Source organism: Flavobacterium bizetiae (genome assembly GCF_902804475.1).
Lineage (GTDB): Bacteria > Bacteroidota > Bacteroidia > Flavobacteriales > Flavobacteriaceae > Flavobacterium > Flavobacterium bizetiae.
The window spans coordinates 1-57,671 of the sequence record NZ_CADCSU010000108.1; the positions used below are offsets into that span (position 1 = coordinate 1).

Sequence of the window (57,671 nt, forward strand, 5' to 3'; positions counted from 1 at the left end):
ACCAAATACTTGATTGATTCTAAAATATTATTCAACACTTTTACTTGACATGCTCTAATGGATTGACTGCTTAATCTCCTCTCTTCAGATAATTGTAAAATATTGAAATCAGTTGTTATAGTATCAAATCTTTTTAAAGAAACTTTTGTTGTCGTGGATTCTGAATGACCTCTATAGTAATAAACACTATCACAAAAAGCAATCTTATTACAATTTAACAAAAGTAACCTTGTAGTATATTCATCGCCGTTCATTCCGTTTTCATTATAGCGATGTCTTTTTAGTAATTCCGTTTTGCATAACGCAATGCCAGAAATACTCCAAGATAAACTGGCTACAAAAGCTTCTTCAGCTGAAAGAATAATGTCTATATCCCCATTATAGCCTACCCATTTTTTTAAAACATTATTTACTTCGCCCTTAAAATATATTAAATTTGGAATTACAAAATCTGCTTGTGTCGATAAAGCTGTCTGATAGGTTTTTTCCAAAGAATCTTTACTTAAAATATCATCGCTGTCAAGAGGATGTATATATTCTCCCCTAGCATAATTTAAAGCAACATTTCTAGCGATAGAAGCATTCCCAGAATTTTCTTGATTAATTACAATTATTCGTTTATCAAGGGCTTCATATTTTCTTAGAATTTCAAGACTACCATCTGTTGAACCATCATTCACACATATTAATTCCCAACTGGCAAATGATTGATTAATTATAGATTCTATTGCTTCACTTAAATACTTTTCGGTATTATATACCGGCATTAAAACCGTAATTATAGGATTATCTAACATCGATTAATTTACTTTTTTTATATACTTATAAATCAACGATTTAATATCCAATCTCTGATTTAAACTTTTAAATGAGCTAAAGCTCAAGTAACATAATAATATTATTGATAGGATATAAGAAAACAAATTTCTTTCTAGAAATCGTAATAAACCAAATACCGCTATAGAAATAATTAAACTCAATAAAATAATTTTCACTGTTTCTCTATAAAGTGCAAAACCATATTTTTTATTAGCGTAGTAATAACTCAAAACAAATCCTAAGCAATATAAAATAAACTCTGCTATACCTATTCCTTCCAGCCCCATTAAATAATACATGCCAATGTACCCTCCTAATAAAAAGGCATTTGTAATATTATCAATTTTAAAAGATGTCGAATAATCCGCTCTTGCTAAATAGAGAAAACCTACTGCCCACACTACACCCTTTATGATAATTGAAAGCAAAAACCACTCTAGCATAGGAATTATGCTCAAAAAATCAACTGTATATAATAATTTTACTACTATAGGCAATGCAATAGTTAACGAAACACATATTGGTGCGATAATTAATACTGACATTTCAATTTGTTGATTAATTATCTCGATACTGTCTTTATTATTATTTGTACCTGCTAACCTTGGAAAATAATCTGTAGCCATGGCTGTAAAAACTATACCTACATATCCTGTTATAAGTCCAAAACCAGCCTGATACAAACCTACTTGATCAACTCCTCCTTCTCTGCTTATATATGCCGAAATTAAATACCTTATCGCAGTTCCTATCAAACCGCTAAGAGTTAGAAAGATTCCGAGCTTTACCATATCCAAACCGTTCTTATACGATTCTTTATAAGTTATCTCAACCTTTTCTAATTTTATTTTTCTAGAATAGTACCAAGAAAGAATTAATGATGAGAAAGCTGTAATTATAATTGAAGGTACAATTCCTTCTAATCCATAAAAGTAATAAAGGGGCAAAGAAGTAAAGAGGCCTAATACTACTCCAATAATTTTAGATTGGCCCATTTCTTTTAGACGCCTTGTTCCCTGTAAAAGGGCACTCTGACCATTGCTTATATCAGTTAAAAGAAGAGTACCTGATAAAAAAACAAACGACCATACATAATCTGTATTAGAAAAAGACCAATAACTTAAATAAGGTGAGAGTATGATAGTAATAATCATGCCTAGCAGCCCCGTAAACCAAACCCATCTCCTGAAGGTTTTAATTATTTTTGCTAATGCGGAATTATCCCCATTCGCTGAAGCTTGAGAAATTTCTCTAATAGCACTAACAGAGAGACCAAAACCAGTTAATGTTGTTATAATTCCTAAAGGAGCATTTAATAAGCTCATTACTCCAACACCAGCAGATCCTAACCAAATAGCAACGAATTTAGACCGAATAATTGAAATAATTATAGTAATTACCTGAACCCCACCAAAAAGACTAGTTGCCTTAAATATTTGACGATATGATGATTTTACAACTTCTTCCTTTGATTTCATCAAAATTGATTTATAAAACTTACCACAGTTTCAACTTCGTCCATATTTAAAACTGGACTTATCGGTAAACTCAAAACTTCATTATGAATTTCTTCAGTGATAGGCAAACTTAATTCTTCAAAAGCTCTATAACATTCCTGCTTATGTGGAGGAATTGGATAATGAATCAATGTTTCAATACCTTTTTCTTGTAAAAATTCTTTTAGTTTATCTCTATATTTTGTACGAATGACAAATAAATGCCACACATGCTCTTCTGCTTGTGGTGCAGTCGGTAAAACAATTTTATCATTTTTAATAGATTCTAGATAATAATTAGCAATTTTCTTGCGATAGTCGTTTTCTTGATCTATGTGATTTAATTTAACTGTTAAAAAGGCAGCTTGAATTTCATCCAGACGACTGTTCAGTCCCTGAAATTGATTCACATATTTTTTTGAGGAACCATAATTTGCTAAAGACCTTATAATTCCAGCTAACTCATTATCATTAGTGGTAACAGCTCCAGCATCTCCTAAAGCTCCCAGATTTTTTCCAGGATAAAAACTAAACCCAGCGGCATCGCCAAGATTACCAGTCTTGATTCCTTTCCATGATGCCCCTATCGCCTGCGCATTATCTTCAATAACTTTAAGATTGTATTTTGTTGTAATTCCCTTAAGATTTTCATTCCAACAAACTTGTCCATAAAGATGAACAATCATAATAGCTTTAGTATTAACTGTTATTCTTGATTCCAAATCTTTAATATCAATATTAAATGTCAAGGGATCCGGTTCAACAAAGATTGGCTTTAATCTATTGTCAGTTATAGCAAGGATTGAAGCAATATAGGTATTTGCAGGAACAATTATTTCATCTCCCTCTTTCATAATACCTAACTCAATATATCCTCTAATTATTAGTCGCAATGCATCCAAACCATTCGCAACACCAATAGCATGTGCAGCTCCCGTATATGATGCCAGTTCATTTTCAAAATTATTCAATTTTTTCCCCATTAAAAACCATCCCGAATCAATTACATCCGAGGCTGCTTTTTTCAGTTCATCATTATATTTTGCATTAATCTTTTGAAGATCTAAAAATTTAATCATTTTGCAACTATTTTATCTATTTCAAATTGTGTTAATTTTCTAATAAGTTTTGCTGGAGTACCTCCTATAATGGAATAACTAGGAAATCGTTTATTTACAAAACTATTTGCAGCAACAATACAAAAATCTCCCAAATGAACATTAGGCATTATAATACTGCTTGCTCCAATCCAGCAATCATTTCCAATCACAATTTCTCCTTTGACAATAGGAAAAATTATTTGTAAAGCCTCAGATGCGTTTGGGCCTGATCCTGACATTAAATTTACATTTTGAGCAAAACTAACATTCTTTCCTATTGTAACTTTAGCATTAAATCCCTCCAGAATAGTATTTGCCCCAACATAACAACCCTCTCCTACTACTAAGATATTTTCCGCAGAACCAAAAATTTTTACATTTCCCGCTATCTTAGAATTATTTCCTATTCGCACATTATTTATATGAGCACTAGTCTCTATATTTACGTTTTCGCCTAAAAAAATATTATTAACTATCATATTTAAAATTAAGAATTGAACTAAATATATAATCAATATCAAACTTACTCATGTTCTGATGGCATGGAATAAAAAAAGCATCCTCACCATAAAAAATACTCGATTGAATTCCGTGATTGGTTAAATGCAATTTTAATGCATGTAAATCTTTTATTATAAAATTATTTTTTAAAATTAAAGATGATGGAACTGTATTTTTGCCTCTTTCAAATCTTTCCTGAAATCCTTCTTTTGAATATAAGGAAAGCGCATAATCAAAATTTTCAGTACGCTTTTTAATTAATTCCTCTTCATCTCTTAAATTATAAGAAATCACTTTTTCTATATAATTAATTGATAAATCATCGATCTCCGAATTCTTCAATCTATCATTGTTTTTATTTGACACTAGCAGACCACCTATTTGAATAGGAAAAAATTTTGGAAAACTATACAATGAAAAATCGCCATAACTTCCAACTTTTAAATCTTGATCTTGAGAAAAAAAAGTTGTACAGCAATCTTCAATTATTGGCAAACCAAGTTCTGTAATTTTTGTTAAATCAGGATAAGGATACCCAAATTCGTGGTTAATAAAAATAATTTTAGTTTGAGGTGATAATTCTCTGTTCCATTTACAGATCTTTTCAATTTCTTTAGTTACACAAGAACTTATATAGAAGTTTTCTGATGTGGTTAGAATTGTCACCAAATCATTTTTATCTAAGTCGTAGCTTTGTAGCGCTAATTTTATTGATTCCCTACCATTAATAGTATACTGCCAATTATCTTTCCCAAATCTTTTATTAAAATAATGAAAGGTATAATTATCCTCTTTCAGGTTATGATTTATGCCTATATAATCAGTCTTAAATGGACTTATACGATAGGAAGGCAGTAAAAAGGAATCAGGATTAGTGATGAACATTATGATTTATCTTTAAATATGTCGATTTTAAACTCAAATCACATCCAATACTTTCTTTAAATTCACACAAGCCATAATTTGGAATAGAATTTTCAGTTGATGGACCAATATCAATAATCTCAATATTGTTTTCTTTATAATATTTAAATATCTGAAACGAAAGGAAGTTCATTGTCTTGCATTCTGAAAATTGTGGTAAATCTCCCCAATAAATAACTTGAACAATCTTACTGGCAACATGAAATACAATTGCTGAAGCAATAATTTGATCGTCTTTTAATACAACAAAAAAGTCGGCCGGTATTACTGACGTTGTCTCTTTTACTTGCTCCCATGTCATTCTAAGCGGAAATCCTCTTGAACTACGATTTTGGGCAATGATATCATAAGCTATTTGACCCTCACTACTTTCAAGCTTTCTAAACTCAAGATTTGAATTATTGCTTTTCTTTAAATTTTTTCTAGCGTTATACCAAATTTTCGAAGAATATTGTTCATCAAGTTTATCAGTTAAAAATTGATAGTTGACATCTTTATTAATTTCTGTATAACCAAATCTATACAAACTATTGGTTAACTTTACTAAAAAATTCCTATTGTAGAACAAAGGAGGTAAGACGATTTTTATTTCTCTTATCAATTTTGAAGTAGACCATTCCTCTAAGGATTTTAAGCCTGCGTCGATCTGATCTATTCCAATATCACTATTAAGATATTGAAACCCACCAAAAGGAGCCGAGAAAGGGGAATAAGCAATACCTGCTCTAACTCCTAATATAATTCCCATTCGAATTTTGCTATCTTTAAAAAGTAAATAGTATACTTTTTCTGCCTTATAACTGTTAATGCTGTTAAAAACTCCTGCATTAAAAATATGATAAGGATTAGCAAACGCTTCATCATAATATGATGATTCTACTTCAATAACTTCCATTGTAAATATTTATCATAATCTCTAATGTAATCTTTTTCACTATATTCTTGCGAGGCAAGCACTAGACATATAGAACCACTCGAAAAATTAATTATTTCTCTCCAAATACCTGGTTTTATATATAATGCTTCTGATGGATTATTCAAAAAAAAATATTTTTTATCTTTTCCATCATCTAGAACTATTGTAAAAGATCCACTTGCGGCAACTATAAATTGTTCCAACTGATAATGACCATGTCCACCACGCTCAGATCCCATAGGAACATCATACAAGTAATAAACTCGTTTAACTTGAAATGGAATACTCTTGTTGTTTTCTAAAACCGTAATATTGCCTGCTTGATTATGAATTTTAGTCAAGTTTATTATGTTACAATCCTTAACGCTATACATTTTTCAATTGTTTAAAATCATCAAAATCTCTTACGTAATCGCTTTCATCATACTCTCTATCAGAAACAATTAAAGCTAAAGAATTTGTTGAAAAATTCTCCATTCTTCTCCAAAACATATTAGGCACATACAATCCATAATAAGAACGATTCAAAGAAAACTTGATTTCTTTGCTGCCATCAAATAAAAAAAGATCAAAGCTTCCTGACAAAGCAACAATAAATTCATTTTGCGTTTTAAATGCATGTCCACCGCGAACTTCACCACCTGGAACATCATAAATCCAATAAGTACGTTTTATTTCAAAAGGCAACTGACTTGGATATTCAAAAAAAGAAAGGCTACCTCGTGGATCTTGAATTTTAGGCAATTCTATTATTTTTGGCATCATTTTCTATAATTTACTTATTATTCTTTTTGAAACCAAAAGAGCTACAGTTAAGAAACCAGCCAAAAAACCACCAATAATTATTCCTTTAATTTTTCTAAATTTTTCTTTTGGCAATGGTAAAATAGGTTTGTCAATAACTTGAATTAAAGGGGTTTCTTTTCTAAGTGTAACTTTAGCTAATTCGCATTGTTTGACTAATTCAGTAAGTATGGCTGTATTTGCTTGTACGTCAACTTGTCTCTTCACTGAAGGTGCTCTGCGAACATTAAGAGCAGGATTTAAATTAAATGTATTATCATTTGCAACAGCTACACCAGTAATGGCGCTATTTAATTCTACACGTACAGAATCCACCTGATGCTCTAAAATTTCCATATTTTCTCGAGCCTTTTTACTTTTTGTATTTACATAAAACTCACCTACTTCTTTCGCTAAAGCTTCACAAAAATACAACGAAAACAATTCGTTATTTGATACAACATCCATAGAAATAACTGCAATTTTTTTATCTCTCTGGCCTACAGATAAAGAAGTACGAGATAAATTTTGATAAATTACACCTAAAATACTATCCTGATCTCTGCTAAAATGATTTCGATTATTTTGAGACAAAAACTGTATATTTTTAAACTTTGGATTAGTATTCCATGTTGTCCGCCATTTGTTGTCCTGAATATACATTTCTGCTAGAGAAATAATTTTGCCATTAACTTTAACTGGAGTAAGTAACGTTTGCTCAACCATTCTGCGGGACTTAAACAATTCAGTTAAATTAGAACCAGAAAAAATACTTCCTCCTCCACCTCCCAAATCAACTCCAAATGAGCTTGCTAAGCCAAGAGCACCTCCTAATCCACCGCTAGATTTTTCATCTTCTAAAGCAAATGTTAATGTAGCTGTGTAACTTGCTTTTTGAGTAAATGAATATGCAAATCCAAGGGATGACCCAATTATACCTGCTACGAAAATAATTTTCCACTTCGATATTAAATAATTATACCATTCTTTCAGTTTATGAATTAATTCTTTTAACGAAATTTCTTCGTTTTCAAGGGGCTGTTTTTCCATTATCTTTTTATTTAAAAGCCGTAACAATTAGCAATGCCAAACTAGCAAAAGCTGTACCTAAACCAGCCCATTCACCAGCACTCATTTTTTTCCTTTCAGGTTTTTCCGGAACTACAATCTGTGAATCTGGTTCAACCTTAGGGTAAGATCTAAAAAACAAAAATGAAGTTGTTACATCAGCTTTCCCATTAGGATAAATTATATAAGCTTTTCTCTTCCATCCTTTACTATCCGCTCCCCCAACTGAGTTAATGTAATATTTAAATCCTTTTCCGCTTCGATATGGAATTTCAGAAGTCAACAATACATTTCCAGTTACTTTAACACCTTCATTATAAATTGCCACTTCTATCTCATCTCCAGGAAATAATGTCACATTGGAATAATGATTTTTATCTTTTACAATTTTTTCCCAATTTACAGGAATTGTAACATATTTTAAATCGTCTTTTAACTTTTTACTCAATTTCTCCTTAAGTGTATCATTTTTAGATAGATTCAGGTCTATACGCTCCAACTGATCAATTTGTTCTTGTTTAATTGGTCTTTTAATTTTCATACCATCTAAATTGGCAATCGAAGTTAATCCTCCTGCTCTCATTACAACGTTATAAACTGTCTCTTTTTTATTCGCTAAAACATACTTACCCGGATAACTTACCGCACCTAATACTGACACCATCTCCGGTTTCTCATAGACAGCCATTCTTCTAATATTAATAACATCAAAAGGTTTTAAAACAAAGTTTTTGATCTGTTCGTTATTGCCTGCTGTTATTTCAAGTTCAACTAATTCGATACGTTTTGGATCAGCATCATCAATTACATCAGACTTAATCATTCTTGCAATTTCGACTCTTTTAGAAGCAGAACCTGTTAATCCTCCAACCTGAACTACTAAATCATTTAAAGTTAAATTTTCGAAATATTCATATTCACCAGGATTTTTAACTTCTCCATCTATAGTAACTTTATATTCTTCTCTGAAATCCAAAATAGAATACACTGTAACAACATCTTCTCTTTTTAATTCTAGATCAGCCCCAAAGTCTCCTGACAAAGCAGCACTTAAATCAACATTTACAATTTCTGTAGTTAAATCTGTTTTTAAACGAATAATTCTTGCTCTTTTGGTATAAGCATCTTCTTTAAGTCCTTCTGCTCTTGTAATAAGATCTGAAATTCTCATTCCTTCATTATAAGAATAATAATCCGGTCTAAAAACAGCACCCTCAATTTTAATACGATTTTCGAATCGGTTCAAAATTTTAGTAATTCTAAACACATCACCAGATTGTGGTAAATACGAATTATATTCACTTTCATTTATATCATGTACTTTAAACTCTTTTCCTGTTTTTTGCATTACATTCACAGATGCTGTGTAAGCAAATTCATTAAAACCTGATGCGAAATTTAATAAATCTGAAAACTTTTCTCCTTTTTTCATTTCAAAAATCCCAGGACGCTTTACTTCACCTTCAACCGTAACCCTTTGGCTATATGCCGGAATTCGAATAACATCGTTATCTTTCAAACTCACATTATCAGATTGATCACCCTTAACTAAAAACTTATAGATGTCTACATTTTTGTAAACTTTATTATTTCTAATTAATTCTATATTTCTATAACTTCCATTTTTCCCAGGCCCTCCAGCCAAATGCAACGCATTATATACTGTTGCTAAGGAAGAAATAGAATAATTACCCGGCTGTTTTCCTCCCACAATAGTGATTTTAATAGTACGAATTCGACTTAAACTTACACTAACTTGAGATTGTCCAGAACTTACTGTACTATAAACTCTTGCTATCGCTGCTTTAATTTTTTGAGTAGCGGCTTCAATTGAAGTTCCCGCCACTGAAATTTGTCCAACATAATCTATACTTACCTTTCCTTCTACACTGACAGGTATACTAGCATTATATTCCTGAACTCCATATACGCTTACCTGCAATTCATCACCAGGCCCAAGAATATAATTTGTAGGTGTGGCCAATTTCAAATCTGGTTCAAAATTTAAAGTGGGATTATCAAATAATTCAGAACCAAAAATTAAGGCATTTACAGAATCTTTTACTTTATCATTTTTAATTTTTTCCTGTTTTCTTCCAAACTCCGATTCCTTATCTACTATTTTTGGCTTACTATTTTTATCATTTGCATCTGCTTTAGCATTTTTCTTGTCAAATTCATTAAGTTTAATTCTCAATTTATTAAATTCAGTTTGACTCATCCCTTTTGATAAAGCCATTGACTCTACACTATCAATTGTTGCATTGTTACTTTTTAACTGAGCACTAATTTTAGCTAAATCATCATCAGACAAATAATCGACTTTAACAGTGCTTAAATCCTTTGATTTAAGTATATCCTGAGCATTTGCATTAAATGCTAATAATAAAATAAAAAGCAGCGTAAGAACGTATGTTATTTTTTTCATGTGAAATTATAATTTAACCTACAGTTTAGTTTAAATAAAATTACTTAAAGTTTATGAATATTGTTTTTGATAATAATCTTTATACGAACCAGAAGTAACATTTTGTAACCACTCTTCGTTATTGAGATACCAATTGATAGTTTTTTCTAAGCCTTCTTCAAAAGTAACAGAAGGTTTCCAACCCAATTCCTTATTTATTTTAGAAGCATCAATGGCATAACGCAAATCATGCCCTGGGCGGTCTTTAACATAAGTAATCAGTTCTTGAGAAGTTCCTTGAGATCTCCCTAATTTCTCATCCATAATTTGACATAGTAATTTTACCAGATCAATATTTTTCCATTCATTGAAGCCTCCAATATTATAGGTCTCATGATTTTTCCCTTCGTGGAAAACTAAATCTATAGCAATAGCATGATCTTCAACAAAAAGCCAGTCACGCGTATAATTTCCATCTCCGTAAACAGGTAATGGTTTATTATTGATGATATTATTTATAAAAAGAGGAATCAACTTTTCAGGAAAATGATACGATCCGTAATTATTAGAACAATTTGTTAAAACATAAGGCAAACCATAAGTTTCACCATAAGCTCTTACAAAGTGGTCAGAGCTTGCTTTAGAAGCTGAATAGGGAGAATTCGGATCATAAGAAGTAGTTTCTGTAAAAAGCCCCTCTGCTCCTAGTGAACCATAAACTTCATCAGTGCTAATATGATAAAACCGTTTTGCTTCAAAATTATTTTTCCATTGATTTTTGGCTGCATTCAATAAATTCATCGTTCCAATAACATTTGTTTTTACGAATGCTAAAGGATCTTCGATAGAACGGTCGACATGAGATTCTGCTGCCAAATGTAAAATACCATCAAAATTATGCAATGAAAAAAGTTCATTTATAAAACTTTCGTCTACTATATTTCCTTTTACAAAAGTATAATTAGACTGATTTTCAATATCTTTAATATTTTCCAGATTACCTGCATAAGTTAATGCATCTAAATTGAAGATTTGGTATTCAGGATATTTATTTACAAAACGTCTTACCACGTGCGAACCAATAAAACCTGCCCCTCCGGTTATAAGAATTTTTTTCATTTTAAATTTCAATTAATTTAATAGATCTGAATTTATTTTTTCTAACTCACTATAGACATCCTTAACATCCTGTGAATTTTCTTTTTGTAAAATTAAATTTGCTGTGTCGGTATATACAAAAATAGTATTTTTTAATCCTAGAAAAGTAGTGTGCTTGCCAGAACCAATTACCATATTTCCATTTTTATCAACAGGGTGATTTTTGGAAACCAAATAATCATAGACTGATTCAAATGATCCTAAATCAGACCATGAAAATGATGCAGGTACGACTTTTATTTTTTTACTACGCTCCATAACAGCATAATCAATACTTATTGATGGAATTTCTAATGACAAATTGAAATCTAAAAATCCGTTTTCGCTTGCTTCCCAAACAGTCTTAGATTTTTCATATACATCTGGTTGAAATTGTTTTAATTCCTCTAAAAGAACGCTCGCTTTAAAACAAAACATTCCGCTATTCCATAAGAAGTTTCCTTTAGCAATAAATTCTTTAGCTGTAGTTTGATTTGGTTTTTCACGAAATGAAATTACATTATCTCCTTTTGACTCGATGTAACCATATCCTGTTTCCGGCTTCGTAGGAATAATTCCAAAAGTTACAATAAAGCCATCTTGAGCTTTTGAAATAGCTTCATTAATTGCTTTATTATAATCTTCTATTTTATCAATAATATGATCTGATGGGGTTACAATTAAGATATCATCCGGATTTGACGCAAATGCCGCAAAAGCAATGGCAGCAGCAGTATTCCTAGGTGTTGCCTCCACTATATTCACATAAGAAGTTTTGGTTTTATCCATAACTTTTCCGCTTAAGTGATGATTATCTACATTCCCTACCACCATTACTTTATCTGCTAAATGACTGTTACGATCGACGGTTATTTCAAATAAAGATTTATTTTCAAATATCTCTAAATATTGTTTAGGTTGACTTTTTCGGGAAAGAGGCCACAACCTACTTCCAACTCCCCCTGTTAAAATCACATGTATGATTGAATTTTTTGTTTCCATTTTTTTTAAATAAAAAAAAAGAATTTTTAAATACTATAACCTATTATCAGCTATACTACCTAAAACTCCTTTTACATCGTATAATAAACTATTTTCTTTTTGCAACTCTGAAAAATTTAATTCCAAAAATTCCTGGTGAGAAACTCCAAGAACAATTGCGTCAAATTTATTATCAGGAGTAGAGTTTATTGTTACTAAATTATATTCTTTTTTTACATCATTCGCATTAGCTAATGGGTCAAATATGGTTACTAAAATTCCGTATTCCTTTAATGCTTTTACAACATCAACAATTTTTGTATTACGAACATCCGGACAATTTTCTTTAAAAGTAATTCCAAGCATCAAAAGACTTGCGCCATTAACAGAAATTCCTTTTTTGATCATCAATTTTACTATTTGCGAAGCAACGTATTCTCCCATGCTGTCATTCAAACGTCGTCCTGCCAAAATTATTTCGGGATGGTAGCCAAATTCCTGCGCTCTTTGTGCCAAATAATAAGGATCAACACCAATACAATGCCCTCCAACCAATCCTGGTTTGAAAGGTAAAAAGTTCCATTTTGTTGATGCGGCTGCTAACACTTCCTGCGTATCAATATTCATTAAATTGAATATTTTAGCCAATTCATTTACAAAAGCTATATTAATATCACGCTGTGAGTTTTCAATAACTTTTGCAGCTTCTGCAACTTTTATACTTGGTGCTAAATGTGTTCCGGCAGTAATTACCGATTTATATAAGGCGTCAACTCTTAATCCAATTTCAGGTGTTGAACCTGAAGTCACTTTTAAAATTTTTTCGACTGTATGTTCTTTATCTCCCGGGTTTATTCTTTCAGGAGAATATCCTGCAAAGAAATCTTCATTAAATTTTAATCCTGAAACTTTTTCTAAAACAGGAACACACTGTTCTTCAGTAACACCTGGATAAACCGTGGACTCGTAGATAACAATATCTCCTTTTTTTAATATTTTACCTACTGACTCACTTGATTTGTATAAAGGAGTCAAGTCAGGACGATTATTTTTATCTACCGGAGTAGGAACTGTAACTATAAAATAATTACAATCTGCTATATCATTTAAAGAACTTGTACAATATAATCCAACTTCAGCATTCGAATTATCTACTAAAACAGCTTGTAAAGTAGCGTCATCAACTTCTAATGTTGTGTCTGTACCTGACTTTAAAGAAGCTATTCTTGATTCATTTATATCAAAACCTATAACTGAATATTTAGTAGCAAATAATCTGGCCAAAGGTAGCCCAACGTAACCTAAACCTATAATGGCTATTTTTACATTTTCGCTCAATTTGTAATCTTTTTTATCTATTTCAGTCATAACAATTCACGGCTTCGCCTCTCTGAGTCACAAAGATTTGACACAGATATTCTAAAATCATTTTCGGCAAATATAACATATTAAGTCAATTTATTCAATACGGTTTCCCGTAATACAGAAAAAACAAACAAATAAACATTAATACTAAGCACCAATACTCTATCAATCAGTATGTAAAAATTTACCTTATAAAAAAAACAGAAAATAAAATCTCTATTTGGAGAAATTTTACCTTCTGTTTATTACCAATAGTTACACAATATAACTACATTATTTATATTTTATTTTAAGGACACACCCTAAAGATTCTAAAACTAACGTATAATAAGTATTCGATATTTCCTGAACTATTGCATCCTGATTACTAAAAGCTCCGGATTCTAATTTTATACGATCACCAACCTGAATAGAAGTCACTGAAACATCGCTTAAATTAGGAGCTGCCAGACTCGTTTTTATGATGTTAATTTCTTCATTGCGAACAATCGCAGGCTTGCCTAACCAAAACAAATATCGAACTACACCCGAAATCTGAAAAACTGAATTTCGATCAGTATCTTCTAACTGAACAAAAACATAGGAGTTAAAAAGCGGCACTTCAACCTTTTTCTTTCTATCTGTCCATTGTTTAATTTGAATTATTAATGGACAATAACACTCAATTCCAATTTCATTAAGTTTTTCCGCAACTTTTTTCTCCCACTTGGGTTTTGTATACACTACATACCAATTCTTCATTTTTCTTTTTATTGAAATAAACTTTAAACCAATCTTCCCTTATTCATTTCATATTAAATTTCACTTCAATACTTTTTGCAATTAAGAACCTATTCCTTTATAAATGAAACCTATTGATTCTAATTCTTTTGCATTCAGAATATTTCTTCCATCAAAAAGAAATGCTGGTTTGTGCATCGAATCGTAAATTTTTTGCCAATCATAAGTAGTAAACTCATCCCATTCTGTTAGAATAGCAATAGCATGAGATCCTTTACAGGCTTCATAAGCGTTATCAAATATTGACAAGGCTTTACTATTTGCTTCCACTGTTCTGGTTTCTAGATAATCTAAATCACTTAGCATTTTATTTCTGGAAACTTTAGGGTCATAAACAGAAATTTTAGCCTGTTCGTTAATCAGATCGTCAGCTACATATATTGCAGCAGATTCTCTGGTATCGTTTGTATCTTTTTTGAAAGCCCATCCTAAAAATGTAATTTTCTTATCAGCAACCGTATTATAAAGGGTCTGAACTATTTTATTCGAAAATCTTCTTTTTTGATGATCATTCATTATAATTACCTGCTCCCAATAATCGGCTACTTCATTTAATCCGTATGATTTTGCAATGTAAACTAAATTAAGAATGTCTTTTTGAAAACAAGAACCTCCGAAACCAACAGATGCTTTTAGAAATTTAGGTCCAATCCTGCTATCCATTCCAATAGCTTTTGCAACTTCATTAACATCCGCTCCCGTTTTTTCGCATAATTCAGACATAGCATTGATAGACGAAATACGTTGTGCCAAAAATGCATTTGCAGTTAATTTAGAAAGCTCAGAAGACCAAACATTTGTGGTTAGAATTTTATCTTTACTAACCCAATTCGCATAAACATCAACTAAAGCATTAATTGCTTCTTCTCCTTCCGGAGTTGTATCTCCTCCAATTAAAATTCTATCCGGATTTAATAAATCAGTTACAGCAGTACCTTCAGCTAAAAATTCAGGATTAGATAAAATCTGAAACTGAACTCCATTTCCTGTATTATCTAAAATGCTCTTTATAGCTTCAGCCGTACGAACAGGCAAGGTCGATTTCTCTACAACAATTTTATTTTGCTTTGCTACTTTAGCAATTTGTCTTGCGCAAAGTTCTATATATTTTAAATCAGCAGCCATACCTTTTCCTTTTCCGTAAGTCTTAGTTGGCGTGTTTACTGATATAAAAATTACCTGCGCTTCATCAATAGCTTTTTCTACTTCAGTAGAAAAGAAAAGATTTCTTCCTCTTGCTTCGGCAACTATTTCTGAAAGTCCTGGTTCGTAAATCGGAATATTATCTGTATTTGGATCGTTCCAATCTTTAATTCTTTGTTCGTTCAAATCAACAACAGTGACTTGAATATGTGGGCATTTTTGAGCAATTACTGCCATTGTCGGACCTCCAACATAACCTGCACCAATGCAACAAATTTTTGTAATTTTCATTTAATTTACTATTATCTTGAACCTTATTTTATTTTAAATTTTTCCAATACCAGCTTACCGCTTCTTTTAATCCATCTTGTAATGAATATTTAGGATCGTATCCTAAAATTGTTTTTGCTTTCTCTATACTGGCTAAAGAATGCGGAATATCACCTGCTCTGTTTGCACCATAAACAATCTCTACATCTGCTATTTTAGCATCAAATTCAGAGAGATATTCTTTTAAATACCCTACCAGATCGTTTAATGTATTGCGATCGCCAAATGCGGTATTGTAAACTGTATTTATAGCTTCTGGATTTTGACTCGTTATTGCCAATTCGTTCATCTGAATTACATTGTCTATATAAGTAAAATCACGAGAATAATTTCCATCTCCATTAATTACCGGACTTTCATAATTCATTAGCTGAGTAACAAATTTTGGAATTACTGCCGCATACGCACCATTTGGATCTTGCTTTCTTCCAAAAACATTGAAGTATCGTAAACCAATCGTCTCTAAGCCATAAGTTCTACTGAAAATTTCAGCATATAACTCGTTTACATATTTTGTAATTGCGTATGGCGATAATGGTTTACCAATAACATCTTCTACTTTTGGCAATCCCTGAGAATCTCCATAAGTTGAAGAACTTGCTGCGTATACAAAACGTTTTACCCTTGCATCGCGAGCAGCCACTAACATATTTAGAAAACCGGAAACATTAACATCATTTGTCGTAATAGGATCATTAATAGATCTGGGAACAGAACCTAAAGCGGCTTGATGCAAAACATAATCAACTCCATCTACCGCTAAATTACAATCAACAATATTTCGAATATCACCTTCGATTAATTTATAATTAGAATTACCTACAAAATCTTTCAAATTATGGCGATGCCCTGTAGAAAAATTATCAAGACAAACTACTTTATGCCCTAATCCTAAAAAATACTCAGACAAATTCGAACCAATAAAGCCCGCTCCGCCTGTTATTAAAATTGTATTTTGAGTTGATATTTTCATTATTCCGAATTATTTTTTCTTGAATTTATTCAAAATTTCTTTCCAGAAACTTAATTTATCTCCTTCATCATGATAACCGTTTGAATAAGCTCCATAACCGTACCCATATCCATAAGCCGTGCCATATTTCGCTTTATTCTCATAACCATTTAAAATAATACTCGCGTTTGCAAGTTCACCTCGTTGCACTCTGGTATTTAGCAACGTGATCATGTCTTTTTTAGTATAATTTTGTCTTACTATATAAAGTGTAACATCAGCATATTGTGCCAATTCCAATGCATCAGATACTAATCCGACTGGAGGTGTATCCAGAATAATATAATCATAATGTTGTTTTAGCTCTGTAATCAATTCTCCCATTGCATCACTCAAAATTAATTCTGACGGATTTGGAGGTATTGGCCCTGAAAGAATAACATCAAGATTAGGAATTTGAGTCGTGTTTATAATTTCAGCTAAACTATTTTGTTTAATTAAATAATTCACCACTCCTATTTGATTTTTCAATCCAAACTCGTCTGCCAATCTTGGCTTTCTTAGGTCTAAACCAATAATTACGGTTTTCTTTTCGCTTAAAGCAAAAACGGTAGCGATATTTATCGAACAAAATGTTTTTCCTTCACCACTTATAGACGATGTGATCATCAATGTTTTTGAACCACTTACTTGCTGTTTTTTATACAGAAACTGCAACGAAGAACGAATCGTTCTAAAAGCTTCTGAAAGTGCTGACTTGGGCTTATCAAAAACAGCTAAATTCAGAGAATCTTTATTAACTCCAACGACACCAATTAATGGTATTTGAGTTAATTTATTAATATCTTCAGTATTTTGAATTGAATTATTGACAAAGAAAATTCCGAAAATAAATAATAAAGGCACTAAGGTTCCTAAGAATAAAGCCAGAATATAATTTACAGAAGTTTTGGGACCAATTAAGCCTCCACCAATATCCTTTGCTGGATCAATAAAATGGAGATCGGATAAATTTGACGCTTTTACAATCTCGGCCTCATTTCTTTTCTTTAAAAATTCAGTATAAATGTTATCACTTAAATCATATTTTCTCTGAATCTTCAACAATTCCTGCTGCTCTTCCGGAAGTCTTTTTACAGTGCTTTCGGCCTGACCAATTTTAGCGTTTACCATTGCTAAATCTGTCATTAAAGATCCTTTTGCAGAAGCTATATTTTCAAGCAGAACATTTTTTACTGCCTGCATTTGGTTATCAAAATCTTTAAAGATTTTATCACTTTTTACTGCATAAGCCATTTCTGACCTTTGTGTAGAAAGCGCAATAAGTTTTGAAACATTAACAACAACATTCGGATCTTCTATTCCTGCCACAGAAGGTGCGGGTAATCTTGAGTAATCGACGCTATTGTTTAAATATGATTTTAAAGAATTGTAATAGGCAATTTTTCTTGTAACCTGATCTCTTTCGACATCAAAATCCATTATTTTATCTGAAACCTTTTCTCCGCCGCCTTCAATTTCATAAATATTTTTATCTTTTCTAAAGGTTTTGAGCTCACTTCCCGTTTCTTTCAATTGCGACTCCATTGCAACCAGTGTACTATCGATAAACCGTATGGTATTGTTTGCAAATTGTTTTTTTCCGTCAAGCTGAAGTTTGATTAACATTTTTACGGTTGCATTCAAATACTCCACCATTCTGGCTTTGTTTGTTCCTTGCATCGATAATGTTAATATTGACCCGCCTTTATCATCAGAACTAACATTGACTCCTCTGTAACCTGATACAGTGCCATCAAAATCATTAAATTTTATAAAATATTCATTCCCTGTATACATACCGGGATTGTCATTTATTTGTATCTTCAAATTTAAAAAAGGCAAAGAAACCTGTTCTCCTACTTTATATTTCTTTACAAATTCTGTTGGCTGAACAGCGGTATTGCTATAAGTATTATTAGAATAGGTAATTAATGAAACAGAATTATTTTCGAAAGGAATTCGAATTTCATACTCGTTAGCGCTTAAAAATTTAATGCTAATCAAAGTATTAGCCAATTGACCTTTTGATTTATCAATTACGACATAAAAAGGAACAGCACCGTAAGAGTCTACTAAATTGTATTTTCCTTGTGTAAGATAATCGATGTAAAACTGTAATTTATCAACTACCAATTCATTGTGAGATCTTGATTGTATTATTGTCGAAATTCCGTTTACCTGATCTGAAACTCCTCCCCAATTAAAAACCAAACTGGTATTTGATGTAAAAAACGGATTTCTTTCTTCTTTGATAGAAACCATCGTTTGCATAGCGTAAATTTTTTCTTTTCGAATATTTACCTGATATGCAATTGTAAAAGCAATGATTAAACTAGCTAAAAACCATTTCCAATAACTTAGAATCTTTAACAAGAATCCTTTAAAATCAAAATTTGAATGATTCTCAAAAATGGAAAAATCTTTTATATCTAACATTCTTTGAATTTAGTTTTAGTTTTTAAGCAATAGGAAGACTGTTGTAGCAAACGACAAAACAGTAATAATGGTAGTAATAGATTCTATACCTGTTTTTCCTGTTCCCCAGGTTTTTTGTTTAAGTGGTTTTACATAAACATAATCATTGGGCTGCAAATAAAAATAAGGTGATTTTATTACATTAACATCTGTTAAATCGATATCATGCATTTGTACACCTGTTGGGGTTTGACGAATTATTGTTACCTCTTTTCTATTTCCTGTAATTGTTATATCGCCGGCATTTGCGATGGCCTCCATAATATTTACATGCTCCTGAAACAATGTTTTAGTTCCTGTACTTCCTACCTCACCATTTATTGTATATCTAAAACCTGCTAATTTTACAGTAACAAAAATATTAGCCTCTTTTTTAAAATATTCTTCCAGTAATTTTTTTTCAATTGTAACACGAACTTCTTCAAGAGTATATCCTATAACATTAATCTCTCCTAAAATTGGCATTCTGATATTACCATGATCATCAACAGTAAATCCGTTAAAATATAATGTTGACTCAGATTTTCCTGCTCCTGCTTCTGTTGTATTAAAGATTGAAACTAATTTAGGATCAATAGCTTTTATATCGACACTTAAAATATCATTTACCTGTAATCTGTAAGGTTTAGATTCTACTGCAGCAATATTATTTTGTTCTGTTGAACTGTTTTTATCCTGCAAATAGGTTAAGTCCTTTACTGGAATACAGGATGTAAACAACACACTAATTAACAGTAATATATAAAAGCCGTTTTTTGTCATTATTAAAATTTTATCGCAAATATAGCTTTTCCTTTAATCTTCAGAAAATCTAACCTTTATTTGGGTTTATTTAATTGTTTTTGAAAGTTTTTTCGAACGGAACGCGATGTAAAATACTTCTTCCGAGTGTAATTTCGTCTGCATATTCTAATTCATCACCCACAGATATACCTCTTGCAATGGTTGAAATTATAATTTCTGATTCTGCAATTTGTTTATAAATGTAAAAATTAGTTGTATCTCCTTCCATTGTAGAGCTTAATGCAAAAATAATCTCGATTACCTTTCCTGCCTTTACTTTTTCGACCAAAGTCGAAATGTTTAACTGACTTGGACCAACGCCTTCTATCGGGGAAATTTTACCACCCAGAACATGATAAATTCCTTTGTACTGACCTGTGTTTTCAATCGCCATTACGTCTCGAATATCCTCGACTACACAAATGGTCTGATGGTTTCGCGCTAAATTTGCACAAATCTCACAAACTTTTGTATCAGAAATATTATGGCAACTTTCGCAAAATTTAATATCCTCACGCATATTTAATAATGCCTGAGATAAAAAGCCTGTTTGTTCTTTTGGCTGTTTTAATAAATGCAACACCAATCGCAATGCCGTACGTTTACCAATTCCTGGTAATTGCGACATTTCATTGACTGCTTTTTCTATTAATTTTGATGAAAATTCCATGACGACAAAAGTAATATTTTTAATGGTTTAGTAGACTTGGAGACAACTAAATTCAATATGATCGAGAATACTTATTATAGATACAAAAGGGTCTTTCTAGCCCAGATGGTAACGGCATCCTTTTGTGGTGGGGTTCACCACAAAAGATATAGTGGACAGCTGGAAATAGCTCCTAAAAAAATTAATATTGATTTGTAGCCAATAGTACCAAAGTACAAGCAACTTCTGCCTTAATATTATTCAATTCTAATAATTGATACAATTCCGGATTTTCGGTTCCAGGATTAAAAACCACACGTTTTGGTTGTGCTTCGATTATATAATTGTAATAATCTCGCTGACGTGCAGGATTTAAATATAAAGTTACTGTATCTATGTTTTTTACCGGAATTGCTTTGGTATGAATTTTTACACCTGCAACTTCTCCTGTATTTTGACCAATTGCTAAAACTGTATGTCCTTTTTCGACTAACATATTTATGGCTCTATAAGCGTAACGATCTGGTTTTGTGGTTGCACCCAGAACTAAAGTTTTTTTATTTTTCATTATTTTTAAATATTTCACAAAAGTAATCAAAAAGTACGAGCTTATTTTAGCTTATTGATTTAGTTACAAGAACAATTAAAATAATATCCTAACAAGAATTTGCTTTCATATCTTAAAAAATAACTATTTTTACTTCATTAACTAAAATTACATGGATTTATTCATTTATCTATTTGCTGCTCTTTTTTCGGTATTAAATCCAATTGGTACAGTGCCCATTTTTGTTGGACTTACGCAACATGATTCTCAGGAAGAGCGTGCCAGAATTTCGCTTTGGACAGCCATAAACGTTTTTATCATTTTACTCGTTTCTTTTTTTATTGGTCAATATGTTCTGAGTTTTTTCGGAATCAGTATTGATGCGCTTCGAATTGCAGGCGGAATTGTAATTGTCAATTCTGGCTTTTCGTTACTTTCCGGTAAAATCAATAAAAAACGAGGAATCAATAAAAAGGTCGAAACAGATGCGCAACAACGTAATGACATTGCATTGACTCCGTTAGCAATACCAATGCTGGCGGGACCGGGATCAATTTCGCTACTTATTGCTTTTTATCAGGAACATCACGGAATAGAAGAAATCATTATATCTTCTCTAGCTATTCTAGCTATTGCAGTTGCTATTTTTGCTATTTTAAAAAGTGCACATTATTTAGCGCGAATACTTGGAGCTTCAGGAATTGTGGCGATTTCCAGAATTGTTGGCTTTATAGTAATTTCTATCGGAATTCAATATATTGTAAGTTCGATTATTAATATAGTTAAAGGAAATTTGATGTAAATCATTCAAAATACTTAAATAAAAAAAATCCAAATTCCAAAAACTGAATATCTCAGTCTGGAATTTGGATTTTTTTTATTTGAATTTTTAAAACTTAACTTCTTGGCAAGAATATTTCAGCCATCATACATCTTGCGCTTCCGCCTCCACAGGCTTCAATCGTATCAAGGCTTGAACTTAAAATTTCGGCATGATTTTCTAATTGAGCAATTTGTTTTGGAGTTAGACTTTGATGTGCCGATGCACTCATAACGATATATTTCTTATCGTTTGTTCCTCTAACTTCTAACATATTGCCTGCAAAATTATTTACCTGAGCTTCGGTAATCAGAATAACTTCTTTTTTATCCGCTTTTAGATTTTCAAGAACCATTTTGCGTTCTTTTTTGTCATCTATAGAATCGGCACAGATAACAGCAAAAGTTTCGCCTAAACACATCATAACATTAGTATGATAGATTAGTTTACGTTCTCCATCGACAGTTTGAAAAGCTTCAAAAATAACAGGAGCATAATCAAAGTCTTCACAGAATTCGATAAATAGTTCTTCATCAGCACGTGGAGATAATGCGCAATAGGCTTTTGCATTAGCACGGTCTAAAAGTAAACTACCGGTTCCTTCAAGGAAAAAACCATCTTCTTCTGCCGATGTGTAATCCATTATATTATTAATCTCAAAACCTTTATCTTCAAGAGTGTCTAAAATATCTTCACGACGTTCGTGGCGACGATTTTCTGCAAACATTGGATAAAGGGCCACATCTCCATTTTCATGAAAGGAAACCCAGTTGTTTGGAAAAATACTATCCGGTGTATCTGTTTCTAATGTATCATCTATCACCGTAACATCAACTCCAACAGCTCTTAATTTTTCAACGAAAGTATCAAATTCCTGCTGTGCTTTTGCATTTACAGTACTTGGCAAAAGTCCGTCTAATACTTTTTGGTAATAATTATTTACAGCAGTTTGCTCATTCATTCTAAAAGCAACTGGCCGAATCATTACTATTGCATTTGTCGTTTGTTTCATCTTTTTTTAGTTTTTCACCATATAAGCTATATAAGTTCATTTAAAAACAAGCCTCTTATCAGCAAAGCTTATATTTTCTTATTTAATTTATATGGTTTAATATATTTTTTTTAATCCCTAATTAATGGCAAAGTTGAACATCTCAATAAACCTTCCTGCTTTGCAATTTCGGCATAAGGAATTTCTTCAACAATAAAACCGTTTGCACGTAGCCAATTGTTTAATCTGGTAAAGTTTTTTTCTGAAACGACAACATTTTCGTCTATAGAAAATACATTAGAAAACATATTATACATTTCGTTTCTTTCGATATGAAATAAGTTTTCTTTCCCAAAAAGATTAACTAAATACATATAATCAGCTTCTTCACGGAAACCTCTTTTATAAATAATTCCCTTATCTTTTCCAACGGGCTGAAAACAACAGTCAAGGTGCAATGCATTATCACGGGCTTCGATTTTAGATTTAACCAAATCGAATTCTTTTACAATTTTATTCGGAAACAATTCTTTAATAAAATTAACACCGTACATATTTGTACGCGCTGTAATATAATCTTTATAGTCACTTCCTTTATAAGTTCCGATAAAAACATGATCGTTCCAAAGCATAACATCACCACCTTCAATATGAACTTCTTCCGGAGGACGAACTACTTTTAAAGGATCTATCTGATCGATTATATATTGAATGGCATCTAACTCGCGCTCTCTATCAGGAAGAATATTTGATTTTACAAATGTATCATCTATAACGAAACCTATATCTCTCGCGAAAATTTGATTGTAATTCTCAATCATTTCAGGACGATATACTTTTACATCATATTTTTGAAATACAGCATTAAAAGCATCCATTTCAGCAACCATATCTTTTTCGACAGGATAAGTTCCCGCTTTAATATGTTCCAAAGATTTAGGATCATAGGCTTCATCTAAAGATGGAGTCGGCCCATTATGAACAGCAGAACCCAAAACTACAGCACGCAGTCTTGACGTTTCGTTCTTTATATTTAATTGCAACATAACTTTATTATATTTTGGCCAAAGATAAAAAAAGCTTCACAGTTAAGTGAAGCTTTAAAATATTTTTATTTGTTCGACTTAAAGTCTCTCAACGGGTGTCCAGTATAAATTTGTCTTGGTCGACCAATTGGTTCTTTATTCTCACGCATTTCTTTCCATTGAGCAATCCATCCTGGTAATCTACCAATAGCAAACATTACTGTAAACATATCTGTAGGAATACCTAAAGCTCTGTATATAATTCCAGAATAGAAATCTACGTTTGGATATAAGTTTCTTGATTTGAAGTAATCATCTTCTAAAGCTGCTGTTTCTAATTTTTTAGCGATCTCTAAAATAGGATCTTCAACTCCTAGAGTTTCCAAAACTTCTTTAGCTGCTTTTTTGATTATTTTAGCTCTTGGATCAAAGTTTTTGTAAACTCTGTGGCCAAATCCCATTAAACGGAATGGATCATTTTTATCTTTCGCTTTCGCTAAAAATTTATCAGTATCCCCACCGTCTTTATTGATTTCTTCTAACATTTCAAGTACTGCTTGATTTGCACCTCCGTGAAGAGGACCCCAAAGTGCAGAAACACCTGCAGAGATAGAAGCAAATAAACCAGCATGAGATGAACCCACCATTCTTACTGTAGATGTAGAACAGTTTTGCTCGTGATCTGCATGAAGAATAAATAATTTATCTAATGCAGCAACAATAACCGGATTAGCTGAGTAAGGTCCTGTAGGCAATTTAAACATTAATTGCATAAAGTTTTCTACGTAACCTTGTGTATTGTCATAGTAGTTTAACGGATAACCCATAGTTTTTCTATAAGTCCAGGTTGCAATTACAAGAAATTTACCCATTGTTTTACAAATGGCTTCGTACATTTCTTTTTCATTTTCAACGTTTACCGCTTTTGGATTAAATGCTGTTAAAGCACTTGTTAAAGCAGAAAGAACTCCCATTGGGTGAGCCGTTTTTGGGAAACCATCAATGATATTTTTCATCTCTTCGTTTACCAAAGTATGTTTTTTAATACCATTTTCAAACTGCTCTAATTGTTGAGCTGTTGGCAATTCACCAAAAATTAAAAGATAAGATACTTCTAAAAAATTAGCTTTTTCAGCTAAATCTTCGATTGAATATCCTCTGTAACGTAAAATTCCTAATTCTCCGTCTAAGAATGTGATTTCACTTTTACAAGAACCAGAATTTTTATATCCAGGATCAAGAGTAATAATACCAGTTAAATCACGTAATTTGTTAATATCGATAGCTGATTCATTTTCGCTTCCTGTAATTACCGGAAGTTCAATTTTTTGACCATCTACTTCTAATGTAGCTATTTTTGACATAATATATCGGAAATAAATCTTTAAAATAATAATTTATCAAATCTAAGGAATTTAAGACTAATTAAAAAAAGAATACTGCTATGAATTTGTTAAAACTCCAAAAAAAAACCATTCGCGTAAACGAATGGTTTAATTTTAATATATAACTCTTACAATTATTTAATCTTGAAAGCGTTTAATCCAGGGAAATAAGCAGTACTTCCTAACTCTTCTTCGATTCTTAATAATTGATTGTATTTTGCCATACGATCAGAACGAGAAGCAGAACCTGTCTTAATTTGACCACAGTTTAAAGCTACTGCTAAATCAGCAATTGTATTATCTTCAGTTTCTCCAGAACGGTGAGACATTACAGATGTATACCCTGCATTTTTAGCCATATTTACAGCTGCAATAGTTTCTGTTAAAGTACCAATTTGGTTTACTTTTACAAGGATTGAATTTGCAATTCCTTTTTCGATTCCAGTTGATAAACGCTCAACATTAGTAACGAACAAATCATCACCTACTAATTGAACTTTGTGTCCAATTTTTTCAGTTAAATATTTCCATCCATTCCAGTCGTCTTCGTACATACCGTCTTCGATAGAGATAATTGGATATTTAGCAGCAAGTTCAGCTAAATAATCAGCTTGCTCTTCTGAAGTTCTGATTTTTCCAGTTTCTCCTTCAAATTTTGTATAATCGTATTTACCGTTTACATAAAATTCAGAAGCAGCACAGTCAAGAGCAATTACAATTTCGTCACCAAAAGTGTATCCTGCTTTTTCAACAGCTAATTTAATAGTATCTAAAGCATCTTCAGTACCACCAGCCAAGTTTGGAGCAAAACCACCCTCGTCACCAACAGCAGTACTTAAACCTCTGTCATGTAATACTTTTTTCAAACTGTGAAAAATTTCAGTTCCCATTTGCATAGCGTGTGAAAATGAAGTCGCTTTTACAGGGAAAATCATAAACTCTTGAAATGCAATAGGAGCATCAGAGTGAGAACCTCCGTTGATGATATTCATCATTGGCACAGGTAATGTATTAGCAGAAACACCACCAACATATCTGTATAAAGGTAATCCAAGTTCGTTTGCAGCAGCTTTTGCAGCAGCCAAAGAAACTCCTAAGATAGCATTAGCTCCTAATTTAGATTTATTAGGCGTACCATCTAAATCAATCATTAATTGATCAATTGTGTTTTGTTCGAAAACAGAAGTTCCAACTAATTCTTCAGCAATAACAGTATTTACATTGTTCACTGCATTCAAAACTCCTTTTCCTAAGAAAGCTTTTCCTCCGTCACGTAATTCAACAGCCTCATGTTCTCCAGTTGATGCTCCAGAAGGAACAGCAGCTCTACCTAAAACTCCATTCTCAGTAATTACATCAACTTCAATAGTAGGATTACCTCTCGAATCAAAAATTTGTCTTGCGTGAACTTTTATTATAATACTCATTATTTTTGTTTTTTATTAATAAATTATAAATATTTTTCGAAATTATAAAAATATTCAATATTAAATACCACATTTAACAATTAAATATCTTTATTTTATTAACTACATCGTTTTAGCAGAAGCCGCTTTTATATTCTCAACAAACTGATCGAATAAATAAGAAGAATCATGCGGTCCAGGACTAGCTTCCGGATGGTATTGTACAGAAAAACAATTCTTATTTTTCATACGCATACCTGCAACAGTTTCGTCATTTAAATGCAAATGTGTAATCTCTAAATCAGGATGATTATCCAACGCTTCTTTATTTACAGCAAAACCATGATTTTGAGAAGTAATCTCACCTTTTCCTGTAATAAGGTTTTTCACTGGGTGATTTATACCCCTGTGACCATTAAACATTTTATAAGTCTGAACACCATTTGCCAAGGCAATTACCTGGTGTCCTAAACAAATTCCGAACAAAGGATTATCATTCGCTAAAATTTCTTTTGCTACTTCAATTGCTCCAAAAAGTGGATCCGGATCTCCAGGACCATTTGACAAAAAGTACCCATCCGGATTAAACTCTGCCAAATCTTTATAAGTTGAATCATAAGGGAAGACTTTAATGTAACAATCTCTCTTTGCAAGGTTTCTTAAGATATTCTTTTTGATACCAAGATCTAAAGCCGAAATTTTGTAAGTCGCATTTTCATCTCCAAAAAAATAAGGCTCAGTAGTAGAAACTTTTGATGCCAACTCTAAACCTTCCATGTTTGGCACATTAGCCAATTCTTTTTTCAAATCTTCAATCGAAGTACCATCTGTACAAATAACAGCATTCATCGCACCATTATCACGAATATAGCTTACTAGCGCTCTGGTATCTACATCAGAAATACAGATTAGATTTTGTTTAATAAAATAATCCTCTAAACTTCCTGAAGAATCTTCTCTCGAATAATTAAAACTAAAGTTTTTACAAACTAATCCTGAAATTTTGATGCTATCTGATTCTATTTCCAAATCGTTAACACCATAATTTCCAATATGAGGATTAGTAGCCACCATAATTTGACCAAAATAAGAAGGATCTGTAAAAATCTCCTGGTATCCTGTCATTCCAGTATTAAAACAAACTTCACCGAAAGTTTTACCGCTGATTCCGATAGATTTTCCGTGAAAAATAGTTCCATCACTTAGTAATAAAATGGCGCTTTGTCGTGTAGTGTATTTCATTATTTAATTTGTATTGTTTCTTTTTTAATTGTTTCATGAAACCTGCGTTGCTGATTTCATTTGTAATTAGATATTTTGCAAATTTACTTCTTTAAAAGAGTGCTTCCAAGATTTTTTAAAAATTTCATTCATAAAATTAAAACCTACGTTTTAAAATAAGTTACATTTTAAACTATTTTAAAAAAATCCAAAAAAAAAGGATAAACTAAAAATTAGCTTATCCTTGATTTCTATAGAATCATTACTTTCATAATTATTCAGAAGCTTCAGTAGTCGATTCTGATTCAGCAGCTGGAGCTTCAGAAGTAGTCTCCTCAGCTTTTTTTGCTTTACCACCACGACGGCTTTTAGCTTTTTTAACTTCTTTTTTACCTCCATTGTAAAGTTCATTGAAATCTACAAGTTCGATCATTGCCATATCAGCATTATCTCCCAAACGATTTCCAACTTTAATGATACGAGTGTATCCACCTGGACGGTCTCCAACTTTAGCAGCTACGTCTCTGAATAAATCAGTTACCGCATATTTACTACGTAAGTAAGCAAAAACAATACGACGATTGTGAGTCGTATCTTCTTTTGATTTTGTGATTAAAGGCTCAACGAATTGTTTAAGCGCTTTAGCTTTAGCAACAGTAGTGTTAATACGTTTGTGCTCAATAAGAGAACAAGCCATATTAGCTAGCATAGCTTTTCTATGTCCAGTCTGTCTGCTTAAGTGATTGAATTTTTTTCCGTGTCTCATTGCTATTTTAAATTTAATCCCGCAAGCGGGATTGAATTATTCTTTATCTAATTTGTATTTAGCTAAGTCCATTCCGAAAGTTAAATTCTTAACAGCTACAAGTTCATCTAGCTCAGTTAAAGATTTTTTACCAAAATTACGGAATTTCATTAGGTCATTTTTATTGAACGATACTAAATCACCAAGTGTATCAACTTCAGCCGCTTTCAAGCAATTTAATGCTCTCACAGATAAATCCATATCAACAAGCTTAGTTTTAAGCAATTGTCTCATATGCAATGACTCTTCATCATACGATTCTGTTTGTGCAATTTCGTCAGCCTCGAGTGTAATTCTTTCGTCAGAAAATAACATGAAGTGGTGAATTAAAACTTTAGCAGCTTCAGTAAGAGCATCTTTTGGATTAATAGATCCATCAGTTTTGATTTCAAAAACTAATTTTTCGTAATCTGTTTTTTGCTCAACACGAAAGTTTTCAATTGCGTATTTTACATTTTTTACCGGAGTAAAAATAGAGTCTGTAAAAATAGTACCAATTGCAGCGTTCTGTTTTTTGTTCTCCTCAGCAGGAACATATCCTCTACCTTTTTCGATTGTTAAATCGAAGTTCAATTTGATTTTAGAATCTAAATTACAGATAACAAGGTCTGGGTTCAGAACTTGGAAACCTGAAATAAATTTTTGAAAATCACCTGCTGTTAATTGATCTTTACCAGAAACAGAAATTGTAACTGCTTCATTATCGATATCTTCAATTTGACGTTTAAAACGTACTTGTTTTAGATTAAGAATAATTTCGGTAACATCTTCAACAACACCTGAAATAGTAGAAAACTCATGATCTACACCTTCGATACGAACAGATGTAATTGCATAACCTTCTAATGCTGAAAGCAAAACTCTTCTAAGTGCATTACCAACTGTCAATCCATAACCAGGTTCTAAAGGTCTAAATTCGAATTTACCTTCAAAATCGGTTGAATCGATCATGATAACTTTATCGGGCTTTTGAAAATTAAATATTGCCATAAATTTCGACTAAGTCAATTATTATTTGTTGTACAACTCTACGATTAATTGTTCTTTAATGTTTTCTGGAATTTGAAGTCTTGCAGGTACAGAAACGAAAGTTCCTTCTTTAAGATCATTGTTCCAAGTAATCCATTCATAAACATGACTTGAATTTGATAAAGAACGTTCGATAGCTTCTAAAGATTTAGATTTTTCACGAACTGCAACTTTATCACCAGGCTTAAGGTGGTAAGAAGCGATATTTACAACTTCACCATTTACAGTAACGTGTCTGTGAGAAACTAATTGTCTAGCACCTCTTCTAGAAGGAGCGATACCCATTCTAAAAACAACGTTATCTAATCTTGCTTCACATAATTGTAAAAGAACTTCACCAGTAACACCTTTAGTAGCTGATGCTTTTTTGAATAAATTTCTGAATTGTTTTTCTAAAATTCCGTAAGAATATTTAGCTTTTTGCTTTTCCATTAACTGAACAGCGTACTCAGATTTTTTTCCTCTTTTTTTAGCCATCCCGTGTTGTCCAGGTGGGTAATTTCTTTTTTCGAAAGATTTATCATCTCCGAAGATTGCTTCGCCAAATTTACGAGCAATTCTAGTTTTTGGACCAGTATATCTTGCCATTTCTAAAAAATTAAATTTAAGGTAGAGATTATGAATTCAGGTCAAATCCTTCGATAATCTATATTCTACCTTGTTTATACTATAAATAAATAAAATTAAACTCTACGTCTTTTTGGAGGACGACATCCGTTGTGAGGCATTGGAGTAACATCGATAATCTCTGTAACTTCAATTCCACCGTTATGAATAGAACGGATAGCAGACTCACGTCCGTTTCCTGGTCCTTTTACATAAACTTTCACTTTTTTAAGTCCAGCCTCAAGAGCTACTTTACTACAATCTTCTGCTGCCATTTGGGCTGCGTATGGAGTATTCTTTTTAGAACCTCTGAAACCCATTTTACCAGCTGAAGACCAAGAAATAACTTCACCTTTTTTGTTTGTCAAAGAAATGATGATGTTATTGAAGGTAGCAGAAATATGAGCTTCTCCCGTTGATTCAACGATAACTTTACGTTTTTTTGCAGTTGCTTTAGCCATATTACTTATTATTTAGTTGCTTTTTTCTTGTTAGCAACAGTTTTTCTTTTACCTTTTCTTGTTCTAGAGTTGTTTTTAGTTCTTTGTCCTCTTAACGGAAGACCAGATCTATGACGAATACCTCTGTAACAACCAATATCCATCAAACGTTTGATGTTTAAAGAAACTTCAGAACGTAATTCTCCTTCAATTTTGTAAAATGAAACAGCATCACGAATCGCTCCGATCTCATCATCATTCCAATCTTGAACTTTTTTGTCTTGGCTAACTTGAGCTTTTTCTAAAATCTCAATAGCTCTACTTCTTCCTAATCCAAAGATATAGGTAAGTGCTATAACACCTCTTTTATTTTTTGGGATATCTACCCCTGCTATTCTTGCCATAATTATCCTTGTCTTTGTTTAAATCTAGGATTCTTTTTGTTTATTACGTACAATCTCCCTTTTCTACGCACAATGATGCACTCGGGACTTCTCTTTTTTACTGATGCTCTAACTTTCATAGTGAATATCCTTTAATATCGATAAGTAATTCTTGCTTTTGACAAATCATAAGGACTCATTTCTAGTTTCACTTTATCACCAGGTAATAACTTGATGTAATGCATACGCATTTTACCAGAAATATGAGCAATTACAATATGTCCATTTTCTAACTCTACACGGAACATCGCATTTGACAATGCTTCGATGATTGATCCGTCTTGTTCTATTGCTGATTGTTTTGCCATATAAAAATTAAGCTACTGCTTTTCTATTTTTACCAGTCTTCATTAAACCATCATAATGTTTGTTTAACAAGTATGAGTTGATTTGTTGAATAGTATCTATTGCAACCCCAACCATAATTATTAACGAGGTACCTCCAAAAAACATTGCCCAAGATTGTTGTACATCCATAATACTTACAACAATAGCTGGGAACACAGCAATCAAAGCAAGGAATAAAGATCCTGGGAAAGTTATTAAAGACATCACTTTATCTAGAAATTCTGAAGTTTCAGCTCCTGGACGAACGCCCGGAATAAAACCACCACTTCTTTTTAAATCGTCAGCCATTTTGTTTGTAGGAACTGTAATCGCAGTATAGAAAAATGTAAATACAATAATTAAAGTTGCAAATACAAAGTTATACCAAAATCCGAACATATTACTAAATGCACCAACAATAGATTGCGATGTGTCTGATTTAGACAATCCAGCTACAGCTGCAGGTATAAACATAATTGCCTGAGCAAAGATGATAGGCATAACCCCAGAAGCATTAAGCTTAAGAGGAATCCATTGTCTATTACCACCTGCCAAATCTTGTTCGTAATCCCCGCTTGTAGTACGACGAGCGTATTGAACAGGAATTCTACGTACTGCCATTGTAAGCAATACACAAGAAATGATCACTAATAACCAAACAATAATTTCAATAACTAACAACATTGGACCACCATTGTTATTGGTAACTCTGGTTGTAAACTCTTGGATAAAAGCTTGCGGTAAACGCGCCAAAATACCAACCATAATCAATAATGAAATTCCATTTCCAATACCTTTATCTGTAATTTTTTCTCCAAGCCACATAGCAAAAATAGTACCAGTAACTAAGATAATAACAGAAGAGAACAAAAATTCAGGTGAATTAAAGCCTAGTAAGAATGCACTACCAGGTAACGTTCTGTATAAATTGTAGATATAAGTTGGACCTTGAACCAGTGTAATAGCTATAGTCAACCAACGAGTGATTTGATTAATCTTTTTTCTACCACTCTCTCCATCGTTTTGAAGTTTTTGCAAATAAGGAATCGCAATTCCCATTAACTGAACAACAATAGATGCAGAAATATAAGGCATAATTCCTAAAGCAAAAACTGAAGCTTTAGAGAAAGCACCTCCTGTAAACATGTCTAGGATAGATCCTAAACCATTTTTAGTTTGTCCCGCTAAACCTGTTAATTGAGTTGCATCAATTCCAGGTAGCGTTACGTGTGCACCAAAACGATATACTAAAAGCAATCCTAATGTAATTAAGATTCTGTTTTTCAGTTCTTCGATTTTCCAAACATTACTTATTGATTCAATAAATTTCTTCATCTTAGTAGATAAGTTATATAGTTACAGCTTCTCCACCAGCAGCTTCAATAGCAGCTTTTGCAGTAGCAGTAAATTTGTGGGCAGTTACTTTTAATTTTGCTTTCAATTCTCCTCTACCTAAAATCTTAACGATTTCATTTTTGGTAGCTAGACGATTTGCTACGAAATCTGTCATTGAAACAGAATCAGTAATCACACCATTGTCTACTAATAATTGAAGCGTATCTAAATTAACACCTTCGTATTCTTTACGATTGATGTTTGTGAAACCAAACTTAGGTACACGTCTTTGAAGTGGCATTTGCCCTCCCTCAAAACCAATCTTTTTAGAATAACCAGAACGAGATTTTGCTCCTTTGTGACCTCTTGCAGAAGTACCACCTTTTCCTGAACCTTCTCCTCTACCTAATCTTTTATTTTGATTGTGTGTTGACCCTTCAGCTGGTTGTAAGTTACTTAAATTCATAACAGTATTTGTTATTTAGCTTCTTCGACAGAAACTAAGTGTTTAACTTTGTTTATCATACCAAGGATAGCAGGATTTGAATCATGCTCTACAACTTGTCCCATTTTACGTAGACCTAAAGCTTCCAAACCTCTTTTTTGAGAAAGAGGACAGTTGATTTTGCTTCTTACTTGTTTTACTAATAATTTAGCCATAATTTCCTTGAATTAACCTTTAAAAACTTTTTCTAAAGAAACACCTCTTTGTTTTGCAACAGTATGAGCGCTTCTCATTTGTAATAAAGCATCAAAAGTTGCTTTCACTACGTTATGAGGATTTGATGATCCTTGAGATTTAGATAATACATCGTGAATACCTACTGATTCAAGAACTGAACGAACAGCTCCACCAGCAATAACTCCTGTACCATGAGAAGCAGGAATTAAGAATACACGTGCACCACCAAATTTACCTTTTTGTTCGTGAGGAACAGATTGTCCATTCAAAGGAATTTTTACTAAATTTTTCTTAGCATCTTCTACTGCTTTCGCAATTGCTTCAGAAACGTCTTTAGATTTTCCTAATCCGTGACCAACTACTCCGTTTTCATCACCTACAACTACAATAGCAGAAAAACCGAAAGCTCTACCACCTTTTGTAACTTTAGTAACACGATTAACACTTACCAGACGATCTTTAAGTTCAAGACCACTTGGTTTTACCAATTCTACATTTTTGTATTTAGACATAATATATTAGAATTTAAGTCCAGCCGCTCTTGCGCCTTCTGCTAATGATTTAATACGACCGTGATACAAATATCCACCTCTATCAAAAGTGATGGTTTCGATCCCAGCTTTTAACGCTTTTTCTGCAACTAATTTTCCAACAGCAGCAGCGATTTCAACGTTAGTACCTTTTCCTATTTCTTTTTCTCTTGAAGATGCAGCTAAAATAGTAACTCCATTTACATCATCAATAAGTTGAGCGTAAATTTCTTTGTTACTTCTAAATACAGATAGTCTTGGGTTAGCAGCAGTACCACTAATCGATTTTCTAATTCTGAATCTAATTCTCTGTCTTCTATCAGATTTTGTTAATGACATAATCTTATTTTTTAAGCTGATTTACCTGCTTTTCTTCTTAATACTTCACCCACAAATTTAACACCTTTTCCTTTGTACGGCTCAGGCTTACGGAAACCTCTGATTTTCGCAGCAACCTGTCCTAAAAGTTGTTTATCAAATGATGTTAATTTTACGATAGGGTTTTTTCCTTTTTCAGATATTGTTTCTAAAGCTACTTCTGGAGCAATTTCTAAAACAATATTGTGAGAATATCCAAGAGCTAAATCTAACTTTTGACCTTGGTTTGAAGCTCTATAACCAACTCCAACTAATTCAAGTTCTTTTGTAAAACCTTCAGATACACCAACAATCATGTTATTGATTAACGATCTGTATAATCCGTGTTTTGCTCTTTGGTCTTTATGATCAGACGATCTTTCTAATAAAACTTGATCGCCTTCAACTTTTACAGTAATGTCCGAAAACTCCTGAGTTAGTTGACCTTTTTTTCCTTTTACCGTAATGATACCGTCTTTAACTTCTACAGTTACTCCAGCAGCAATTACAATTGGGCTTTTACCTATTCTTGACATCTTATTTAGTCTTTAAAATTAGTATACGTAACAAATTACTTCACCACCTACATTTAATTGTTTCGCTTGTTTTCCAGTCATAAGACCTTTAGAAGTTGAAACAATTGCAATTCCTAATCCGTTAAGGATTCTTGGTAATTTGGCAGCACCTGCGTATTTACGTAAACCAGGTTTACTAATTCTTTGGATATCTTTAATTACAGGCTCTTTAGTATCTTTATCGTACTTCAAAGCAATTTTGATTGAACCCTGAACAGAGTTGTCCTCAAATTTGTAACTCAAGATATAACCTTGATCAAATAAGATCTTAGTTATTTCTTTTTTTAGATTAGAAGCTGGAATTTCAACAACTTTGTGGTTTGCAGCCACAGCGTTACGAACTCTAGTCAAATAATCTGCAATAGGATCTGTATACATATGTATTTGATTGCGATTATGGTTTTCGGGAGGCACCCGCCTCCCGAACCTTTAATCAATTAAAATTATTTTTTGGTTTGCAAAAGTAATAACTTATTGCGAGATTACCAAGACGCCTTTTTAACTCCAGGAATTAACCCATTATTAGCCATCTCACGGAAAGTTACACGTGAAATACCAAATTGACGGATATAACCTCTTGGTCTACCTGTTAATTTACAACGATTGTGTAAACGAACTGGTGAAGCATTTTTAGGTAATTTTTGTAAGCCTTCATAATCTCCAGCTTCTAATAAAGCTTTTCTTTTTTCAGCGTACTTAGCTACCGTTTTCTCTCTTTTCACCTCACGGGCTTTCATTGATTCTTTAGCCATGTCTTAATTCTTTTTAAAAGGTAATCCTAATTCAGCCAATAATGACTTTGCTTCCTTGTCTGTTTTTGCAGTAGTAACAAATGTAATATCCATTCCTGAAATTTTGTTTACTTTGTCAATATCAATTTCCGGGAAAATGATTTGCTCCAAAACTCCAAGGTTGTAATTACCTCTTCCGTCAAAACCAGTAGCTTTGATACCACTAAAATCTCTAACGCGTGGTAAAGCAGAAGTAATAAGTCTATCTAAAAACTCATACATTCTCTCTCCACGTAAAGTAACTTTTGCTCCAATAGGCATACCTTTTCTCAATTTGAATGACGCAACGTCTTTCTTTGAAATTGTAGATACTGCTTTTTGTCCAGTGATCTTTGTTAACTCATCAACTGCATAGTCAATAAGTTTTTTATCAGATACAGCTGCACCAACTCCACGGCTCAAAACGATTTTTTCAAGTTTTGGAACTTGCATCACGTTTGTATATCCGAATTCTTCTTTAAGAGCAGAGATTACTCTACTCTTATATTCTTCTTTTAGTCTAGGTGTATATGCCATTACTATAGTACTTGATTAGATTTTTTTGAAAATCTTACTTTCTTATCTCCTTCTACTCTAATACCAACTCTAGTTGTTTCCTTAGTTTTAGGATCAATTAGTGAAATGTTAGATATTTGTATAGAAGCTTCTTTCTTAACGATACCACCTTGAGGGTTTTTAGCACTTGGTTTTGTATGTTTCGAAACCATGTTTACACCTTCAACTATCGCTTTATTTTTCTCACGGTAAACACGTAAAACTTTACCTTCAGCACCTTTATGGTCTCCAGCAATAACTCTTACGATATCTCCTGATTTTATTTTTAGCTTTATCATCTTAAAACGAATTAAAGCACTTCTGGTGCTAATGATACAATTTTCATGAATTGTTTTTCACGAAGTTCTCTTGCTACCGGACCAAAAACACGAGTTCCTCTCATTTCCCCTGCAGCGTTCAAAAGAACACATGCATTATCATCGAAACGGATATAAGAACCATCAGCTCTTCTCACTTCTTTTTTGGTACGTACAACAACTGCAGTTGAAACAGCTCCTTTTTTAACGTTACCGTTAGGAGTTGCATCTTTAATAGATACTACAATCTTGTCACCAACAGAGGCATACCTTCTTTTGGTACCTCCTAAAACACGGATAGTTAAAACTTCTTTTGCTCCCGTGTTATCTGCTACTTTTAGTCTTGATTCCTGTTGTACCATAATTATTTAGCTCTTTCTAAGATTTCAACTAATCTCCAACATTTTGTTTTACTTAAAGGACGCGTTTCGCTAATTCTTACAGTATCTCCAATGTTACAGTCGTTTGTTTCGTCGTGTGCAACGTATTTCTTTGTTTTCAACACGAACTTACCGTATAATGGGTGTTTTACTTTTCTTACTTCAGCAATAACAATAGACTTATCCATTTTATTTGAAGTAACAACACCTATTCTTTCTTTTCTTAAATTTCTTTTTTCTTCCATCTTTCAGCAGAATACAATTATTGTAACTCTCTTTTAGTTAACTCTGTAGCCAATCTTGCAACTGTTCTTCTTACACTTCTAATTTGAAGTGGGTTCTCAATTGGAGAAATAGCGTGAGCCATTTTTAGGTCAGCATATATTTTCTTAGTTTGACTAAGTTTTTCTTGCAACTCCGCTGCAGAAAGATCTTTTATTTCTGATTGTTTCATAATATAAATTTAATTATGCTTCGAAATCTCTAGCAACGACGAATTTAGTTTTTACTGGAAGCTTTTGAGCTGCAAGACGTAACGCCTCTTTTGCAACTGATAAAGGAACTCCTCCAACTTCAAACATAATTCTTCCGGGTTTAACAACGGCAGCCCAATATTCAACGGCACCTTTACCTTTACCCATACGTACCTCAAGAGGCTTCTTAGTAATTGGTTTGTCTGGAAATATTTTGATCCATAATTGTCCTTCTCTCTTCATGAAACGAGTTGCAGCAATACGCGCAGCTTCGATTTGACGAGAAGTTAAGAACATTCCATCTTCATGTACAGATTTAATACCAAACATTCCATTAGAAAGTTCATGCCCTCTTTGAGAGTTACCTTTCATTTTACCCTTTTGTACCTTACGGTATTTTGTTCTTTTAGGCTGTAACATTTTTCTTTAGTTTAAAAATTTACTTTCTTTTACGAGCGTCTGGTTTTCCACCTTTATTAAAGTTAGATTTACCTCTAGGGGCATCTCCACCTTTACCACCACCAGTTCCAGATTGTTTTTTATCCATTCCTGCAAGTGGAGAAAGATCTCTCTTTCCATAAACTTCACCTTTCATGATCCATACTTTGATACCCATTCTACCGTAAGTAGTGTGAGCTTCAGCCAAAGCATAATCAATATCAGCTCTGAAAGTTGATAGAGGAATTCTACCTTCTTTGAAACCTTCTGAACGTGCCATTTCAGCACCATTCAAACGACCAGAAATCAAAACTTTAATACCTTCTGCATTCATACGCATAGAAGCTGCAATAGCCATCTTAATTGCACGTCTGTAAGAGATACGGCTTTCGATTTGACGAGCGATGCTTGTCGCCACAAGATAAGCATCTAACTCAGGTCTTTTAATTTCAAAGATATTGATTTGAACCTCTTTGTCAGTAACTTTCTTAAGTTCTTCTTTTAACTTGTCTACCTCTTGTCCACCTTTTCCGATAATGATACCAGGTCTAGCAGTAGTGATAGTAACGGTTACAAGTTTCAAAGTTCTCTCGATGATTACTTTAGATACACTAGCTTTTGATAAACGAGCGTGGATATACTTTCTGATTTTGTGATCTTCGGCAAGTTTATCACCGTAATCATTTCCACCATACCAGTTTGAGTCCCACCCTCTGATGATACCAAGTCTATTTCCAATTGGATTTGTCTTTTGTCCCATGCTGCTTAAGAATTGCTTTGTGTGTTATTGATAGCTCCAAGCACGATTGTTACGTGATTAGAACGTTTTCTTATTCTGTGTGCACGACCTTGTGGAGCTGGACGAAGTCTTTTTAACATCATTCCACCATCTACTCTGATCTCCTTAACAAATAATCCAGCTTCTTCTAAATTACCTTCACTATTTTTTTGCTCCCAGTTATTGATTGCAGATAATAATAGTTTCTCTAATTTTCTTGAAGCCTCTTTAGAACTAAATCTTAAGATGTTAAGTGCTCTTTCTACCTTCTGACCTCTTACCAAGTCCGCTACTAAGCGCATTTTTCTAGGTGAAGTAGGGCAGTTATTCAATTTTGCGAAAGCAATAGACTTATTAGCCTCTTTTCTCGCATCTGCTGTTTCTCTTTTACGAACTCCCATTGCTTCTTATTTTTTACCTTTATTTTTTGCTCCAGCATGACCTCTAAAAGATCTAGTTGGTGAAAATTCTCCTAATTTGTGACCTACCATGTTTTCTGTTACGTAAACTGGTACAAATTGACGACCGTTATGAACTGCGATAGTTTGTCCAACGAAATCTGGAGTAATCATAGAAGCTCTAGACCAAGTCTTTACTACACTATTTTTACCACTTTCTACGTTTTCCTGAACTTTCTTGTCTAACTTATAATGAACGAAAGGTCCTTTTTTTAATGAACGTGCCATATCTTATTATTTCTTTCTACGTTCTACGATATACTTGTTACTCGGGTTTTTCTTAGAACGAGTTCTATAACCTTTTGCTGGTATTCCATTTCTTGAACGTGGATGTCCACCAGAAGAACGTCCTTCTCCACCACCCATTGGGTGATCAACAGGGTTCATTGCAACAGGTCTTGTTCTAGGTCTTCTTCCTAACCATCTTGTTCTACCAGCTTTTCCTGATACAACTAATTGGTGGTCTGAATTAGAAACAGCTCCAATTGTAGCCGAACAAGTTAACAAGATTAATCTTGTTTCACCAGATGGCATTTTAATTGTAGCATATTTTCCATCTCTTGCCATTAATTGAGCAAATGTACCAGCTGAACGAGCAATTACTGCTCCCTGACCTGGACGTAACTCAATACAAGAGATTACAGTTCCTAAAGGAATTCTGCTTAAAGGCAATGTATTACCAATTTCAGGTTGAGATTCCGGACCAGAAACTAATTTCTGACCAACTTTCAATCCGTTTTGAGCAATTACATAAGTTTTCTCTCCATCAGCATAAGCTAATAAAGCGATAAATGCAGTACGATTTGGATCGTATTCGATTGATTTCACAGTAGCCGGAATTCCGTCTTTAGTTCTTTTGAAATCAATAATACGATATCTCTGCTTGTGACCACCACCCGTATAACGCATGGTCATCTTTCCTTGACTATTTCTACCTCCAGAGTTTTTTATCGGCGCTATCAAAGAGCGTTCCGGCTTATCAGTTGTAATGGCGTCATAACCATTCACAACTCTAAATCGCTGACCTGGGGTAATAGGTTTTAATTTTCTTACTGACATTTTTCTATCTTAGATATTGTTGTAAAAATCAATTGTTTCTCCTTCTTGTACTTGAACAATCGCTTTCTTAATTGCATTTGTCTTTCCACTGATCAAACCACTTTTAGTGTATTTTGTAGTTCTATCCGGTCTTACGTTCATCGTGTTAACTGAAACGATAGTTACTCCATAAGCAGCTTCAACAGCTTTCTTAATTTGAACTTTGTTTGCTTTTTTGTCAACAACGAATCCGAAGCGGTTTAAAACTTCACTTTCTTTGGTTACTTTTTCTGTTACTATAGGTCTAATTATGATGCTCATATTCCTATTATTTACTTAAATTTTCTTCAATTAACTCCAAAGAACCTTCTAAAAGCACTAAATTATTAGTGTTTAAAATAGCGTAAGTACTTAATTCTGAACTAGTTACGACATTTGAAGCCTTTAAATTGCGTGACGACAAATATACATTTTTATTCGACTCACCCAACACAAATAGAGATTTTTTATTATCTAACCCTAAAGCTTTCAAAACGTTAATGAAATTTTTAGTGTTTGGAGTTTCAAAATTAAAGTCCTCAAGAACGATAATATTTGACTCTTTTGCTTTGATTGAGAAAGCTGATTTTCTTGCCAATCTTTTCAAGCTTTTATTCAATTTAAATGAATAACTTCTTGGTCTTGGTCCGAAAATTGTTCCACCACCTTTAAACAATGGATTCTTAATACTTCCCGCACGAGCAGTACCTGTTCCTTTTTGTTTCTTAATCTTACGTGTACTTCCTGTCACTTCAGCTCTTTCTTTAGCCTTGTGAGTTCCTTGTCTTTGATTAGCAAGATATTGCTTAACATCAAGGTATACAGCGTGATTGTTTGGTTCAATTGCGAATACTGAATCAGAAAGTTGAACTTTTCTACCAGTATCTTTTCCGTTGAAATCTAATACTTTTACTTCCATTACTTCTGAATGATTACATAAGAGTTTTTATGTCCAGGAACACATCCTTTAATAACAAGCAGGTTCTTTTCAGCAACTACTTTTAAAACTCTAAGGTTTTGAACTTTTACATTGTCTCCTCCCATTCTTCCAGCCATACGCATTCCTTTGAATACTCTAGATGGATAAGAAGAAGCTCCCACAGAACCTGGCGCTCTTAAACGGTTGTGTTGACCGTGAGTTGCCTGTCCAACACCACCAAATCCGTGACGTTTAACAACTCCTTGAAAACCTTTACCTTTAGACACACCTTGCACATCTACAAATTCTCCTTCAGCAAAAATAGAAACATCAATAAGATCCCCTAATTTTTGTTCAGTTGCAAAATCTTGAAATTCAACGACTTTTTTCTTAGCAACAGTTCCAGCTTTTTTAAAGTGACCTAAAGCCGCTTTAGTGGAATGTTTCTCGTTTTTGTCATCGAAACCAAGTTGCAACGCTTCGTACCCGTCAACACCTTTGGTTCTGACTTGGGTAACAACACACGGCCCAGCCTCGATTACTGTACAAGGAATGTTTTTCCCGTTTTCGTCGAAAATACTAGTCATGCCGATTTTTTTACCAATTAACCCAGACATAAATATTAATTATTAATTACTAAAATTCCCTTCAATTTGAAAATAACAGAAATTTCCAAACAGGGAGTGCAAAAGTATACATTAAAATTGAATATACCAAACAGTTCTAAAAATTAAATAGCTCATTATCAAAATCAAAGAACCAATTCTACATGCATAAGCATTCTTTTTCTTCAAAAAAATAATTTTCCATCTTCATAACTTAGAAGAAACATTCTCTTGATATTTACATAATTTGATAAAGAAAAAATCCTGCAACAGCCTAAAACAAAGACATTTCAATCAAAACACAAACAATTAACCATAGTCAATATTTCAGAAAAAACAACAAGAAAAAATTTTTTCGCATAAAAAAAGCGAAACATTTCTGTCTCGCTTTTTTTTTATAAAATACAATAAAAAATTATACTTTTATCTCTACTTCAACTCCACTTGGCAATTCAAGTTTCATTAATGCATCAATAGTTTTAGATGAAGATGAATAAATATCAATCAATCTCTTGTATGACATTACTTCAAATTGCTCTCTCGCTTTTTTGTTAACGTGCGGAGAACGCAACACAGTGAAAAGTTTTTTGTGAGTTGGCAACGGAATTGGACCTGTTACAACTGCTCCAGTAGTTTTTACTGTTTTTACGATCTTTTCAGCAGACTTATCTACCAACATGTGATCGTAAGATTTTAGTTTTATTCTGATTTTTTGACTCATTTTCTTAAGAATTAAGCGTTACCTTTTGCTTTTTTAATTACCGCTTCTGAAATATTAGAAGGCGTTTCTGCATAGTGAGAAAACTCCATTGTTGAAGTAGCTCTACCAGAAGACAATGTTCTTAATGTTGTTACATATCCAAACATTTCTGATAATGGCACATCAGCTTTAATAGTTTTAGCACCATTTCTGTCACCCATGTCATTAACCTGACCTCTACGACGGTTGATATCACCTACGATATCTCCCATGTTTTCTTCAGGAGTAATAACTTCCATTTTCATGATAGGCTCAAGAATAACCGCTCCAGCAGCTTTAGCAACTTCTCTATAACCCATTCTAGCAGCTAACTCAAAAGAAAGAGCATCTGAATCGACAGGGTGGAAAGATCCGTCTGTTAAAGTTACTTTCAAACTATCAACTTGGTATCCTGCTAAAGGACCAGTTTTCATAGCTTCACGGAAACCTTTCTCTACAGATGGAATATATTCCTTAGGAACGTTACCACCTTTTACAGCATTAATAAATTGCAATCCTACAGGAACTTTACCATCAACTTCATCAGCTGGCTCAAGTGTAAATACGATATCACCGAATTTACCACGACCTCCTGATTGTTTTTTGTATGTTTCTCTGTGCGTAGCACTTCTTGTAAACGCTTCTTTATATTCAACTTGAGGCTCACCTTGGTTCACTTCAACTTTAAATTCACGCTTCATACGATCAATCAAGATATCCAAGTGAAGCTCACCCATACCTGAAATAATAGTTTGCCCAGAAGCCTCATCTGTTCTAACAGTAAACGTTGGATCCTCTTCAGCTAATTTAGCTAAAGCCATACCCATTTTATCTACGTCAGCCTTAGTTTTAGGCTCAATAGCAATACCAATTACCGGTGCAGGGAATTTCATTGACTCAAGAATAATTGGGTGCTTTTCATCACACATTGTATCTCCAGTCTTGATATCTTTAAATCCAACTGCCGCTCCAATATCTCCTGCCTCGATATACTCGATTGGGTTTTGCTTGTTAGCGTGCATTTGGTAGATACGAGAAATTCTTTCTTTGTTTCCAGAACGAGTGTTCAAAATATATGAACCAGCATCCAAACGACCTGAATAAGCACGGAAGAAAGCTAAACGACCAACATAAGGGTCAGTAGCAATTTTAAATGCTAAAGCAGCGAATGGCTCTTTTACATCTGGACGACGAAGAATTTTTGTTTGATCTTCTTCTAACAATTCAACATCATCAGGATGAATTCCTTCGATACCTTCTTTATCCATTGGAGACGGAAGATACTTACAAACAGCATCTAACATAAATTGAACTCCTTTGTTCTTGAAAGAAGAACCAGCAAGCATAGGAATGATTGCCATATCAATTGTAGCAGCTCTTAATGCTTTATTGATCTCATCTTCTGTAATAGAGTTTTCATCTTCCATGAATTTCTCTAAAAGATTCTCATCATAATCAGCAACCGCTTCAATAAGAATAGATCTATATTCTTTTACCTCTGCAAGCATATCCTCAGGGATAGGCACAATATCAAAAGTAGCCCCTTGCGTTTCATCATGCCAGATAATAGCTTGATTTTTCACTAAGTCAACTACACCTTTGAAATCATTCTCTTCACCAATTGGTAAAGTGATCGCAACTGCATTAGATTTCAACATATCTCTAACTTGTTGACATACATTCAAAAAGTTAGAACCTTGTCTATCCATTTTATTTACAAATCCCATACGAGGAACTCTATATTGATCAGCAAGTCTCCAGTTAGTTTCAGATTGTGGCTCAACACCATCAACTGCACTAAACAAGAAAACCAAACCATCAAGTACACGTAAAGAACGGTTTACCTCTACAGTAAAGTCAACGTGTCCAGGAGTATCAATAATATTAAAATGGTAAGGCAATGTCTCAGGCAAAACTTTACCTTGCTCAGTAGGAAAATTCCACTCACAAGTTGTTGCAGCAGAAGTAATTGTAATACCTCTTTCTGCCTCTTGCTCCATCCAGTCCATTGTAGAAGCACCATTATGTACTTCACCAATTTTATGAGTTTTACCAGTATAAAAAAGGATACGCTCAGTTGTTGTTGTTTTACCAGCATCAATATGAGCAGCAATTCCTATATTTCTTGTATATTTTAAATCTCTAGCCATTTCTTACGAATTAAAATCTAAAGTGAGAGAAAGCTTTATTAGCTTCTGCCATCTTGTGAGTATCCATTCTTTTCTTAACCGCAGCACCTTCTTCTTTAGCAGCAGCTAAACACTCTGATGCTAAACGTTGTGCCATAGATTTTTCATTTCTTCTTCTAGAATAAAGTATTAACCACTTCATTGCCATAGAAATTTTTCTGTCTGGTCTAATTTGCATTGGAATTTGAAATGTAGCTCCACCAACTCTACGGCTACGTACTTCTACGTGAGGCATAACGTTTGTTAAAGCATCTTTCCAAATTTCTAATGAAGATTTTTCTGAATCCTGCTTTTTAGACTCAATGATGTCAATTGCATCATAAAATACTTTGAAAGCTGTAGATTTCTTACCATCCCACATTAAGTTGTTCACAAAACGTGTTACCAATTGGTCGTTAAACCTCGGATCTGGTAAAAGTGGTCTTTTCTTTGCCGCTCTTTTTCTCATGTCTTTTTTTTAATAAAAAGTTATAGGTCATCCGTTAAATGTTATGTGTCATCCACTTTAGCTTACACCAAATTTCAAACCCTTAACTCCTAACCTCCAACTTTAACGTTTTAAATTACTTTTTTGCTTCTTTTGGGCGTTTAGCACCGTACTTAGATCTTCTTTGCGTTCTTCCTGCAACTCCTGACGTGTCAAGCGCTCCACGAACGATATGATATCTAACACCTGGTAAATCTTTTACCCTTCCACCTCTAACTAATACTATCGAGTGCTCTTGTAAATTGTGTCCTTCTCCAGGGATGTAAGCATTCACCTCATTACCATTTGTCAAACGTACACGCGCAACTTTACGCATTGCAGAGTTTGGTTTTTTTGGTGTAGTAGTGTAAACACGCGTACAAACCCCTCTTCTTTGAGGACAAGAATCTAAAGCAACCGATTTACTCTTCTTAGTTATCTGAGTTCTTCCTGTTCTTACTAATTGTTGAATTGTTGGCATAATTAATACTAAAAATTTATTATGTATATTAAATTCCCGCTTTTTACGGGGTTGCAAATGTATAAAATATTTTTCAGTATACAAACGTTAATTCATTAATTTTCAATAACATTATTTAAGCTTATGATTTTACAAACAAACAATTGATATTTGCAATACTTTTAAAAACCAAACAATTAGATTTGAAACACCTTATATACATAATTATTTTCTGCCTCAGCATATCTGCTTATAGCCAAAATTATTACCTAAAAATAACTGGCTCAAGTAAAAGCGAAAACCAAATAATCGACTCTATTAATTACAACACCAAACATCCCAATATTAAATCATTAAATAAAGAAATAACGATTATCTCGGAAAAGCTAACAAAAATCGGCTTTTTAGACAACAAACCCTTAGAGACTACACAGGAAAATGACAGCACCTATACATCAAAAATAGAACTAAAAAATCGCATTAAAGAGATACATATATATATAGGTATAAATAATTCATTTTTTAACTCAACCCAAGTAAAAAACGACTCCTTAATTCTACCTTATTATGAAATAGAAAATTTCTTAAATCAAAAGATAATTGAGGCTGAAAAAAAAGGTTTTGCATTGAGTAAAATAAAATTTGAGAACATCAAAAGAAAGAATTCAATAATTTATACTAACTTAAATTTTAAATCCGAAAAAAAACGCACCGTAAATTCAATTATTCTAAGTCAAATAAACCCTGAAGAGAAAAATTTTTTCCCAAAAGGCCACCTAAAACAGCTCAACAAAAAATACCTCAATAAAACTTTTAATCAGGAAACTGTAAAAAAACTTTACAACGACATAAACAGTTTTGAATTTATCACACAAACGAAGTATCCGCAAATATTATTTACAAATAACTCCACTAAAATATACGCTTACGCAGAAAAAAGGAGCGCAAATACTTTTGACGGCTACATAGGTTTTTCAAATGACGAAAACAAAAAAACAACACTTAACGGATACCTTGACTTGGCACTGCTAAACACTCTTAATGCCGGCGAGCAATTTTCATTGTATTGGAAAAGCGATGGAAACCAGCAAAAAACTTTTAATACCAAAATAGAAATTCCATACATCTTCAACTCATCACTAGGGATCAAGGCACAGCTAAACATTTTTAAACAAGACAGCACTTTTCAAAATACCAAAACAGCAATTGATCTCGGATACTATTTAAATTACAATTCTAAAATATACCTAGGCTACCAATCAACGGAATCAAGCGACATTCAGAACACCAATAATTCAACCATTAGCGATTATAAAAACTCCTATATCACTTCATCCCTTGAATATAAAAAAATCGACTACTCTAACAACCTTTTACCTAAAAAAGCTTATGTCAATTTTATACTTGGATACGGGAAAAGAAACACAAACAACACACCAGAAACTGCCGATTCAAGCCCACAAGCTTATGTAAATGCTAATTTTTCATATAATTTCGAATTAAACAAAAAAAACTACATAAATATAAACACACAGAACTACTATTTAAAAAGCAAAAACTATATCACAAATGAGTTATTTAGATTTGGCGGCATTAATTCTATAAGAGGTTTTTCAGAAAACAGCCTTCAGGCCAATTTCACTTCTATGCTTCTCACAGAATATAGATACCTTATTTCGAAAAATCTATACATTAATTCAATTCTTGATTATGCAATTTATCAAGATTTAACAAATAGTCAAAATCCTGATAAAATTAAAAATTTAACAGGAATTGGAATCGGCACAAACATCCAAACAACTACCGGTCTACTACGCATTAATCTCACTAATGGCGGGGCAAAGCTTAAAGAAATTCAATTATTTAACACTATTGTTAATATATGTTACAATGTTAAATTTTAAGTTTTATCAGAAATTCGTTAACATAACGTTAGGATTATTAACAAATTATTATGAATATTGCTGAACTAATTCAAAATTTTTAAAAATGAAACTAAAGTTCAATGGAATCTTAGTACTATTATTAGTACTAATTGCGCAACTTACTTTTGCTCAAGAAAGAGTTGTTTCTGGTTCAGTATCTGAAAATACAGGTATGCCCTTACCCGGCGTAACGGTATTAGTAAAAGGAACCAAATCGGCTACACAGACAGACTTTGATGGTAAATTTTCTATCAAAGCAACTTCAAGCCAAATATTAGTATTTAGCTACATCGGAATGAAAACGAAAGAAGTTCCGGCAAGCTCAACTAATCTAAATGTTAAACTGACAGATGATTCAGTAGAACTTGAAAGCGTGGTTGTAAACGCCTTAGGTGTAGAGGTTAAAAAAAACCAAAAAGCATCTTCTTTTTCCAATGTTAAAGGTGATGAATTAACAAAATCCGGAGAATCTACTCTTCTAAAAGGATTATCAGGAAAAGCTTCCGGCGTTAGCATTACTGCAAATTCAGGTGACCCTGGATCTGGAGCATATATTCAAATTAGAGGTCAGAACTCAATTACAGGATCAACTCAACCACTTTTCGTTATAGATGGTATTCCTGTTTCAAGTGACGAAATTGGAGATTCAGCCAATCAAGTTGACGGAGTTGGACAACAAAGCAGACTAAATGACATTAACCCGAATGACATTGAATCACTAGAAATTTTAAAAGGAGCATCAGCTGCAGCGCTTTGGGGATACAGAGCAGCAAACGGAGTTGTTCTTATCAAGACAAAAAGAGGAAAAAAAGGAAAAATATCAGTTAACATAAATTCTTCCGTTTCTTTTGACAGAGTAAACGTTAAAATGGACCTACAAGATAAATACGGACAAGGATCAAAAGGAGTATGGGTAGCAAATGCAGGCGGATCTTTTGGAGACAAAATAGCCAACAGAACCGGCGGAGCCGACACTTATACAACAACAGGGTCTTATTTTGTATCTGACAGTGGAAATACCATTTACCCTATCGCTACCAAGAATAGCAAAACAAGTTACGAGAAATCAAACATGGATGCAGTTATTGGGGACGGACTATCACTAGATAATCACATAGGTATTAGTGGCGGTAACGAGAACTCAAACTTCTATCTTGGACTTGGAAACAACAACCAAGATGGTGTAATTAGAAATAGCAGCTACGAAAGAACAACTTTAGACTTTTCAACCGAAACTAAAGTAGCAGATAAATTAACACTAAAAGGAAAATTCAGTTATTCTTCTGTTAACTCAAATAGAATTCAACAAGGATCAAACACTAGTGGATTGTACTTAGGTCTTTACCGTAATGCACCAGATTTTGATATTAGAGATTTTATTGGTACTAATCACGATGCCAATGGAGTTCTGTCTTTTAATAGTCAGAGAACATACAGAAGGGAATTAGGAACAACAACTGCTGCTCCAAACCCTACTTACAACAATCCAATCTGGACTACAGACGTACAAAAAAACCCTAACACAGTTGACCGATATGTTGCTGGTTTTGAGTTAAAATACGACGCAAATAAATGGTTATCCTTACTTACCAGAGTTGGACTAGACGGATACAGCGATAAAAGAATTACGGTATTCCCTAAAAACTCAGCACAAAATGCTGGTAATGGTCAAGCAAATGAAAGCGTTACAGATTTTCAGTCTTACAACATTGACTTCATGGCTCTTGGAAACCTGCAAATAAATGACAATATTGGATTAAGCTACCTTACAGGAGTTAACTTTTCTCAATCTAATTACGACCAAAGAGGAGGTTCTTACAAGAACTTCATAATCGACACTCCTAAATTCTCATATGATAATGCATTAATAGAAGACAAAACTACATTTTTAGACAGAACTTACACAAGATTAAGTGGAGCCTATTTCTCAGCAGCTTTCGACTATAAAGACTATATATTCCTTACATTAGGAGGTCGTTTCGAAACCTCTTCAACTTACGACCCTAATTTAAAAGTATATTTTTACCCAACTGCAGAATTAGGATATAAGTTCACTAAAAATATTGAAAATGACATTCTTACTGATGGTAAGTTAAGAGCAACATTTGGTAAAATTGCATCAATTCCTGCGGCATACAGAGGTAACACTCCTTACATTACAGCAAGCGGAGTCGAAGGATACGGACCAGCTTACGATTCCGGAGCTTATGGCGGATCATTACAGCAATCTGACACTGGTGGAAACTTAAACCTGAAACCTGAGATCAAAACAGAGTACGAAGTAGGTTTGGATTTAGAATTTTTTAGAAAAATCAAACTAAACGCTACTTACTACACAAACAAAACTAAAGACTTACTTGTAAACGTACCATTAAATGGTAGTTCAACTTTTGCATTTGTCTATGGTAATTATGCATCAATTGACAACAAAGGTTTTGAAATAGAATTAGATGCAAACATCGTAACAACTTCTTCAGGATTCAAGTGGAATGTTTACGGAAACTGGAGCACAAATAAAAATGAAGTAACAGAATTACTTGGTACAGATTCTTTACTATTGAACGGATTTGAAGGAACTTCATCTCGCGCTGTTCTTGGACAACCATTGGGCGTACTTTGGGGAGGTAAATTTGAAAGAAACGCAAATGGAACTTTAGTATTAGATGCAAATGGTTTCCCTACTGCAAGTGATGCCGAAGGTGTTATCGGTAATCCTAACCCTAAATGGAGAGGCGCATTAGGAACCTCTATTTCATACAAAAACATTACTTTAAGCACTTTGTTTGACGCTTCAATTGGAGGTGATCTTTGGGACGGAACAAATGCAGTATTAAACAACTTTGGTAGAACTTGGGAAACAGCAAATGAAGTAGAACTTACTACTCCTACTAAAAATTATGCAGGACAAACAATTCCTGCAGGAACCGTAAGAGGTAATCTTCACGATTTTGGCGGAGGAAATGTATTGCTTGACCAATCTTGGTACACTGCATTAGGAGGTGGTTTTGGTACCGTTTCTGAGCACTTCATCAAATCTGCATCATGGGTAAAATGGAGAGAACTTACCTTATCATACTTATTAAAATTTAAAGATTCTAAAGTTGGAATAGAAAGTATCACTTTCTCTGGAACCGGAAGAAACTTATGGTTATGGACAGAAGCAAAAGATTTAGGTCAAGATCCAGAATCAAACTTAACAGGAGGATCAAACGGTAGAGGTTTACAATACTTTAACAGCCCTAATACCAAATCTTTTATCTTTAGTGTAAACTTAAAATTCTAAAAAATGAAAAATATATTTATTAAAACAGCAAGTATTTTTCTACTAGTATCTAGCATATTTAGTTGTACTAGTTATGTAGAAGACATGAATGTAGATCCAGATTTATTAAATGATGTTGATGCAGCTAATATGTTTCAAGGTGTAGTTCTTGCAAACCAATTCTTCCAAACATCTTCATCTGTCAGATCCGCAATGCTTTGGTTAAATCAAGCCAACGGAGAAGACAGACAATACGTAACCCTTAACAACTGGAACAGCGCAACAGCATCTGGTTTCGACAACAACTGGGATCTTGCATATGTAAACACAATTACACAAGCACAAATATTAGAAGCAAAAGCCACTACTGCTGCAAACTTTCGTCTAAAAGGAGCAGCTCAGGTCATTGAAGCATACTGTATCGGAACTGTAGCTTCTTTGTGGGGAGACGTTCCCTACTCCGACTTTGATTACAGAGGCGGCAAACGCGCACCAAAATTCGACCCTCAAGCTGACGTATATAAAAGCGCACAACTGCTATTAGATGATGCAATTGCAAATCTTAGTAAAACAACCGGCGAAGTTATCCCCTCAAAAGCTGATATATGGTATGGTGGCAAAACTGATAAATGGATAAAACTTGCTTATTCAATAAAAGCAAAATTTTACCTTCAAACAAAAAATTACACACTTGCAAAAGCAAATGCACTTCTAGGAATTAATAATGCAGGAGATGATTTCAAAGCAAAATTTGGAAGCTCTTACCTTCAAAGTTTTAATCCGTTTTATTCTTTTCTAGTTTATGACAGACCTGATTATATGTCAGGAGAAGGATATGCTGCACAAATACTCGATCCATCTACTACTTTATACAGAGGAAATGCAAAAACTGATGAATCTGCAAGATATGCATTTACATATAATGCAGATACATTCCCTTACAGCTTAAATGTTTATGGTCCTGATTATGGAGGAACTAGCGGTAAATTCGGAAACGACACAGCTATACCATTAGTTACTTATGGAGAAATGTTACTAATTATTGCCGAAGTAGATGCCAGATCAGGTTTTTCTACTGGCTTAACATCATACAACGCATATAGAGCTTTATTGAATACCGGATATTCTATTGGCGTAAACAATGATGGTTATGATGTAGACGGAGATCCCGATACTGATAATGCAGAAACTTTTCTTTATGCTCCATATACCGCAGCAGATTTTGCAGCAGGAGGTATGGAAAATAATGGCACTACAGCATTAACAGACCAAAATGCACTTATAAGAGAAATTTATCAAGAGAGATACATTTATTTCTTGGGAACTTTCGAATCATTTACAGATTTAGGAAGATCTAACAATGCTGCAGAAATTCAATTAAAATCAGGTTTCACAGGAGTTCCTCAAAGATTTTTATATCCTCAAAAGGAAATTAACTCGAATCCTAACACACCAAGCCCAATACCAACAATTGTAACTAAAACACCTGTTAACAATTAACTAATACAAATAATCTGTACAAAAGCCATCTCATTACTAAAATATGAGATGGCTTTTTCTATAAAAAAACTTACAATAAAACAATTAAGTCCTGAAATTCACAAAATTTAACATTTACATCAATTGTAATATTTTCCATTATTATCATATTTGAAGCAAAAAAATACGAATTTACAATTTACACCTCTTTTTTAACTATAAAAAAACAATATCTTATAGTAAAATCATAATTTAACTAAAAAAAAAGCTTTTTATATTAGGTAGATTAACAAATTATTAAGATTTTTGTCGAACTAATTCAAAATATTTAAAAATGAAACTAAAGTTCAATGGATTCTTAGTGCTTTTATTAGTACTAATTGCGCAACTTACTTTCGCGCAAGAAAGAGTTGTTTCTGGAACAGTTTCTGACAATACAGGAATGCCTTTACCAGGTGTTAGTGTATTAGTTAAAGGAACAAAAACAGGAACACAAACTGATTTTGACGGAAAATATTCTATCAAAGCAGCACCAAACCAAGTATTAATTTTCAGCTACATCGGGATGCAATCTCAAGAAGTTGCTGCAAGTTCATCTAATGTTAATGCAAAACTAAAAAACGATTCAGTAGAACTGGAAAGTGTTGTAGTAACTGCATTAGGTATTAAGAAAGAGAAAAAAGCATTAGGATATGCTACTCAAGAGGTAAAAGCTACAGAATTAACAAGAGGAAACAACAACAGCTTAGCTGGTGCTCTTCAAGGAAAATTAGCTGGGGTACAAATCACTCCTTCTAGTGGTGCTCCTGGAGCTTCTTCTCAAATTGTTATTCGTGGAGCTCGTTCTTTTACAGGAAACAACACTCCTTTGTATGTAATTGATGGTATGCCAGTAGCATCTCAAGCTGATTACAGCACTGGAAACGGTGTAACTGGATCAGATCTTGCTAACAGAGCAGTTGATATTGATCCAAACGATATTGAATCTATCAATATTCTTAAAGGACAAGCTGCATCAGCAATTTACGGACTTAGAGCTTCAAATGGTGTAGTAGTAATTACTACAAAAAGTGGTAGAGGAGCTTCTAAAAGCGGAAAACCTACAATAAACTTCAATAGTTCAATTACTGCAGATGATGTATCTAGAAAGATTAATTATCAAAATCAGTATGCGCAAGGAACAGGTGGAGAGTATGACCCAACTAACTCATTAACTTGGGGACCAAAAATTTCTGAGTTACCAAATAGCCCAGCTTACGGAGGAAATGTTCCTAATGCTTTAAATGGTATGAATGCAGGAGCTCATCCTGGTAAATATTATGTACCACAAAGAGCTACAGCAGGTTTAGACCCATGGGTAGCCCCTAAAGTATATGACAATTTTGGTGATTTCTTTAAAACAGGAATAACAGTTAACAACTCTTTTAACATAACTCAAGCTACTGATAAAAGTAATTATGCGTTTGCTTTAGGTTCATCAAACCAAGATGGTTTTATACCTTCAACTGGTCTGGATCGTTACAATGCAAAAGCGGCATTTAGCACAAAACTTGGAGACGATTGGAAAACTGGTTTCGTAGGTAACTACATCAACACTAAAATCACAAAAGCTACAGGTGCAAATGACTCATCAGTTGCAGGTGCATTCGCTAGTCCAATAAGCTATGATTTAAAAGGAAACGGATTCGAAAGCGCACTTGATCCTTATACACAAGTTTATTACAGACCAACAGGATTCAACAACCCATATTGGGCAGCTAAACACAATATTTTTGACGAGCAAACTGATCGTTTCTTCGGAAATACATATGTTGAATTTACACCAACTATCTCAGCAAATGATCAGCACAAAATAACATTCCGTTACCAACTTGGTGCTGATACTTATACAACAAACTATAGAGATATCCAAGAGTACGGAAATCAACAAACTACAGCAGGACACTTAGACCTTTACGGAATTTCATCTAGAACAGTAAATTCATTATTCACAGTAAATTATGAATATAAAATTACTGACGACTTAAACTTAACAGCTTTAGTTGGAAACGAAATTAACGATAGATACAACAAATCATACGAAATGATTGGAAATGACCTTAACTTTGGTGGTTTCCCTAATCTAAAAAACACACAACAAACAGTTGCTACTGATGAAATTCGTAGAAACAGAACTTTTGGTTTATTTGGAAACGTAAATCTTGCATACAAAAACTTTATCTTCTTAGGAGGTACTGTAAGAAATGACATTGTATCTTCAATGCCAAGAGACAACCGTTCATTCGTATACCCTTCAGTATCATTAGGTTTAGTATTAACTGAATTAGAAGGTTTAAAAGGAAACTCAACATTATCTTTTGCTAAACTTAGAGCATCTTGGGCTGAAGTAGGTCAAGCAGGTGATTATTTAGAAAATTACTATACTGTACCTAACTACTCAGGTGGTTTCTGGTCAAACTCTCCGGTAAATTACCCACTTGGAGGTGTAAATTCATACATCCCAAACAACGTAATGTATGATCCAAACTTAAAACCTCAAAATACAAGATCATATGAATTAGGTGGTGAGGTAAGATTGTTTAAAGATCGTGTAAGCATCGATTATACTTATTCTAGACAAAATGTAATAGATCAAATCTTCCAAGTGCCATTAGCAGGTTCTACAGGAGCTGCAACATTAGTAATGAACGGAGGAAAAATCCATACTAATAGCCATGAATTAGTTGTAAGCGTTACACCAATTAGAACTAACGATTTTGAATGGACAATATCTGCAAACTATACTCAAATTGACAACTTTGTAGACGAATTAAAAGAGGGAGTACCAAACATCTTCTTAGGAGGATTTACAACTCCACAAATTAGAGCTAGTATTGGAGAACGCTTCCCTGTAATTTACGGAACAGCTTTTGCAAGAGATGACAAAGGAAATATCTTAGTTGATGCTAATGGATTAGCTTTAGCAGGAGAAACTAAATCACTTGGAGAAGTAGCACCTAAATTCAACTTAGGAGGTACAACTACTTTCAGATACAAAAAAATAACTCTTGCAGCTACTTTTGACTGGAAAAACGGAGGAAAAATGTACAGCGGAACAAACTCTTTATTAGACACATACGGATTAAGTGCTAAAACAGGAGATCGTGATGTATTATTAGTTCAAGAGGGTGTAACTGCAGATGGACAACCAAACACAAAAGCAGCAACTAAACAAGCAACTTATAACAGATATTCAAATATTGCAGAAACTGCTGTATATGACGCTTCTTTCGTAAAACTTAGAGAACTATCTTTAGGATATACTCTACCACAATTTTCATCAGGATTTGACATTCGTGTTTCTGCATTCGCAAGAAATATTTTATTATGGGCTAAAATGCCAAACTTAGATCCAGAATCATCACAAGGAAACAATAATATGGCTGGAGGTTTTGAAAGATTATCTGTTCCACAAACAACAAGTATTGGATTTGGAATGAATCTAACAATTAATTAATATAATTCAAAAAAATCATGAAAAAATATAAAGTCATCTTACTTTTGGTGATTGCGTCACTTTCATTAAATTCTTGTTCAGAGGATAAAATGGACGAAATCAACAAAAACGTAAACGATCCATTAGATGTGCCGACTCGTTTTGCCATCACAGACGCTATGACAAGTACTGCATTTAGCAATACTGGTTCAGATCTATCTTTCTACACAGGTGTTTATGTAGAATTAAACGCAGGTGGTTTTGGTCAAATGTACAATGCAGAGACAAGAAATGGTGAGCCTAAGAACCAGACCACTAATAACAATTCTTGGAACAGTATTTATCAGACAATGTACAACCTAAAGTTGATAATAAACAAATGTACAACTGGTGAAGAAAAAGGTAACTATGAAACATTAGGTGTAGCACAAGTTCTATACGCATACAATTTAGCTTTGCTAACAGATATGTTTGGAGATGTTCCTTTCACTGAGGCTTTTCAACCTGGAGTAATTTTTACACCTAAATTGGATCGTCAGGAAGACCTTTACAAAATTGTTTTCGCAACTTTGGAAGATGCAATTGTTAATTTAGGAAAAACATCAGGCTATGAAAATTTAGGATCTCAGGACTTAATATACAATGGAGACACTGATAGCTGGACAAAAGCTGCTAATGGTTTATTGGCACGTTATACACTACGTCTTTCTTTTAAGAATCCTAATTATGCAAAAGTATTAGATTACGTAAGTAAATCTTTTACAAGTAATGGTGAGGAATTTAAAATGAAAAATTCAAATATTCCAAATCCATATTACCAATTTTATGTTGCTAGAAAATATTTATTTGCAAGCAAAAGTTTACATGATAAATTAACAGCAAAAAATGACCCACGTGCTGACGGTTATTTCAAAAAAATCAAAAAAACACCTACAGCAACTCCTACCTATGAGTTTTATGCAAATGGTGTTAGTCCACAAAGTCAAACTTATTCATATTCAGCTTTACAAAATGTGAATAATCCAATATTTATGTTAAGCTACCATGAACTATTGTTTATCAAAGCTGAAGCAGAAGCAAGAAACTCAGCTGCTGTTACCAGCACAGCTAGTTTGATTGCTGCAGTAAATGCCGCTTTCAATAAAGATGAAGCTATTAATTTTTCAACTGCAAACGCAACGAATTATATTGATGCATTAAACATCACAACTAATGCTGATTTATTAAAAGAAATTGCTGTACAAAAATACTTAGCATTCTACGAAAACGAATCTGTTGAAGCATATAATGACTACAGACGTTTGTTAGCTATGTATGGTTCTGCAGCTGCAAATCCAATTCAATTAGCAAACCCATTGAACGCAACTCAATTCCCACTTAGATTACCTTATGGTGATTCTGATGTATCTGCAAATAGCAATGTGAAAGCAGCATTTGGAGATGGAAATTACGTTTATACAGAAAAAGTTTGGTGGGCTGGAGGTACTAGATAATAGTATTCTTTAAATCTAAAAACAATTCAAAAAAAAGGGCACTTATCTTACGATGAGTGCCCTTTTTACTTTTAAGACCTAACAAAACCAATTTGTCAAAATATAAAACAAATCATTATGTCACTCTCTTTTCAGAGTGATTTTTTTTTGCAAACATTATCCCTATATTTGTCCCATGGAAAAAGAACATCAAATATTTGGAATTAGAGCCATTATAGAAGCAATTCAAGCAGGAAAA

Annotated in this window: 64 protein-coding genes (1 of these 64 running past the window's edge); 7 read left to right on the top strand and 57 right to left on the bottom strand. The window is 33.2% G+C overall.

The annotated features are described in order from the left end of the window. The 20 genes from FLACOL7796_RS14845 to FLACOL7796_RS14940 all read right to left on the bottom strand — a co-directional run. Positions 1 to 797 (bottom strand): glycosyltransferase family 2 protein (locus tag FLACOL7796_RS14845; protein ID WP_173971547.1); only part of this gene is annotated, 797 nt, incomplete at its 3' end. Positions 798 to 800: 3 nt separating this feature from the next. Beyond that, entirely contained in the window at positions 801 to 2,297 is a 1,497-nt protein-coding gene (locus FLACOL7796_RS14850; protein WP_173971548.1) for an oligosaccharide flippase family protein, read from the bottom strand. Continuing rightward, positions 2,297 to 3,394, bottom strand: coding sequence for a DegT/DnrJ/EryC1/StrS family aminotransferase (locus FLACOL7796_RS14855; protein ID WP_173971549.1), 1,098 nt, complete (start codon positions 3,392 to 3,394; stop codon positions 2,297 to 2,299). Before FLACOL7796_RS14855 ends, FLACOL7796_RS14850 begins: the two co-directional genes overlap by 1 nt. Continuing rightward, positions 3,391 to 3,894 (bottom strand): acyltransferase, encoded by a 504-nt coding sequence (locus FLACOL7796_RS14860; RefSeq protein ID WP_173971550.1) that lies wholly within the window; start codon positions 3,892 to 3,894, stop codon positions 3,391 to 3,393. The genes FLACOL7796_RS14855 and FLACOL7796_RS14860 overlap by 4 nt, the downstream gene beginning before the upstream one ends. Further along, a complete protein-coding gene (locus FLACOL7796_RS14865) occupies positions 3,884 to 4,801 on the bottom strand; it encodes a DegT/DnrJ/EryC1/StrS family aminotransferase (RefSeq protein WP_173971551.1) in 918 nt (305 codons plus the stop codon). Before FLACOL7796_RS14865 ends, FLACOL7796_RS14860 begins: the two co-directional genes overlap by 11 nt. After that, complete coding sequence (locus FLACOL7796_RS14870; protein WP_173971552.1) at positions 4,788 to 5,735, bottom strand: hypothetical protein; 948 nt, start codon at positions 5,733 to 5,735, stop codon at positions 4,788 to 4,790. Before FLACOL7796_RS14870 ends, FLACOL7796_RS14865 begins: the two co-directional genes overlap by 14 nt. Then, on the bottom strand, positions 5,717 to 6,130 hold the full coding sequence (locus FLACOL7796_RS14875) for a sugar 3,4-ketoisomerase (RefSeq protein WP_173971553.1): 414 nt from the start codon (positions 6,128 to 6,130) through the stop codon (positions 5,717 to 5,719). The genes FLACOL7796_RS14870 and FLACOL7796_RS14875 overlap by 19 nt, the downstream gene beginning before the upstream one ends. Further along, complete coding sequence (locus tag FLACOL7796_RS14880; protein WP_173971554.1) at positions 6,123 to 6,521, bottom strand: sugar 3,4-ketoisomerase; 399 nt, start codon at positions 6,519 to 6,521, stop codon at positions 6,123 to 6,125. The genes FLACOL7796_RS14875 and FLACOL7796_RS14880 overlap by 8 nt, the downstream gene beginning before the upstream one ends. A gap of 3 nt (positions 6,522 to 6,524) precedes the next feature. Next, a complete protein-coding gene (locus FLACOL7796_RS14885) occupies positions 6,525 to 7,589 on the bottom strand; it encodes a Wzz/FepE/Etk N-terminal domain-containing protein (protein WP_173971555.1) in 1,065 nt (354 codons plus the stop codon). 7 nt (positions 7,590 to 7,596) lie between these two features. Then, complete coding sequence (locus FLACOL7796_RS14890; RefSeq protein WP_173971556.1) at positions 7,597 to 10,035, bottom strand: SLBB domain-containing protein; 2,439 nt, start codon at positions 10,033 to 10,035, stop codon at positions 7,597 to 7,599. A gap of 51 nt (positions 10,036 to 10,086) precedes the next feature. Next, a complete protein-coding gene (rfbB, locus tag FLACOL7796_RS14895; protein ID WP_173971557.1) occupies positions 10,087 to 11,133 on the bottom strand; it encodes a dTDP-glucose 4,6-dehydratase in 1,047 nt (348 codons plus the stop codon). Positions 11,134 to 11,145: 12 nt separating this feature from the next. Then, entirely contained in the window at positions 11,146 to 12,153 is a 1,008-nt protein-coding gene (locus tag FLACOL7796_RS14900; RefSeq protein WP_173971558.1) for a mannose-1-phosphate guanylyltransferase, read from the bottom strand. 33 nt (positions 12,154 to 12,186) lie between these two features. Then, complete coding sequence (locus tag FLACOL7796_RS14905; RefSeq protein ID WP_173971559.1) at positions 12,187 to 13,500, bottom strand: nucleotide sugar dehydrogenase; 1,314 nt, start codon at positions 13,498 to 13,500, stop codon at positions 12,187 to 12,189. A 270-nt stretch (positions 13,501 to 13,770) separates the two neighbouring features. After that, the gene (locus FLACOL7796_RS14910) at positions 13,771 to 14,238 is read right to left on the bottom strand and encodes a UpxY family transcription antiterminator (protein WP_173971560.1); all 468 of its coding nucleotides are present in this window, start codon (positions 14,236 to 14,238) and stop codon (positions 13,771 to 13,773) included. 81 nt (positions 14,239 to 14,319) lie between these two features. Then, positions 14,320 to 15,711 carry a UDP-glucose 6-dehydrogenase gene (locus FLACOL7796_RS14915; RefSeq protein ID WP_173971561.1) on the bottom strand — a complete coding sequence of 464 codons (1,392 nt, stop codon included), beginning with the start codon at positions 15,709 to 15,711 and terminating at the stop codon, positions 14,320 to 14,322. Positions 15,712 to 15,739: 28 nt separating this feature from the next. After that, the gene (locus FLACOL7796_RS14920) at positions 15,740 to 16,723 is read right to left on the bottom strand and encodes an SDR family oxidoreductase (protein ID WP_173971562.1); all 984 of its coding nucleotides are present in this window, start codon (positions 16,721 to 16,723) and stop codon (positions 15,740 to 15,742) included. 9 nt (positions 16,724 to 16,732) lie between these two features. After that, on the bottom strand, positions 16,733 to 19,180 hold the full coding sequence (locus FLACOL7796_RS14925; protein ID WP_173971563.1) for an exopolysaccharide transport family protein: 2,448 nt from the start codon (positions 19,178 to 19,180) through the stop codon (positions 16,733 to 16,735). 15 nt (positions 19,181 to 19,195) lie between these two features. Next, positions 19,196 to 19,981, bottom strand: coding sequence for a polysaccharide biosynthesis/export family protein (locus tag FLACOL7796_RS14930; RefSeq protein ID WP_173971564.1), 786 nt, complete (start codon positions 19,979 to 19,981; stop codon positions 19,196 to 19,198). Between the two features lie 70 nt (positions 19,982 to 20,051). After that, on the bottom strand, positions 20,052 to 20,672 hold the full coding sequence (recR, locus tag FLACOL7796_RS14935) for a recombination mediator RecR (RefSeq protein ID WP_173971565.1): 621 nt from the start codon (positions 20,670 to 20,672) through the stop codon (positions 20,052 to 20,054). 181 nt (positions 20,673 to 20,853) lie between these two features. Continuing rightward, positions 20,854 to 21,219: a CoA-binding protein gene (locus FLACOL7796_RS14940; RefSeq protein WP_173971566.1), complete on the bottom strand. Its 366-nt coding sequence runs from the start codon at positions 21,217 to 21,219 to the stop codon at positions 20,854 to 20,856. Positions 21,220 to 21,370: 151 nt separating this feature from the next. On the opposite strand from FLACOL7796_RS14940, the gene FLACOL7796_RS14945 reads away from it, so the two are divergent. Next, positions 21,371 to 22,000, top strand: coding sequence for a MarC family NAAT transporter (locus FLACOL7796_RS14945; protein ID WP_173971567.1), 630 nt, complete (start codon positions 21,371 to 21,373; stop codon positions 21,998 to 22,000). Positions 22,001 to 22,094: 94 nt separating this feature from the next. Here the strand turns inward: FLACOL7796_RS14945 and ctlX are convergent, their stop codons facing one another. The 37 genes from ctlX to rpsL all read right to left on the bottom strand — a co-directional run bounded on the left by ctlX (position 22,095) and on the right by rpsL (position 45,820). Next, on the bottom strand, positions 22,095 to 23,030 hold the full coding sequence (ctlX, locus tag FLACOL7796_RS14950; RefSeq protein WP_173971568.1) for a citrulline utilization hydrolase CtlX: 936 nt from the start codon (positions 23,028 to 23,030) through the stop codon (positions 22,095 to 22,097). Between the two features lie 110 nt (positions 23,031 to 23,140). Continuing rightward, positions 23,141 to 24,055: a dimethylarginine dimethylaminohydrolase family protein gene (locus FLACOL7796_RS14955; protein ID WP_173971569.1), complete on the bottom strand. Its 915-nt coding sequence runs from the start codon at positions 24,053 to 24,055 to the stop codon at positions 23,141 to 23,143. Positions 24,056 to 24,120: 65 nt separating this feature from the next. Then, positions 24,121 to 25,398 carry a citrate synthase gene (locus FLACOL7796_RS14960; RefSeq protein ID WP_173971570.1) on the bottom strand — a complete coding sequence of 426 codons (1,278 nt, stop codon included), beginning with the start codon at positions 25,396 to 25,398 and terminating at the stop codon, positions 24,121 to 24,123. 155 nt (positions 25,399 to 25,553) lie between these two features. Beyond that, entirely contained in the window at positions 25,554 to 26,846 is a 1,293-nt protein-coding gene (gene eno / locus FLACOL7796_RS14965) for a phosphopyruvate hydratase (protein WP_173971571.1), read from the bottom strand. 102 nt (positions 26,847 to 26,948) lie between these two features. Continuing rightward, complete coding sequence (gene carA, locus FLACOL7796_RS14970; RefSeq protein WP_173971572.1) at positions 26,949 to 28,067, bottom strand: glutamine-hydrolyzing carbamoyl-phosphate synthase small subunit; 1,119 nt, start codon at positions 28,065 to 28,067, stop codon at positions 26,949 to 26,951. A gap of 253 nt (positions 28,068 to 28,320) precedes the next feature. After that, positions 28,321 to 28,812 carry a 50S ribosomal protein L17 gene (rplQ, locus tag FLACOL7796_RS14975; protein WP_042565880.1) on the bottom strand — a complete coding sequence of 164 codons (492 nt, stop codon included), beginning with the start codon at positions 28,810 to 28,812 and terminating at the stop codon, positions 28,321 to 28,323. Between the two features lie 36 nt (positions 28,813 to 28,848). Then, positions 28,849 to 29,841 (bottom strand): DNA-directed RNA polymerase subunit alpha, encoded by a 993-nt coding sequence (locus FLACOL7796_RS14980; RefSeq protein ID WP_026109818.1) that lies wholly within the window; start codon positions 29,839 to 29,841, stop codon positions 28,849 to 28,851. 21 nt (positions 29,842 to 29,862) lie between these two features. After that, positions 29,863 to 30,468, bottom strand: a complete 606-nt coding sequence (gene rpsD / locus FLACOL7796_RS14985; RefSeq protein WP_026982953.1) for a 30S ribosomal protein S4 — start codon at positions 30,466 to 30,468, stop codon at positions 29,863 to 29,865. Between the two features lie 95 nt (positions 30,469 to 30,563). Further along, positions 30,564 to 30,947: a 30S ribosomal protein S11 gene (gene rpsK, locus FLACOL7796_RS14990; protein ID WP_007803677.1), complete on the bottom strand. Its 384-nt coding sequence runs from the start codon at positions 30,945 to 30,947 to the stop codon at positions 30,564 to 30,566. Between the two features lie 8 nt (positions 30,948 to 30,955). Further along, positions 30,956 to 31,330, bottom strand: a complete 375-nt coding sequence (rpsM, locus tag FLACOL7796_RS14995; RefSeq protein WP_007803675.1) for a 30S ribosomal protein S13 — start codon at positions 31,328 to 31,330, stop codon at positions 30,956 to 30,958. Positions 31,331 to 31,332: 2 nt separating this feature from the next. Then, complete coding sequence (gene ykgO / locus FLACOL7796_RS15000; RefSeq protein WP_072945378.1) at positions 31,333 to 31,449, bottom strand: type B 50S ribosomal protein L36; 117 nt, start codon at positions 31,447 to 31,449, stop codon at positions 31,333 to 31,335. 12 nt (positions 31,450 to 31,461) lie between these two features. Further along, positions 31,462 to 31,677 (bottom strand): translation initiation factor IF-1, encoded by a 216-nt coding sequence (infA, locus tag FLACOL7796_RS15005; RefSeq protein WP_007136545.1) that lies wholly within the window; start codon positions 31,675 to 31,677, stop codon positions 31,462 to 31,464. A 7-nt stretch (positions 31,678 to 31,684) separates the two neighbouring features. Continuing rightward, positions 31,685 to 33,031, bottom strand: coding sequence for a preprotein translocase subunit SecY (secY, locus tag FLACOL7796_RS15010; protein WP_065450858.1), 1,347 nt, complete (start codon positions 33,029 to 33,031; stop codon positions 31,685 to 31,687). A gap of 13 nt (positions 33,032 to 33,044) precedes the next feature. Next, a complete protein-coding gene (gene rplO, locus FLACOL7796_RS15015; protein ID WP_017495009.1) occupies positions 33,045 to 33,497 on the bottom strand; it encodes a 50S ribosomal protein L15 in 453 nt (150 codons plus the stop codon). An 11-nt stretch (positions 33,498 to 33,508) separates the two neighbouring features. Then, the gene (gene rpmD, locus FLACOL7796_RS15020) at positions 33,509 to 33,691 is read right to left on the bottom strand and encodes a 50S ribosomal protein L30 (protein WP_017495010.1); all 183 of its coding nucleotides are present in this window, start codon (positions 33,689 to 33,691) and stop codon (positions 33,509 to 33,511) included. 12 nt (positions 33,692 to 33,703) lie between these two features. Further along, positions 33,704 to 34,228 carry a 30S ribosomal protein S5 gene (gene rpsE, locus FLACOL7796_RS15025; RefSeq protein ID WP_085950926.1) on the bottom strand — a complete coding sequence of 175 codons (525 nt, stop codon included), beginning with the start codon at positions 34,226 to 34,228 and terminating at the stop codon, positions 33,704 to 33,706. A 3-nt stretch (positions 34,229 to 34,231) separates the two neighbouring features. Next, positions 34,232 to 34,582: a 50S ribosomal protein L18 gene (gene rplR / locus FLACOL7796_RS15030; protein ID WP_068843789.1), complete on the bottom strand. Its 351-nt coding sequence runs from the start codon at positions 34,580 to 34,582 to the stop codon at positions 34,232 to 34,234. An 11-nt stretch (positions 34,583 to 34,593) separates the two neighbouring features. Beyond that, entirely contained in the window at positions 34,594 to 35,136 is a 543-nt protein-coding gene (gene rplF / locus FLACOL7796_RS15035; protein ID WP_121328839.1) for a 50S ribosomal protein L6, read from the bottom strand. Positions 35,137 to 35,154: 18 nt separating this feature from the next. After that, on the bottom strand, positions 35,155 to 35,553 hold the full coding sequence (gene rpsH / locus FLACOL7796_RS15040) for a 30S ribosomal protein S8 (RefSeq protein ID WP_017495014.1): 399 nt from the start codon (positions 35,551 to 35,553) through the stop codon (positions 35,155 to 35,157). Positions 35,554 to 35,657: 104 nt separating this feature from the next. Then, the gene (gene rpsN / locus FLACOL7796_RS15045) at positions 35,658 to 35,927 is read right to left on the bottom strand and encodes a 30S ribosomal protein S14 (RefSeq protein ID WP_031456037.1); all 270 of its coding nucleotides are present in this window, start codon (positions 35,925 to 35,927) and stop codon (positions 35,658 to 35,660) included. Positions 35,928 to 35,930: 3 nt separating this feature from the next. Next, positions 35,931 to 36,482, bottom strand: coding sequence for a 50S ribosomal protein L5 (rplE, locus tag FLACOL7796_RS15050; protein WP_017495015.1), 552 nt, complete (start codon positions 36,480 to 36,482; stop codon positions 35,931 to 35,933). Between the two features lie 2 nt (positions 36,483 to 36,484). Further along, positions 36,485 to 36,799 carry a 50S ribosomal protein L24 gene (gene rplX / locus FLACOL7796_RS15055; RefSeq protein ID WP_007803650.1) on the bottom strand — a complete coding sequence of 105 codons (315 nt, stop codon included), beginning with the start codon at positions 36,797 to 36,799 and terminating at the stop codon, positions 36,485 to 36,487. A gap of 11 nt (positions 36,800 to 36,810) precedes the next feature. Continuing rightward, on the bottom strand, positions 36,811 to 37,179 hold the full coding sequence (gene rplN, locus FLACOL7796_RS15060) for a 50S ribosomal protein L14 (protein WP_007803649.1): 369 nt from the start codon (positions 37,177 to 37,179) through the stop codon (positions 36,811 to 36,813). 2 nt (positions 37,180 to 37,181) lie between these two features. Next, entirely contained in the window at positions 37,182 to 37,442 is a 261-nt protein-coding gene (gene rpsQ, locus FLACOL7796_RS15065) for a 30S ribosomal protein S17 (protein ID WP_007803646.1), read from the bottom strand. Between the two features lie 17 nt (positions 37,443 to 37,459). Continuing rightward, positions 37,460 to 37,651 carry a 50S ribosomal protein L29 gene (rpmC, locus tag FLACOL7796_RS15070; protein WP_007803639.1) on the bottom strand — a complete coding sequence of 64 codons (192 nt, stop codon included), beginning with the start codon at positions 37,649 to 37,651 and terminating at the stop codon, positions 37,460 to 37,462. Between the two features lie 13 nt (positions 37,652 to 37,664). Then, positions 37,665 to 38,090, bottom strand: coding sequence for a 50S ribosomal protein L16 (rplP, locus tag FLACOL7796_RS15075; protein ID WP_007803637.1), 426 nt, complete (start codon positions 38,088 to 38,090; stop codon positions 37,665 to 37,667). A gap of 19 nt (positions 38,091 to 38,109) precedes the next feature. Further along, a complete protein-coding gene (gene rpsC / locus FLACOL7796_RS15080; protein WP_012022487.1) occupies positions 38,110 to 38,868 on the bottom strand; it encodes a 30S ribosomal protein S3 in 759 nt (252 codons plus the stop codon). A 5-nt stretch (positions 38,869 to 38,873) separates the two neighbouring features. After that, positions 38,874 to 39,287, bottom strand: a complete 414-nt coding sequence (gene rplV / locus FLACOL7796_RS15085) for a 50S ribosomal protein L22 (RefSeq protein WP_007803631.1) — start codon at positions 39,285 to 39,287, stop codon at positions 38,874 to 38,876. Positions 39,288 to 39,293: 6 nt separating this feature from the next. Beyond that, entirely contained in the window at positions 39,294 to 39,572 is a 279-nt protein-coding gene (rpsS, locus tag FLACOL7796_RS15090) for a 30S ribosomal protein S19 (protein ID WP_012022488.1), read from the bottom strand. A 6-nt stretch (positions 39,573 to 39,578) separates the two neighbouring features. Then, entirely contained in the window at positions 39,579 to 40,403 is an 825-nt protein-coding gene (gene rplB, locus FLACOL7796_RS15095; RefSeq protein ID WP_007803623.1) for a 50S ribosomal protein L2, read from the bottom strand. Between the two features lie 9 nt (positions 40,404 to 40,412). Continuing rightward, positions 40,413 to 40,703 (bottom strand): 50S ribosomal protein L23, encoded by a 291-nt coding sequence (rplW, locus tag FLACOL7796_RS15100; protein ID WP_017495018.1) that lies wholly within the window; start codon positions 40,701 to 40,703, stop codon positions 40,413 to 40,415. Between the two features lie 7 nt (positions 40,704 to 40,710). Further along, a complete protein-coding gene (rplD, locus tag FLACOL7796_RS15105) occupies positions 40,711 to 41,340 on the bottom strand; it encodes a 50S ribosomal protein L4 (RefSeq protein WP_041516263.1) in 630 nt (209 codons plus the stop codon). Next, positions 41,340 to 41,957: a 50S ribosomal protein L3 gene (gene rplC, locus FLACOL7796_RS15110; protein ID WP_007803612.1), complete on the bottom strand. Its 618-nt coding sequence runs from the start codon at positions 41,955 to 41,957 to the stop codon at positions 41,340 to 41,342. Before rplC ends, rplD begins: the two co-directional genes overlap by 1 nt. A gap of 403 nt (positions 41,958 to 42,360) precedes the next feature. Then, positions 42,361 to 42,666, bottom strand: a complete 306-nt coding sequence (rpsJ, locus tag FLACOL7796_RS15115; protein ID WP_007803605.1) for a 30S ribosomal protein S10 — start codon at positions 42,664 to 42,666, stop codon at positions 42,361 to 42,363. Between the two features lie 11 nt (positions 42,667 to 42,677). Further along, the gene (fusA, locus tag FLACOL7796_RS15120; RefSeq protein WP_173971573.1) at positions 42,678 to 44,834 is read right to left on the bottom strand and encodes an elongation factor G; all 2,157 of its coding nucleotides are present in this window, start codon (positions 44,832 to 44,834) and stop codon (positions 42,678 to 42,680) included. Between the two features lie 10 nt (positions 44,835 to 44,844). After that, positions 44,845 to 45,321: a 30S ribosomal protein S7 gene (gene rpsG, locus FLACOL7796_RS15125; RefSeq protein WP_007803600.1), complete on the bottom strand. Its 477-nt coding sequence runs from the start codon at positions 45,319 to 45,321 to the stop codon at positions 44,845 to 44,847. Between the two features lie 115 nt (positions 45,322 to 45,436). Next, a complete protein-coding gene (rpsL, locus tag FLACOL7796_RS15130; RefSeq protein WP_007136570.1) occupies positions 45,437 to 45,820 on the bottom strand; it encodes a 30S ribosomal protein S12 in 384 nt (127 codons plus the stop codon). Between the two features lie 182 nt (positions 45,821 to 46,002). On the opposite strand from rpsL, the gene FLACOL7796_RS15135 reads away from it, so the two are divergent. From FLACOL7796_RS15135 to rlmB, 6 genes are all read left to right on the top strand, one after another. Next, complete coding sequence (locus FLACOL7796_RS15135; protein WP_232067385.1) at positions 46,003 to 47,703, top strand: BamA/TamA family outer membrane protein; 1,701 nt, start codon at positions 46,003 to 46,005, stop codon at positions 47,701 to 47,703. Between the two features lie 85 nt (positions 47,704 to 47,788). Next, the gene (locus FLACOL7796_RS15140) at positions 47,789 to 51,007 is read left to right on the top strand and encodes a SusC/RagA family TonB-linked outer membrane protein (RefSeq protein ID WP_173971574.1); all 3,219 of its coding nucleotides are present in this window, start codon (positions 47,789 to 47,791) and stop codon (positions 51,005 to 51,007) included. Positions 51,008 to 51,010: 3 nt separating this feature from the next. Then, positions 51,011 to 52,486, top strand: a complete 1,476-nt coding sequence (locus FLACOL7796_RS15145) for a SusD/RagB family nutrient-binding outer membrane lipoprotein (RefSeq protein WP_173971575.1) — start codon at positions 51,011 to 51,013, stop codon at positions 52,484 to 52,486. A gap of 313 nt (positions 52,487 to 52,799) precedes the next feature. Then, entirely contained in the window at positions 52,800 to 55,961 is a 3,162-nt protein-coding gene (locus FLACOL7796_RS15150) for a SusC/RagA family TonB-linked outer membrane protein (protein WP_173971576.1), read from the top strand. Positions 55,962 to 55,978: 17 nt separating this feature from the next. After that, positions 55,979 to 57,433, top strand: coding sequence for a SusD/RagB family nutrient-binding outer membrane lipoprotein (locus FLACOL7796_RS15155; RefSeq protein ID WP_173971577.1), 1,455 nt, complete (start codon positions 55,979 to 55,981; stop codon positions 57,431 to 57,433). A gap of 175 nt (positions 57,434 to 57,608) precedes the next feature. Further along, positions 57,609 to 57,671, top strand: the start of a protein-coding gene (gene rlmB, locus FLACOL7796_RS15160; protein ID WP_173971578.1) for a 23S rRNA (guanosine(2251)-2'-O)-methyltransferase RlmB. The gene runs 672 nt beyond the window's last position; only the first 63 of its 735 coding nucleotides appear in the window; it begins with the start codon at positions 57,609 to 57,611; its stop codon lies beyond the right edge, outside the window.

What these genes read in the sequence shown, in the direction of transcription:
- FLACOL7796_RS14850 (WP_173971548.1), bottom strand. Translation starts at nt 2,297, where the DNA reads ATGAAATCAAAGGAAGAAGTTGTAAAATCATCATATCGTCAAATATTT.
- FLACOL7796_RS14855 (WP_173971549.1), bottom strand. Translation starts at nt 3,394, where the DNA reads ATGATTAAATTTTTAGATCTTCAAAAGATTAATGCAAAATATAATGAT.
- FLACOL7796_RS14860 (WP_173971550.1), bottom strand. Translation starts at nt 3,894, where the DNA reads ATGATAGTTAATAATATTTTTTTAGGCGAAAACGTAAATATAGAGACT.
- FLACOL7796_RS14865 (WP_173971551.1), bottom strand. Translation starts at nt 4,801, where the DNA reads ATGTTCATCACTAATCCTGATTCCTTTTTACTGCCTTCCTATCGTATA.
- FLACOL7796_RS14870 (WP_173971552.1), bottom strand. Translation starts at nt 5,735, where the DNA reads ATGGAAGTTATTGAAGTAGAATCATCATATTATGATGAAGCGTTTGCT.
- FLACOL7796_RS14875 (WP_173971553.1), bottom strand. Translation starts at nt 6,130, where the DNA reads ATGTATAGCGTTAAGGATTGTAACATAATAAACTTGACTAAAATTCAT.
- FLACOL7796_RS14880 (WP_173971554.1), bottom strand. Translation starts at nt 6,521, where the DNA reads ATGATGCCAAAAATAATAGAATTGCCTAAAATTCAAGATCCACGAGGT.
- FLACOL7796_RS14885 (WP_173971555.1), bottom strand. Translation starts at nt 7,589, where the DNA reads ATGGAAAAACAGCCCCTTGAAAACGAAGAAATTTCGTTAAAAGAATTA.
- FLACOL7796_RS14890 (WP_173971556.1), bottom strand. Translation starts at nt 10,035, where the DNA reads ATGAAAAAAATAACATACGTTCTTACGCTGCTTTTTATTTTATTATTA.
- rfbB (WP_173971557.1), bottom strand. Translation starts at nt 11,133, where the DNA reads ATGAAAAAAATTCTTATAACCGGAGGGGCAGGTTTTATTGGTTCGCAC.
- FLACOL7796_RS14900 (WP_173971558.1), bottom strand. Translation starts at nt 12,153, where the DNA reads ATGGAAACAAAAAATTCAATCATACATGTGATTTTAACAGGGGGAGTT.
- FLACOL7796_RS14905 (WP_173971559.1), bottom strand. Translation starts at nt 13,500, where the DNA reads ATGACTGAAATAGATAAAAAAGATTACAAATTGAGCGAAAATGTAAAA.
- FLACOL7796_RS14910 (WP_173971560.1), bottom strand. Translation starts at nt 14,238, where the DNA reads ATGAAGAATTGGTATGTAGTGTATACAAAACCCAAGTGGGAGAAAAAA.
- FLACOL7796_RS14915 (WP_173971561.1), bottom strand. Translation starts at nt 15,711, where the DNA reads ATGAAAATTACAAAAATTTGTTGCATTGGTGCAGGTTATGTTGGAGGT.
- FLACOL7796_RS14920 (WP_173971562.1), bottom strand. Translation starts at nt 16,723, where the DNA reads ATGAAAATATCAACTCAAAATACAATTTTAATAACAGGCGGAGCGGGC.
- FLACOL7796_RS14925 (WP_173971563.1), bottom strand. Translation starts at nt 19,180, where the DNA reads ATGTTAGATATAAAAGATTTTTCCATTTTTGAGAATCATTCAAATTTT.
- FLACOL7796_RS14930 (WP_173971564.1), bottom strand. Translation starts at nt 19,981, where the DNA reads ATGACAAAAAACGGCTTTTATATATTACTGTTAATTAGTGTGTTGTTT.
- recR (WP_173971565.1), bottom strand. Translation starts at nt 20,672, where the DNA reads ATGGAATTTTCATCAAAATTAATAGAAAAAGCAGTCAATGAAATGTCG.
- FLACOL7796_RS14940 (WP_173971566.1), bottom strand. Translation starts at nt 21,219, where the DNA reads ATGAAAAATAAAAAAACTTTAGTTCTGGGTGCAACCACAAAACCAGAT.
- FLACOL7796_RS14945 (WP_173971567.1), top strand. Translation starts at nt 21,371, where the DNA reads ATGGATTTATTCATTTATCTATTTGCTGCTCTTTTTTCGGTATTAAAT.
- ctlX (WP_173971568.1), bottom strand. Translation starts at nt 23,030, where the DNA reads ATGAAACAAACGACAAATGCAATAGTAATGATTCGGCCAGTTGCTTTT.
- FLACOL7796_RS14955 (WP_173971569.1), bottom strand. Translation starts at nt 24,055, where the DNA reads ATGTTGCAATTAAATATAAAGAACGAAACGTCAAGACTGCGTGCTGTA.
- FLACOL7796_RS14960 (WP_173971570.1), bottom strand. Translation starts at nt 25,398, where the DNA reads ATGTCAAAAATAGCTACATTAGAAGTAGATGGTCAAAAAATTGAACTT.
- eno (WP_173971571.1), bottom strand. Translation starts at nt 26,846, where the DNA reads ATGAGTATTATAATAAAAGTTCACGCAAGACAAATTTTTGATTCGAGA.
- carA (WP_173971572.1), bottom strand. Translation starts at nt 28,067, where the DNA reads ATGAAATACACTACACGACAAAGCGCCATTTTATTACTAAGTGATGGA.
- rplQ (WP_042565880.1), bottom strand. Translation starts at nt 28,812, where the DNA reads ATGAGACACGGAAAAAAATTCAATCACTTAAGCAGACAGACTGGACAT.
- FLACOL7796_RS14980 (WP_026109818.1), bottom strand. Translation starts at nt 29,841, where the DNA reads ATGGCAATATTTAATTTTCAAAAGCCCGATAAAGTTATCATGATCGAT.
- rpsD (WP_026982953.1), bottom strand. Translation starts at nt 30,468, where the DNA reads ATGGCAAGATATACTGGTCCAAAAACTAGAATTGCTCGTAAATTTGGC.
- rpsK (WP_007803677.1), bottom strand. Translation starts at nt 30,947, where the DNA reads ATGGCTAAAGCAACTGCAAAAAAACGTAAAGTTATCGTTGAATCAACG.
- rpsM (WP_007803675.1), bottom strand. Translation starts at nt 31,330, where the DNA reads ATGGCAAGAATAGCAGGGGTAGATATCCCAAAAAATAAAAGAGGTGTT.
- ykgO (WP_072945378.1), bottom strand. Translation starts at nt 31,449, where the DNA reads ATGAAAGTTAGAGCATCAGTAAAAAAGAGAAGTCCCGAGTGCATCATT.
- infA (WP_007136545.1), bottom strand. Translation starts at nt 31,677, where the DNA reads ATGGCAAAACAATCAGCAATAGAACAAGACGGATCAATCATCGAAGCA.
- secY (WP_065450858.1), bottom strand. Translation starts at nt 33,031, where the DNA reads ATGAAGAAATTTATTGAATCAATAAGTAATGTTTGGAAAATCGAAGAA.
- rplO (WP_017495009.1), bottom strand. Translation starts at nt 33,497, where the DNA reads ATGAATTTAAGTAACTTACAACCAGCTGAAGGGTCAACACACAATCAA.
- rpmD (WP_017495010.1), bottom strand. Translation starts at nt 33,691, where the DNA reads ATGGCTAAATTATTAGTAAAACAAGTAAGAAGCAAAATCAACTGTCCT.
- rplR (WP_068843789.1), bottom strand. Translation starts at nt 34,582, where the DNA reads ATGTCATTAACAAAATCTGATAGAAGACAGAGAATTAGATTCAGAATT.
- rplF (WP_121328839.1), bottom strand. Translation starts at nt 35,136, where the DNA reads ATGTCAAGAATAGGTAAAAGCCCAATTGTAATTGCTGCTGGAGTAACT.
- rpsH (WP_017495014.1), bottom strand. Translation starts at nt 35,553, where the DNA reads ATGTATACAGATCCTATTGCAGATTATTTGACTAGAGTTCGTAACGCT.
- rpsN (WP_031456037.1), bottom strand. Translation starts at nt 35,927, where the DNA reads ATGGCTAAAGAATCAATGAAAGCCCGTGAGGTGAAAAGAGAGAAAACG.
- rplE (WP_017495015.1), bottom strand. Translation starts at nt 36,482, where the DNA reads ATGGCATATACACCTAGACTAAAAGAAGAATATAAGAGTAGAGTAATC.
- rplX (WP_007803650.1), bottom strand. Translation starts at nt 36,799, where the DNA reads ATGATAAAGCTAAAAATAAAATCAGGAGATATCGTAAGAGTTATTGCT.
- rplN (WP_007803649.1), bottom strand. Translation starts at nt 37,179, where the DNA reads ATGGTACAACAGGAATCAAGACTAAAAGTAGCAGATAACACGGGAGCA.
- rpsQ (WP_007803646.1), bottom strand. Translation starts at nt 37,442, where the DNA reads ATGGAAGAAAAAAGAAATTTAAGAAAAGAAAGAATAGGTGTTGTTACT.
- rpmC (WP_007803639.1), bottom strand. Translation starts at nt 37,651, where the DNA reads ATGAAACAATCAGAAATAAAAGATCTTTCTGCAGCGGAGTTGCAAGAA.
- rplP (WP_007803637.1), bottom strand. Translation starts at nt 38,090, where the DNA reads ATGTTACAGCCTAAAAGAACAAAATACCGTAAGGTACAAAAGGGTAAA.
- rpsC (WP_012022487.1), bottom strand. Translation starts at nt 38,868, where the DNA reads ATGGGACAAAAGACAAATCCAATTGGAAATAGACTTGGTATCATCAGA.
- rplV (WP_007803631.1), bottom strand. Translation starts at nt 39,287, where the DNA reads ATGGGAGTTCGTAAAAGAGAAACAGCAGATGCGAGAAAAGAGGCTAAT.
- rpsS (WP_012022488.1), bottom strand. Translation starts at nt 39,572, where the DNA reads ATGGCACGTTCATTAAAAAAAGGACCTTTCGTTCATTATAAGTTAGAC.
- rplB (WP_007803623.1), bottom strand. Translation starts at nt 40,403, where the DNA reads ATGTCAGTAAGAAAATTAAAACCTATTACCCCAGGTCAGCGATTTAGA.
- rplW (WP_017495018.1), bottom strand. Translation starts at nt 40,703, where the DNA reads ATGAGCATCATAATTAGACCTATAGTAACAGAAAAAGTAACCAAAGAA.
- rplD (WP_041516263.1), bottom strand. Translation starts at nt 41,340, where the DNA reads ATGGAAGTAAAAGTATTAGATTTCAACGGAAAAGATACTGGTAGAAAA.
- rplC (WP_007803612.1), bottom strand. Translation starts at nt 41,957, where the DNA reads ATGTCTGGGTTAATTGGTAAAAAAATCGGCATGACTAGTATTTTCGAC.
- rpsJ (WP_007803605.1), bottom strand. Translation starts at nt 42,666, where the DNA reads ATGAGTCAAAAAATCAGAATAAAACTAAAATCTTACGATCACATGTTG.
- fusA (WP_173971573.1), bottom strand. Translation starts at nt 44,834, where the DNA reads ATGGCTAGAGATTTAAAATATACAAGAAATATAGGAATTGCTGCTCAT.
- rpsG (WP_007803600.1), bottom strand. Translation starts at nt 45,321, where the DNA reads ATGAGAAAAAGAGCGGCAAAGAAAAGACCACTTTTACCAGATCCGAGG.
- rpsL (WP_007136570.1), bottom strand. Translation starts at nt 45,820, where the DNA reads ATGCCAACAATTCAACAATTAGTAAGAACAGGAAGAACTCAGATAACT.
- FLACOL7796_RS15140 (WP_173971574.1), top strand. Translation starts at nt 47,789, where the DNA reads ATGAAACTAAAGTTCAATGGAATCTTAGTACTATTATTAGTACTAATT.
- FLACOL7796_RS15145 (WP_173971575.1), top strand. Translation starts at nt 51,011, where the DNA reads ATGAAAAATATATTTATTAAAACAGCAAGTATTTTTCTACTAGTATCT.
- FLACOL7796_RS15150 (WP_173971576.1), top strand. Translation starts at nt 52,800, where the DNA reads ATGAAACTAAAGTTCAATGGATTCTTAGTGCTTTTATTAGTACTAATT.
- FLACOL7796_RS15155 (WP_173971577.1), top strand. Translation starts at nt 55,979, where the DNA reads ATGAAAAAATATAAAGTCATCTTACTTTTGGTGATTGCGTCACTTTCA.